Below are 54,917 nucleotides of genomic sequence, written 5' to 3'. Positions count from 1 at the left end.
GCCAGTAGCGCCGGTTACCCCAGTAACGCCGGTAGCCCCAGTAACGCCAGTAACGCCGGTAGCCCCGGTTACACCAGTAGCGCCAGTAGGTCCGATTGCGCCAGTAACGCCCGTAGCGCCCGTAGCCCCAGCAACACCGGTAGCCCCAGTTACCCCAGTAGCGCCAGTCTCACCCGTAGCCCCAGCAACGCCGGTAGCGCCAGTAACGCCAGTAACGCCGGTAGCCCCAGTTATCCCAGTGGTGCCAGTAGGTCCGATTGCGCCAGTCAAGCCAGTAGCCCCGGTAGCCCCGGTTACACCAGTAGCGCCAGTAGCGCCGGTTACCCCAGTAACGCCGGTAGCCCCAGTTACCCCAGTAACGCCGGTAGCCCCAGTTACCCCAGTAGCCCCGGTAGCGCCAGTAACGCCAGTAGCGCCAGTAGGTCCGATTGCGCCAGTAGCGCCCGTAGAACCAGCAACACCAGTAGCCCCAGTTACTCCAGTAACGCCGGTAGCGCCGGTAGAACCAGTAGCGCCGGTTACACCCGTAGAACCAGTAACGCCAGTAACGCCGGTAGCGCCGGTAGCGCCGGTAGCGCCAGTAACACCAGTAGCCCCGGTAACGCCAGTAGCGCCCGTAGAACCAGCAACACCAGTAGCCCCAGTTACTCCAGTAACGCCGGTAGCGCCAGTAACGCCGGTAGCGCCAGTAGCCCCAGTAACGCCAGTTACCCCCGTAGAGCCAGTCACACCTGTACTACCTGTAGGTCCAGTTATCCCCCCAGTCGGTCCTGTAGGTTTCACTGGCCAAATTGGACAACTTGGAATAGGACCAGTTTTACAACAACAAGGAAATGAATGACACTTACTGCAAACTCTATCTATAAAATTTCCAAAATGCATAATCTCACCTCCTCTCTCAAATATCGTATTCTGATGAATGATAAGGGAGGTAGACACATAACTATTAATTACTTGTAAATAGAGAGTTATTTATAGATTCGTTGCAACTGTATTTAAGATAATTGGATGTTTATCCTGCAAACAGGAGACGAAACTTTTTAGATGGTGATTGATATTTTTTAAGAGTCTTTGTGATTGATTGTTAAAATACGCTTGAAATATTCTTTATTGTGTAGAATTTTTGGGTCATTCGGAATAAACGAGCCCGCTAATTCATTATGGGCATTGGCTAGTTCATATTGTTGTAAGCGATCGTAAAGAACACAGAGCTGTAAGTGGGGTAGCCATGTAGAAAAGCTTTTGTTTTGAAAGGGCGCATTTGGCTTCTGTTTAATCACTAGAGCTTGCTCATACCAAAATATAGCTTCGTAATTTCTAGATTGTTCCATAAAGTGATAACCTAGGCGACAGCAGGCTTCTGGTCGGGGGATATCGTATTCAAAGCTTCGTAGTATAGCGCTGAAATTGTTTTCTTTATCGTTTAAATGGGAATAGCAATCAGCTAATTTTAAGCAGGCACGTATGTTATCTTCAATCCACCCTAATTTGGACGTTAAAAATAATTCATAATAATAAATAGCTTCCTCAAACAGGCCATGATCTACTAATTCATTAGCAAAATAAAATGTATCACGTGGTGATAGTGTTTCTCCCGTTTCAATCAGTTGTCTATAAATCGTAATATTGCGGGAGTGATCATGGGTTAACGGTAAATGGCTGACAGCAACATCACTATCAAACAACATACCACAAACTTCTAAATATTCATGAACTGCACCAATCCATTGAAATTGCTTTTCCCTCCTGACAAGGCGATATCTTCTTATTAAGGCATCTGCATTTCCCTCATGATCGAAACTTAAATGATAATTCATAGAAACAGCATCAATGTCGGAAGTAAGAGATGCTTTGAGTGCCTTTAATTTTTGGCGGTCTTCCTCTAAAAAAACATCGTCAGCATCAAGCCAGAGGATGTATTCTTTTGTTGCTTGTTGAAAGGAAAAGTTTCGTGCTGCTGCAAAGTGATGTATCCATTTAAAATCAAAAATTCGGTCTGTATATTGTGCAACCACTTGCTTTGTACTATCTGTTGATCCCGTATCAACAATATTAATTTCATCTACTATATCTTTGACAGAGTCAAGACATCGACCAATAACATCTTCTTCATTTTTTACAATCATACATAAGCTAATGGATATCATACTCAAATTCCTCCTTACCATTATCTTTGTAATATATGTAAGGACGGAAATATTGGTTGGATGATTGAACTGTTAGAAGAATTGCGCGCCTGATATGTGAAATGTATTTTCATGGTTTGTCATAAATTTACCTTCCAAGTTTCACCCGAATTTCACAATTGTGAAGTATAGTAAAGGGGCAGAGGTGATAACGTTGAAAAAATGGGCATTCTTCATTTTTTCGTTACTACAAATTATATGGTTAGCGGGTTGCGCTGAAAAGTCATATGAACCCATTGAAAGGGAACGAAGTTTTATAGCTTCATTGAACATACAAGAGCCATCATTAGATTTTATTGATGAGGATGGGAATATGCTTGCGACATGGTTATTTGATAAGGCTTATTCAGGGGCCATATTATTAGGAGATGACCAAGTTTTATTATATGGACACCAACTAAATAACATCGACGTCTATACAATATCCACCGGAGAAAAGCTCTATTCAAAAAAAGTAGAGATTGGTACGACCAATGTATACTACGATGACAACATCAAGCAATTTTTTATCACGAATAGTAAAACCAATACAGTGACAAGCTTTGATCAAGAAGGCAATCAGCTAGCTTCACAACAACTTGGCAATTATCCAATGTCAATGACATCGTATAGGGATAAACTATATGTTATTAATTTTAAAGATACAAAGTTATTTGTATTAAATATGAAGGATTTAAAAATTGAGCAAGAGTGGCCGATTCAAAAGTCTGCACATGGAATAGTTGTTCTAGAAGAAAAACATGAGCTATGGGTAGGCGGTCATGGGGAAGGAAGTAAGCCAAATAGTTCTGTTAAAAAATATGATTTGACTACAGGTCAACTGCATGGAGAGATTGACATGCCTTTGATGCCAGTAGGAATAAAAAAGACCAAAGATGCTATTCTTGTTGTAAGTCATGGTCACAACGAGTTATATGTGGCTGACTTTGATGGCCATATCAAATGGCAGCAAGAGGTTGGGGCAAATCCATTTGTAGTGGATCAATTTAAAGATTATATTGTTGTCGCTGGCTATGATGATCACACATTGTATTTTATAAAAGATGGCCAGAAGGAAAAAACAGTTGATGTGGGGAAAGGTGCTTTTCAGCTGTTAGTAAGGGAGGAACAATGATGACAACTGTATTAATAGTTGATGATGAGCAGGATATGCGTAATTTAATTGAAATGATGCTCAATAACTCTGATATAGAGACATTTACTGCCGCTAGTGGAACTGAGGCTTACGATGTAATAGTGCGTGAAAATATAGATTTAGTATTACTTGATGTAATGATGCCACATGAGGATGGTTTTGTTGTTTGTCAAAGTATTCGGGCTATGTCCAATGTGCCGATTATTTTTTTAACTGCACGTGATGCGAATGAGGATAAAGTGAAAGGTCTTACACTTGGCGGAGATGATTATATTGTTAAGCCATTTACACATGATGAACTCGTAGCCAGAATTTATGCTGTATTAAGACGAAGTGGTGCAAATATTACAGAACTACAGCAAAAGTACGTAATTTTTGGCTCTATTAAAATAGATGAAATAGCACGAAAAGTATCCGTTGATGGAAAGAGTATTCCACTTACTTTAAAGGAATTTGAACTCTTACACTTATTTATGAAAAATCCAGGAAATGCCTATTCGAGAGAGCAATTATTAGAACGCATTTGGGATATTGATTATGTAGGTGGAACACGCACGGTAGATACACATATTAAAACTTTACGAATAAAGCTTGGAAAGGATGCGGCTTCGCATATTCAAACCGTTTGGGGTGTGGGCTACCGCTTTGATCCTGGCGAATGAAAAAAATTGCCACGCGCATTTGGTTGTTAATTTTCGCCTTTTTAATTATTACCGTTGTCTTTATGTATGTTCTCACAAATTTTTTATATCAACGTTTATATGTACAAGATACAGAAGATACAATGGTCGAAGTTGGATTGAAGCTACAAACAATGTATGACAATGGCAAGGTAACGGATGAATTTATTGCAGATATTGAAGAATTTAATGATTATTCCAATTTGAATATATTTGCGGTAAGGAATCCTCGTGAATTAAGTGCCTGTGTTCCATTTGATATCGATTATGAGACATTGATTGGTCCTGAGGAAAGACAAAAATTATTGGCAGGAAAGTATGTGCAAAAAATTGGGTACGAGCCTCGCTTTGATCGACAACTTATTTCGGTGGTTGTACCACTTGTTGATCAAAATCGATTAGAAGGTATTATTTATATTTATTTCCCACTGGCCAAAATTAGTGAATTGGCAAATAGTGGCGTTATTTTATTGTTTATTAGTGCCTTCATATTTTTAGTAGTTGTTAGCTATTTAATTTATAAAGGGATTCGACATATTATGCGACCATTAAACGATTTACAGCTTGCAGTGGAGCAGATGTCCTATGGGAATTATGAGACTCGTGTACCTGTCAATTCACGAGATGAAATCGGTAAATTATCTAGTACCTTTAATAAAATGGCAGAGGCCATTCAGCAAGAGGATGAAGCACAAAAAACATTCTTGGCAACAGTCTCGCATGAATTACGAACACCAATTAGCTATGTAAAGGGCTATAGCGAAGCCATGCAAAATGGCATCATCACAGAAGGCCAAAAAGAAGAAACCATTCAGCTAATCGTCCGTGAGGCCAATCGCATGGAACGCTTAACAAACGAATTACTTCAACTGGCAAGAACAGAAAATGAACAAACTGACATTGATTTATATCCAATTCCATTAGGTGAAACATTACGAGAGGTTCAAAAAATCTTAACGCATCAAGCAAATAAAAAGAACATAACTTTATATTTAGATGTAGATGATGCCCTAATTATTGAAGCGGATGAAGTAAAACTAAAACAAATTTTTATTAACATTATTGAAAATGCGATTAATTATTCGCATGAAAATTCTAAGGTGGAAATTGTTGCTGCTGAAAAGGCTGGTAGTGCACAAATTACCATTAGGGATTATGGAATTGGTATTCCTGTCGAGGATTTAACCCATGTCACTGAACGATTTTATCGTGTTAACAAAGCTCGAAGTCGTGCGGACGGTGGTAGTGGACTAGGTTTATCGATTGTTGAACAGTTATTAAAACAGTTACAGGGAACGTTAGAAATTGAAAGTGTTGTTGAAAAAGGCACATCCGTGAAGATACGGTTGCCATTAATGGAGGATTAAAAGATGAAAAAGTGGTTATTTGCGCTAATTGCAGTCCCTACATTATTAGTAGGATGTGGAGAAAAAAAAGAGGCATTGCCAGAACCAGAAGTACCACAGATCCCAGAAGTTGAAATTTTAACACCAAAAGAAGTAGCACTCAATGAAACGATTGAGCTGGCAGCACATGTTGAACAAGGTGGAAAAAATGTCGATGATGCTGTAGTAGAATTTGAAGTTTGGGAATCAGGAAAACGCGATGAAGGACAAATGATTGATGGGAAATTAGAGCAAGACGGTGTATATAAAGCAACGACTACTTTTGATCATGATGGTGTGTATTATATGTATGCACATACAACAGCTAACGGTGTTCATAATATGCCAAAGCAACAAATTATTGCTGGAAGCCCTGATATGACAAAGGTTGTCCCAGAGGATGAAAAAGCCAATAACAGCATGGATAATAACATGATGGATCATAATAATGACACTTCAGATGATATGGATCATGAGGAAGAGAAAAAAGATGAAAAAAATCATCATTAAAAGCTTGCAATTTTTTTGAAATAGGAATATGATAATGACCAGATGACCGAAATGGTTTTCTGGTCATTTTTATTGAAGTGTACGAGAGATGTACATAACCTAACTAGAAAGGATGTTACTAATGGATCGTAGGCAGGAAATTCTTGAAGCAGCTGCAAAATCTTTTACATTGTTTGGCTACAAGGCAACAACAATGGAGCAAGTGGCTAAAATCGCCAATGTCGGTAAAGGTACGATTTATACATTCTTTGCAAATAAAGAAATTTTATTTCAAGAGATCGCAATGTCACTTGTACGAGAGATGAAAGCGGAAGCAGATGCAGTGTTGGATGCATCAGCAAGCTTTATGGATAATGCGCATAATGCTTTAATGAAAATGCTACAGTTCCGAGAAAAACATCTTTTATTTGCAAAGCTAATCGAGGAAGAAAAAGAATTACGAACACCAGCAGTTAAACAGGTGCTACTACGTATCGAGACTGAAATCTTATCGTATGTCGCAGAGTTAATACAACGACGTATTAATAAAGGTGAAATTAGAGAGTGTGATGCGGAGCTAGTTAGTTACTTATTGCTGAAGGCATATCTTGCTTTTGTTGTCGATTGGCATGAGTTACATGGTGATGTAATCCCTGAAGAAAAGATTCTTAATCTTTTTAAGGAAACTATCTTTCGAGGTTTGATTTTAACTTGATTCGATAAAATACAGCTGTATAAGTATTGAATCAAGTGCTCTTTTTGCAATATTGTCGAGGTTGATTATTTTTTTTGAATGAAAATGACCAAATGACGTTTTCGGTCAAATAGTTTAGGAGTGAGGATATTATATGATTAAAGCTGAGTGGCTGAAGATCTTTAAAACAAGAAAAATGCTTGTGTCAATCATTGCTGTATTATTTATTCCAGTAATGTATGCGGGTATGTTTTTATGGGCGTTTTGGGATCCTTATGCGGGGCTTCCTAATCTTCCAGTAGCTGTTGTTAATGAGGATACTGGTGCTGAGATGGATGGCGTTAAATTAGACTTAGGGGATACCTTGGTCGATAAATTGATAGATAGCGAGCAATTTAACTTTATAGAAGTTTCAAAAGATGAAGCTGAAAAAGGCTTAAATAGTCGTGACTATTATATGATTTTAGAAATTCCAACAAATTTCTCTGAACATGCAACAACACTATTAGATGACAAACCATCAAAATTAGTAATGAACTACATTCCAAACGAGGGATTGAACTTCCTTGGTGCTCAAATTGGTGAGACTGCAATGGATCGTGTACGCGCTGAAGTAAATTCTCAAGTATCAGCGACTTATGCTGAAAAATTATTTGATTCCATTGCAACACTTGGAGATGGCTTTACAGAAGCTGCAGATGGCTCAAATAAGCTAGATGAGGGTGCACAAAAAGTAGCGAATGGTGCAAAAGATTTAAAAGGATATCTGGAGCAACTAGCATCGAGCACAGTTGAACTATCAAATGGTACTGATAAATTAACAAAAGGTGCGGGAGATGCCGCAAAAGGCGCGAATGACTTATCTAGTGGTTTAGTCAAACTACAAGATGGTACTGTTCAATTACAACAGGGTGCACAGCAAGCTGCAAATGGAGCAACGAGCCTTGAACAGGGGTTATCACAATATACACAAGGTGTTGCAAAAGTTGGTGCTGGTTTAAACACTTTAAACGACAAACAACAGCAAATTAGTGCAGGTGCAGCATCTATTGCTGAGAATGCCGGTGCATTGAATGGTGCGGCAACTCAATTAACAGCGGGATCTGCAAAAGTAGAGGCAGGCATTACAGCTCTATCAAATCAATTACAAACGATGATGGCTTCAATGCCTGAAGAGCAAGCAACAGCGTTGAAACAAACATTAGCGGAACTACAGGCAGGTAGTGCTAGTGTGCATAACGGTTTAACATCCTTATCAGCTGGTACAGAAAAATTACAAGCTGGTGCCAATCAAGTAAGCTCTGGGGCAACTCAAATTGCAGCAGGTCAAGCAGAAGTGCTAGCTGGTGCGAATGCATTATCAGCTAAAAGTAATGCTTTATTGGAAGGTGCAAAAGGTCTACAAGCAGGTAATGCTACATTAGCTGCAAAATTAGGTGAACTACATGCAGGTGTGAATACAGCTGTAACAGGTTCAAAAACATTAGCATCTGGTTTAAATGAATTAGCGAATGGTACAACAACATTAAATCAAGGTACTTCAACACTTGCTTCAAAATCTGGTGAGCTAGCACAAGGATCTGCAACACTTGCAGATGGTTCGACGGAGCTTGCAGATGGTACAGCTACTTTATCTGGTAAATTAGGTGAGGCTAGTGAAAAAGCAAATGAAGTTAAAGCAAATCAAGACACGTATGATATGGTAGGTAGTCCAGTTGAAGTTGAAAAAGAGTCTGTAAACCATGTTCCTAACTATGGTACAGGTTTTGCACCGTACTTTATTTCTCTAGGTTTATTCGTAGGTGCATTATTAATTTCAATTGTGTTTCCACTTGTTGAACCTGCTATTCGTCCTAAAAACGGGGCATCTTGGTTTACAAGTAAAGTGACAGTACTAGCAGTCGTAGGTTTAGTGCAAACATTACTAACAGTAGTTATTGTTAAATGGGGTCTAGGCCTCGAAGTGAATAACATGGGCTACTTTATCTTAACAGCCTTATTAACAAGCTATGTATTTTTAGCCTTAATCCAAATGCTTGTTTCAATCTTTGGTGACCCTGGTCGTTTCATGGCAATTGTTGTACTAATTTTACAATTAACAACAAGTGCAGGTACATTCCCATTAGAATTAATACCTTCACCATTACAAGTATTTAACAAGCTATTACCGATGACATATACAGTTCAAGCATTTAAATCAAGTATTTCTACTGGTGATACGTCATTCTTAATGCAAAACTATGGAGTTCTAGCTGGCTTCTTAGTAGCATTCTTAGCGATCACATTTGGTTACTTTATGCTACTGCACAATAAACGTTACTCTAAAGTAGCTGAAGAAAACTAATCATGAAGCACTCACCTAATGTACGGTGAGTGCTTTGTTGTTCATAGGGGTTATGTAATAATTCTTCAGCCTCAAATGACATAAATAAAAACGAAGTTATCTATAGAAATTTTATGAAAAAAAGTATGGATTTCCATTGCGATCATTTGTTTTTAAGTAGGTGAGCTGCTCCCTCTGGACGCTGGCAGAACGGAAATCCCCCTTCCCTTGCCAAAAGGTATTTCTCAGCTAGTGATTGTCTTTTTCAAAAGCATAAAAACAACAGCTGATATGAGCGTATCAGCTGTTGTTTTTTGTAAGTGTAAGAGATTTAATTAAGGGTTCATCAAAATATGATGAAGGGTGTCATGATTGCTACGTGTGGGGCACGTATATGACTATATCAGAATAGGCAAATGCTTATAGGTGGTTACATTTTTCACAAGTGTTGCTGTAGCATTCGCTTTGTTCTTCCATTTTTTCACCGCACTCAGTACATTGCTTAGCAGGTAAATTCTTGAAAAATTCAACTACGTTTTCTAACATTGTGGACTCCTCCTTTAAGTTCATCTGTACTATTACTGTTTTGATATTTTCTAGTGTATTATAACAGATGCTTTTCGTCAACACAAAATGCCTAATTTACGGTAAAATAAATATGGATATTTTGTGAAGGAGGAAACGTGAACTATGATTTTCGTTGATAATAAAGGGATCCATGATCCACGTATTAATCTTGCTATTGAGGAGTATTTGTTAAAAACAATGGACGTTGAGAAAGAGCCAGTGCTCCTTTTCTATATTAATCAACCGTCTATCATCATCGGTAAAAACCAAAATACGATTGAAGAAATCAATACAGACTATGTAGAGGACAATGGCATTATTGTTGTGCGCCGTCTTTCAGGTGGTGGTGCTGTTTATCATGATTTAGGCAATCTTAACTTCAGCTTTATTACAAATGATGATGGCGATAGCTTTATGAACTATAAAAAATTCACGCAACCAGTTGTTGACGCTCTAGCAAAAATGGGTGTGAATGCAGAGCTCTCAGGACGTAATGATATACTAGCAGAGGGACGTAAAGTTTCAGGAAATGCTCAGTTCTCTACAAAAGGACGTATGTTCAGCCATGGTACATTGATGTTTGATACAGAAATCGATGCGGTTGTCTCAGCCTTAAAGGTCAAAAAGGATAAAATCGAATCAAAAGGTATTAAATCAATTCGCTCACGAGTAGCAAACATTTCAGAGTTTTTAAAAGAGCAAATGACAGTTGAGGAATTCCGTCTTGAAATTTTAAAATCCATTTTTGGCGGGGAAGAAAATATTCGTTATTATGAGCTAACCGAAGATGATTGGGCAAATATCCACAAGCTATCAGAGGAACGCTATCAAACATGGGAGTGGAATTTTGGGAAATCACCTCGCTTTAATATTCAAAAAACACACCGATTCCCAACAGGAGGCATTGATATTCGCCTAGAAGTAAATCATGGTGTGATGGAAGAAGTGCATATTTTTGGAGATTTCTTTGGTGTCGGTGATATGGCTGATATAGAACAGCGCTTAGTTGGGACAAACTATGACAGAGCTGCAATTGCTAAGGCATTAGCAGACATTGATATCCCTACATATTTTGGTGGAATTTCAACTGAGGACTTTTTACAATTAATTTATTAAGGAAAATACGGTTTCATGTAATGTTTTAGCCTAAAGGTTCGCTGACAATTATGTCGTCGAACCTTTTTTTGATACAATATAGAAAGAAAGGAGTGTTGATATGGAAAAGCATCGAATATTCATAGTTGAAGATGATGTCAAGATTGCATCATTACTAGCGGAAACGCTTAGAAAATATCAATACGAAGTTGCAACAATTCAAGAATTTGATCATCTTATAGAAGAATTTACAGCATTTAATCCACATATGGTGCTGCTTGATATAAATTTACCCGCTTACGATGGCTATTATTGGTGTCGCCAGCTACGTCAGCATACAACATGTCCAATAATTTTCATTTCTGCACGCTCAGGAGAAATGGACCAAATCTTTGCGCTTGAAAATGGGGGCGACGATTTTATTACAAAGCCTTTTAACTACGAAATTGTGTTGGCTAAAATCCGTAGTCATCTACGCCGTACATATGGTGAATATGCAGCAAGGCAAGAAGAACGGACAATCAAGCAAGGACAGCTTGTACTTCATTTAGAAAGAATGGAGCTACATAAAAATGATTTAGAAATTCCACTTCAGAAAAAAGAATGTATCATCTTAGAGCTATTGATGGGCAATGCACCGAAAGTAGTTTCGCGTGAGCAATTGTTAGAGGAGCTTTGGGACGATCAAGCATTTGTCGATGAAAACACTTTGAATGTGAATATGACCCGAGTTCGAAAAAAGTTAGCGGATTATCATATATCGTCAACAATCGAAACGGTACGTGGTGCAGGCTATCGATTCATATTAAGTGCAGGTGAGCTATAGTGGGCTGGAAACTTTTTTTACGTGATTATGCATCATTTATTGTGTTCCAGCTCTTATTAGTTGGCTTCATCATGGTTATCTATGCACTCGACGGTTTTCGAAATATTGATACGGCTATTTATTCCTTTTGTATTAGCCTTGTGCTATTAGCATCCTTTTTACTTGTCCGCTATTTAATGCGGCAACGCTACTTATTGAAGATAACTCAGCTTCCATCAGCAATGGAGGATGTGCTACAAAAAAATGCAAAAACGCCAGAAGCTATACAAACCGAGAAGTATATGCATGAATTGTATCGACTTTATCAACATGAGCTGCATGCTTTATATGCAAGTCAAAAAAGGCATGATCAATTTATGAACCAGTGGGTCCATCAAATGAAAACACCTATTTCAGTGATTGAATTATTATTACAAGATGACCGACCTCTTGATAAAAAAAATGTTCAGGAGGAAATCGATCGCTTGCGTAGAGGATTGGACATGGTACTTGTTAATGCACGCCTAGAAAATTTTGAGGATGATATGCAAGTAGAGCGGGTTGCGTTAAAAGGTATTGTAACTGCAACTGTTAATGAAAATAAACGTTTATTTATTACGAAAAGAGTTTTCCCGGAAATTCATATTGACGACGATCTAATTGTTGCCAGTGATTCAAAATGGCTTCGTTTCATTCTTGGACAATTTATCACCAATGCAGTGAAATACACGTTTGAAGCCAATAAAAAAATTGTTATTTCTGCCATTGAAAAGGATGACTATGTACAACTTGCGATTTGTGATGAGGGTATTGGGATTCCAGCTTCCGATCTTTCTCGTGTTACGAAAGCCTTTTTTACTGGCGAAAATGGGCGGAAAACAGGTGAATCAACTGGAATGGGCCTTTATTTAGCCAAAGAAATCTGTGAAAAGCTAGGGCATGAGCTGGCTATTACATCAGAGGTAGGAAAAGGGACGATTGTGACAGTAACATTTACAAATTAGGGGGCACTAGGATGGTAGAGGTACGTATAGAAGATTGGAAACTAACGATTGATAAGGAGAAAACAAATGCGCTTTATATGACACATCTGCAAGCGGGAGATCCATTAGCCTATCAAAATTTTATCCTGGCAAATGAAAAGTTAGATGAAGAACTACTGCATTTTTCAAAGAGCCTTGGGTTAAACTTACAGCAACCAACATTATTGAATGCTTTTCCTGTAGACGGTCAACAGATTATGTATAGTGGGTATTATACTGTATGTGGGGAAATCGTAGAGGGAGAAATGGATGCTTGGGATGTGATTATTGGGGAGCATTGCTTTAGTTTAGTAGAGGAAGAGTCAATACTGGCTTTAACAGAGCCTCATTTTCACATTGGTTTTGAGGTCGTTTTACAGTGGCTTTTACCTCAATCCTTAGAATTAATGAAGAAATAAGGTGAATGAAGTATGCCTATTTTACAAATTAAAGATGTGACAAAAGTGTACGAAGGTAAAGTAACGCATCGAGCATTAAATCAATTGAGCTTTGACGTGGAAGAAGGCGAGTTTTTAGCTGTTATGGGGCCCTCAGGAAGCGGTAAAACGACATTGTTGAATATTATTTCGACCATCGATGAACCAACTAGTGGAGAAATCATTTTAGATGGAATGAATCCACATAAGTTGAATGCAACAGAGCTTGCCTATTTTAGAAGAAGACAGCTTGGCTTTGTGTTTCAGGATTTCAATCTTTTGCATATGCTGACGGTCGAGGAAAATATCGTGTTGCCCTTAACGTTAGATCAACAGCCGCTAGAGGTAATGGAGGAGCGTCTGGCAAGTATTGTAGAAAAGCTAGATTTAACTTCCTTCCTTCATAAACGTCCAAATGAAATATCTGGGGGACAGGCACAAAGAACAGCAATTGGTCGTGCGCTTATTCATAATCCAAGTCTCATTTTAGCGGACGAACCTACAGGTAATTTAGATTCAAATTCTTCACGTGATGTGCTTGAACTATTGACAAAAGTGAATCAGGATAAACAAACGACAATCGTGATGGTCACGCATGATCCAATTGCAGCAAGTTATTGTGATCGAGTGTTATTCATTAAAGATGGTGAATTTTTTAATGAAATTTATCGAGATGACCGCCGTCAGATGTTTTTCCAACGTATTTTAAATGTTTTGAGCTTACTAGGAGGAGGGCAAGTAGGTGACCTTTCGACAATTCGCTTACCGTAATGTCGTGCGGAACAGCCGGATATATGGCGCCTTTTTCATGGCAAGCTTTTTTTCTGTGGCTGTATTTTTTATCTATTCCATGCTGATGTTTCACCCTGATATTGAACGTGGGATATTAGGGGAGATGTCTCTCATTGGGATGGTGGGGGCTGAAATTGTTCTCGTCCTGTTTACATTATTCTTTTTATATTATTCCATGAGTGCCTTTTTAGAGGCCAGATCACATGAATTTGCTATTTTATTGCACTTGGGAATGGAAAAACGTCAGATGAATAAACTTGTCTTTTTAGAGACAATGATTATTGGAACAGGCTCCATTATTGTAGGTATTGTCTTTGGTTTCTCCTTTTCAAAATTCTTTTTTATGATTGTTCGGGAAATTTTACATTTAGAAGATTTACCACTCTATATTTCATGGGAGCCATTTTTATTAACGATTGGTGTTTTCACAAGTGCATTTTTCGTCATTTCCTTTATTAGTGTGTATTTTACACGAGAGAGAAAATTACGAGATCTTATAAAAGGCAGTGATTATTTAAATAGCTTAACAACGTATTCCAAAATACGAGCTTTCTATGGTATTGCTTTAATTGTAACGACGTATATTCTCGCTTTTGTTGTCGGACATACATCACTAATTGGGCTAACGCTGTTAATACCATTTTCCGCAACATTTGGCACCTATTATTTTTTCAGTGATTCTGTACCTTGTTTTTTAGATTTAGCACGTGGGAAACGCAAATATCATTGGCAACGCTACCGTCTACTATCGCTAGCAGAACAAACGCATATAATGATGGATAACGTGAAAATGTTTTTCGTTGTGACGATGGTATCGACACTTGCATTTTTATCTGTTGGTGTTTTAGCAACAATGTCCTCCTATACAACGCAATATGATCGATTAAATCCACTCGGGCTGGTTTATAAAGGGGATGTCGATAATCCATATGAACGGGAGCATATCAATTCTTTAAGGCTGCAATTAGAGGAGAAAGGTTTATCTTATCAGCTATCCCGTTTTATTGTTGTGAAGCAAACCTCCTCTTTCACTCGAAATGAAGTGGAGGTTTTTCGAGAGTCCGATATGAATGTCCTGCTTTCTTCCTACAGTTATCCATTATTGAATCTGGAAGCAGGTGAGGCAGTATTCATTCCTTATTCGGAGGATTCCCTAAAAAAATTAAAAGATCGAGTTGTGCATACTGTTTTAGAAGAAAACAATATACCGCTCACTATTGATAGTGTCTATCCAAAAATAGTGTTTCCAGGCTCGATTGTCAGTGTCAATTCGATTGTCATTAGTGATGAAGACTTCGCGAAGCTTATTCATCCGATTTCCGATCAAGACATTATTCAACCAAGCTATCATCTATTTACATTTGTTATTCCTCAATGGATGGAAACGAAGGATATTGGTAAGGATATCGATCATCTAGAATCCAATTTATATTTTATTAAAAAGGATAAGTTTAGCCCTTTTTACTTTGAAAATGCAGGATTAAATTATTCTTATATACTAGCTACCTACTCATTATTTACATTAGTGGGTGTTTTAGTAGCCACTGTATTTTTACTTGCAGCTGGTAGCTTTATCTATTTTAAATTGCATACATCCCTCGAACGTGAAAAGCGTAAATTTGATGTATTAAAACGTATGGGTTTAACAGATACAGAGTTAAAAAAGCTAGTTAATCGCCATTTGTTTCCCCAATTCTTTTTACCTTGGGGTGTTGCGATGATGCATAGTGCCTTTGCTTTTCTAATGGTTCAAGGTATTTTAAGGGACATTGCGAATATATCGATTGTAAAAGAAGTATTCTTTGCTTTTGGCTTTTTTGTATTAATACAAGTGGTTTATTTTTATTTAATTCGATGGCGCTATATCTCCCATATTCGCTCATGAAGTAATGGTTTAAAAGAGAAAAAAATGAATTATTTAACGTAATTTATGACATGAGATAAAAAGACTCATTGTTTTTTAGATATATTTCTTATATAATATTACTGAATAACGATTCATTTTATACGATAAGGGGATGGTGTAATTGAATTTAGTTTCACGTGTTCGTCAACAGGCAACAGAACAACCTGAAAAAGTGGCGTATCATTTTATGGGGAAAGATACGACTTACGGGGAATTTGAGCATACAGTTGGCCGCTTTGCAAAGGGATTACAAGATTTAGGCGTTGAAAAAGGGGATCATGTGGCGTTTTTACTCGGCAACACGCCACACTACTTAATTGCCCTCTATGCAACAATGCGCTTAGGGGCAACAGCAATACCTGTTAATCCAATCTATACACCGGATGAAATTTCTTACATTTTGCATAATGGAGATGTAAAAGCAGTCATTGCTCTGGATATGTTGCTGCCATTGGTTGAAAAAGGTGTACAAGCATTTCCACAGGTAAAAACATTTATAGTTTGTGAAACCACACCAGATATAGCGGAAAAAGTGGCAGCTTTATCACCACAAGCACAAGAAAAAACACATTTATTTACACATGTAATCGCCAAAACCACTCAATCTTTACAACCTGTTGAAGTTGCAGAGGATGACAATGCTATTATTTTATATACTTCAGGAACTACAGGTAGTCCAAAGGGAGCCATGCTGACACATGGCAATGTGTACTCAAATGCACGTGATGTTGCGCATTATTTAGGCATTAATGCAGAGGACCGTGTTATTGCGACACTACCTGTATTCCATGTATTTGCCTTAACGGTAGTGGTGAATGCGCCTTTATTAAGTGGGGCAACAGTTTTACTTGCACCACGCTTTAGCCCTAGCGAAATTTTTGCTTTAGCACGAGAGCAAAAAGCAACGGTATTTGCTGGTGTTCCTACTATGTATAATTTCTTGTACCAATTACCTGAGGGCAATCCTGAAGATTTCTCGACAATTCGTTTAGCTATTTCAGGTGGTGCCTCCTTGCCTGTTGCGCTACTACATAATTTCGAACAGAAATTTAATGTGCGTGTGTCAGAGGGCTATGGCTTATCCGAAGCTTCACCCGTGACATGTTTTAACCCATTAGATCGTGATCGTAAAGCTGGCTCTATTGGAACATCCATTAGCAATGTCGAGAATAGAGTTGTTGATGTTAATGGTCAGGAAGTACCTGTGGGCGAAGTTGGAGAGCTAATTGTACGTGGTCCAAATGTGATGAAGGGATACTATAAAATGCCTGAAGAAACGGCGATGGCGATTCGTGACGGCTGGCTCTATACAGGAGATTTAGCAAAGGTAGATGAAGAAGGGTATTTTTACATTGTCGATCGTAAAAAGGATATGATTATTGTAGGGGGCTTTAATGTTTATCCTCGGGAAGTGGAGGAAGTGCTGTTTGCCCATAATAATATTGTAGAGGCAGCGGTGGTAGGCTTCCCAGACCCTAACTTAGGGGAAGCTGTACATGCCTACGTTGTGTTGAAAGAAGTGGCTGCTACTACAACAGACGATCTACTATCCTATTGTGCTAAACATATGGTGAAGTATAAGGTTCCGAAAGTAATTGAAATACTGGATGAACTACCAAAAAACACAACAGGAAAAATACTAAGACGCTCATTAAAAGAAAAAGTTTAAACGAGAAAAGCTACTATTGAAAAATGGTAGCTCTTTTTTTGTACATTATTCGTATAATAGTAAAATCAGTTGAGAGTAGATGTCTGTAAGTGATAAAATCAAACTTGTGAAATCTTCTACATACTTTTCAAGAGCTTGTCATATAGTGAGGAAGTAATGTAAAAAGACGTACAAAACTGGAACCCTTTGAGGTGAAGCCACGTCAAAGCTTTTAGGTAAAAATACTATTGAAAGAGAGCATACAAAAACATGTTAGAACTCATTAAGGAGTTAATAAGTTTTATTGTGCATATCGATGTGCATTTAGAAGAAATTATTCGTGATTTTGGCAATTGGAGCTATCTTATTTTATTTGCGATTGTTTTTGTAGAAACAGGGGTTGTTATTTTCCCATTCTTACCTGGTGATTCCTTGTTATTTGCAAGTGGAACATTAGCTGCGGCAATGGGCGCATTCGATATGTGGATTTTAATCCCTGTATTTTTAGCAGCAGCTATTTTGGGAGATACGATGAACTATCATATTGGACATAAGGTAGGGACATCTATTCCGCCAAAGAGCCTCCTCGGTAGAGTTGTTAAGAAAGAGCGTATGGAAGCAGCTGAAAAATTCTTTAATACACATGGTGGGAAAACGATCGTAATCGCACGTTTCATGCCATTTATTCGTACATTTATCCCGTTTGTGGCGGGTGCAAGTAAAATGAAATATAGTTATTTCTTATTTTATAATATTTTTGGTGCAATTTTATGGGTATTCAGTTGTACGTTATTAGGTTACTTCTTTGGGAATATTCCAATTATTAAAGATAACTTCTCTGTTGTACTGATTTTGATTATCTTTATATCAGTTGTGCCTGCAGTGATCGGTGCAATTAAATCCAAAGTGGGTAAATAATATGGACAGTCCTTAAGTGATTCATCATCACAGGGACTGTCCTTTCTTTATTATTTGCTGAAAAAGCCAAGTTGGCATGTTAAGTTAGCTTGAAGTATAAGCATCAGGTCGTAAAAAATGTTATACTATAAATTACTAGAAAATGGAGAAATGGGGGACAATGGAATGGAAGTATTCATTGGCAGACAGCCTATATTTAATCTTCATGAGCAAGTCGTTGCATATGAATTGTTATACCGTAGCAAAAATGTAAATGCCTTTCCAATGGTCGATTCAGATGCAGCAACGATTGATGTACTTGTGAACTCATTTCTTTCAATTGGTTTTGAAGAGGTAACGAAAGGTAAGCCTGGCTTTGTTAATTTTACTGAAAACTTATTGATGAGCTCTATACATGAATTTTTAAATCCCTCACAGGTAGTGATTGAGATATTAGAGGATGTTCCACTTACCTCTCAATTAGTGGAGCGTGTAATTGAGCTAAAAAAACAGGGGTTTCAAATTGCCTTGGATGATTTTATGATGGATGATCAGGTGGAAGTTTATGATGAATTATTTGAACAAATTGATTATATTAAGGTGGATTTTTTAGCTTCTTCCATCGTAAAAAGAATGGAAATCGAAAATAAAGTTAAGGAGAAATTTCCACATATTCATTTGCTCGCTGAAAAGGTAGAGACGCGTCATCAATTTGAAGTCGCTAAATCCTCAGGCTATGTGTTATTTCAAGGTTATTTTTTTGAACAACCGCAAATAATACGAGCAACAGACATTCCAGCAAATGCGATTCAATATATTCACATTATCTCTTTACTAAAAGAGGAAGAACCAAATATTCATTTGTTAGCGGAAAATATTGAACGTGATATTTCATTGACATACAAATTATTGCAAATGATTAATAACTCATCTAAACGTTCTAAATCAAAAGTGCGCTCCATCAAGCAAGCGATTGTGTTATTGGGCGTATCCAATTTACGAAAATGGATTTATTTATTGGCCATGCGTGAAATTGATATTGATGCTGATTCTGATCTTTTTAAAGAAGTGATGTGTACGTCTTTATTCCGAGCTAAGGTTTGTGAAAAACTAGCTAAGCTTGCTTATAAAAAGAATTTCTCAGAATATTTTTTAGTCGGCATGTTTTCTCTAATTGATACATTACTTCAAAGACCGATGAATGTTATTTTACAGCAGCTACCATTCTCAGAGGCTATTACGAATACCATTTTAGGCTTTGAAACGGAAATGACCCCATATTTGGAGTTTAGTATTGCGTTAAGTAAACTTGATTGGCCACGATTAGAAGAGCTAGCTGTACAGTTGAATATTCAGTTAGTTGACATTGATCTTTTATATTATGAAGCCATCGAATGGGCAGAAAAATCATTTTAAACCAAATCAACAAAGCTATCTTATTGAATACTGTAAGATAGCTTATTTTATACCTTCCTCAATCTAGTATCCCTTCATCATGATGAAGTTCTCAATGCTAAAAGTATTTGCTATAATCATCTCGTCTTTAAAAAATTCTGATAGTTGAAGTGGGCGTGGGGAAATGAAACATGATGTGAGAGATAGCATTGTGGAGTATGTGTATGTCATTGTAGGAGCGGCAATAATTGCTATTGGTTTTAATGTCTTTTTATTACCAAATCAAGTCGCTTCAGGTGGGGTAAGTGGAATAAGTACGATTTTGCATGGTTTATTTGGTTGGAATCCGGGAATTGTTCAGTATGCATTTAACATTCCGCTTTTTATTGCTGGTGTTTTATTATTGGGCAAAAAATTTGGAATAAAATCCTTTATTGGGACAATTACATTACCTTTTATCGTCTTATTAACAAATAGCTGGGAGCCGTGGACTGATAATCCTTTATTGGGTGCTCTTTTTGGTGGAATTGTTGTTGGCCTAGGAATAGGACTGGTCTTTAAGGGGAATGCTTCAACTGGTGGCACTGATTTACTGGCGCAAATCATTACGAAGTTTACAGGATTGTCGCTTGGAACAAGTGTGCTGTTAATAGATGGCGTTATCGCAATTAGTGCAGCAATTGTTTTTGACTTAGAAAAAGGTTTGTATGCTCTGATTGGACTTTATGTTACCACAAAAACGATTGATATTATTCAGCTAGGTTTTAGTCAGTCTAAAATGGTCTATATCATTACATTGAAACAAGATGAGGTAAGGGAAGCCATTTATGCTGAAATTAATCGTGGTGTAACGAAGTTACCAGCAATTGGAGGGTATACAGGAGAAGCACGACCAGTTCTGATGGTTGTTGTTTATCAAACAGAATTCACAAAGCTGAAACAACTCATTAAAAGCGTTGACCCATCAGCGTTTGTTATCGTTTCTGATGCATATGAGGTATTAGGAGAAGGTTTCAAACGTGCATAATTTTGGTATAATGGCGGCGTAAGGTATTTATTATGAGGAGGGGTACTAATGAAAAAAGCAATGTTAACATTAGTGTTCGGATCAGCAATCTTCTTAGCAGCATGTGGCGGCGGAGATAAAACTGCATCAAATAATGGTAATGAGACTGCTACAGAGCCAGATGGCGAAGCAATAGCGATGAAATCTTGTGTTACTTGTCATGGTGGCGAGCTACAAGGTGCAAATGGTCCAGCATTAAATGATGTAGGTTCACGTTTGTCTGAATCAGAAATTTTAGATATTATAAATAATGGTAAAAACGGCATGCCTGCAGGATTAGTAAAAGGTGCAGATGCTGAAGCTGTTGCTAAATGGTTAGCAACTCAAAAATAATTGCTTTTTAAAAACTAGCGGGCTGGAGAGCCGCTAGTTTTTTTAGTGCAAGTAAACGCTGTATTGAGAGTAAATACATTTCTTTTACACATAGACATGCTAAAATAAGATGAACCTTATCCATTGATTGGAGGCTTTTTCATTGGTCGTAGTATTAACAAGAGATGTTATGGAGAAATTTAAATTAGAGTTATTAGCTGGTGAAGAAGGAATAGGCAGGACAATTGTGACAAGTGATATCTCAAGACCAGGGCTTGAGATGGCAGGATACTTTACTCATTATCCAGCAAATCGTGTACAATTGCTTGGCAAGACTGAACTTTCCTTTTTTGAAATGCTCCCAGCGGATGTTAAGCTTGAGCGTATGCGTTTACTTTGTTCACAGGATACACCTGCTATTATTATTTCTAGAGATTTAGAAGTACCAGAGGAGCTTATTCAGGCCTCAAACGAAAAGCATGTACCTGTGTTTAAAACACATATGACAACAACCAAATTTTCGAGTAGATTGACGAACTACTTAGAGGGGCGCTTAGCTCCAATGACAGCAGCACATGGTGTACTTGTCGATGTGTATGGCATTGGAGTGCTTATAATCGGTAAAAGCGGCGTAGGTAAAAGTGAAACAGCACTTGAGCTTGTAAAAAAGGGTCATCGTTTAGTTGCTGATGATTGTGTTGAAATTCGTCAAGAATCAGAAAACCTATTAATTGGAAGCCCTCCACCTTTGTTAGAGCACTTATTGGAAATACGAGGCATCGGCATTATTGACATTATGACACTCTTTGGTGCAAGTGCAGTACGCCCCTATAAACGTATTACCCTCATCATTGAGCTCGAAATATGGGATCCACAAAAAGTTTATGATCGATTGGGCTTAGAAGAAGAAAAAATGAAAATAATTGACACGGAACTAACAAAACTAACAATTCCAGTAAGACCTGGACGCAATGTCTCCGTTATTATTGAAGTGGCAGCGATGAACTATCGTTTAAAGAAAATGGGCGTCAATGCGGCAGAGGAATTTTCAAGACGTTTAGATGAAGTGATTTCATCAAATGATGTGTTAGACGATTAAAAAGCGAACAACATTGTTCATGACATATTGAGAGGAGTAGAAGATGGATTTATTACTATTGCAAATTGACCCGATTGCCTTTCATTTAGGACCAATTCCAGTTCGTTGGTATGGATTGCTGATTGTGTCGGGAATCATTTTAGCTTATGTTGTTGGGCAAAGAGAGGCCGTTAAGCGAGGTCTGCCTGAAGACTTTCTTGCAGATTTATTATTATGGGCAGTTCCTATATCCATTATCTGTGCACGTATTTACTATGTGTCAATGCGATGGGATTACTATAGCGAAAATCCAGGCAAAATCATAGAGATATGGAATGGTGGTATTGCCATCCATGGTGCACTCATCGGGGCATTTGTCACAGCTTACATATATACTCGTATAAAAAATGTAAGCTTTTTACGAGTAGCAGATATTGCAGCACCTAGTATTTTAATCGGCCAGATTATTGGTCGATGGGGCAACTTTATGAACCAAGAGGCCTATGGTGGCGAGGTATCGAAAGCATTTTTAGAAAACCTAATGCTACCAGACTGGATTATTAATCAAATGTATATTGAAGAATTAGGTTCATATGTTCATCCCACTTTTTTATATGAATCGATTTGGAACCTAATTGGGCTTATTATTCTATTAGTTTTGCGTAAAGTGAACTTACATCGTGGAGAAATATTCTTTAGCTATTTAATTTGGTATTCAATTGGTCGTTTCTATATCGAAGGAATGCGCACAGATAGCCTTTACTTAGTGGGAGATTTACGTTCAGCACAGGTTGTATCCATTATCGGTATTGTAGTTGGTCTAGGTGCAATTATTTATCGTAGAATAAAGGTGAAACCAGCCGTAAAATACTTGGATAATAAATAAGGGGTTGTAAAAGATGGCTGTTAAGGCACTACTATTTGATTTCGATGGGACTTTACTAAATACAAATGATTTAATCATTCAAACATTTATGCATGTATTAAATGAGCGATTTCCCGGGCAATATTCGCCAAAAGATTGCCTGAAATTCATTGGTCCATCATTGAAACAGACATTTAATGACATTGCACCAGGTGAAGAAGACGATTTGATAGAGATGTATCGCGCTTGGAATATTGCACACCATGATGACCTAGTCAGCCAATATCCTGATGTTGTGTCAACTCTAGAGCAGTTAAAAGCTCAAGGTATAAAATTGGCTATTGTTTCGACGAAACGTAATGAGACCATCGATCGTGGACTTGCTATTCTTGGTGCAACGCATCTATTTGATGTGCGTATTGGTACAGATGATGTGAACAATGTGAAGCCTGATCCAGAGCCAGTATTGCTTGCGTTGGAACGATTAGGGATAGAAAAAGACTATGCGATTATGATTGGTGATAATTCGCACGATATTGAAGCTGGACATCGTGCTGGTGTAAGAGCAGCGGGTGTTGCTTGGGCAATTAAGGGAGAGGCTTACTTACAGCAGTATCAACCAGAATATATGTTGCAGCATATGTCAGATTTATTTGATATTGTGAAAGAGGGGTAAGGTAGATGGCGCGTAAGACAGAACGTTACCGTGTCGAAGGAGCCAATTCACTTTGGAATATATATGACACGGTGTCCTTTTGGAAGGTGATGAAGTGTTTCATTGTCATTCAAGTTGGACGCTTCACACCATTTTTACGTGTGAAAAACTGGCTATATCGTACTTTTTTAAACATGACTATTGGTAAGCAAACGTCATTAGCCTTAATGGTCATGCCAGATACCATGTTTCCTGAACGTATTTTCATTGGAGACAATACTGTGATTGGTTTTAATACTACCATTTTAGCGCATGAATATTTAATAGAGGAATATCGCTTAGGTGATGTTCATATCGGAAAAGAAGTAATGATAGGGGCAAATACAACTATTTTACCAGGTGTAACAATTGGTGATGGTGCCATTGTTTCAGCTGCCACTCTTGTACATAAGGATGTGCCAGCAGGCTGTTTAGCAGGGGGTAATCCAATGCGAATAATATATACTGCTGAACAAATGGCTGAGCGCAAACGTAATGAGGCTGTAGAGTGGTGTACACCAAAGAAATAATAAAAACTCACGTAGTATAGTGATATACTTCGTGAGTTTTTTGCATAAAAAGCTACTCCCAAAAACACTAGTTTTTGGAGTAGCTTTTACTGTTTAAGCATGAGCTGCGTCATAATCTGATTTGAATTCACAAGTGTCATGATCACCTAAGCAAGTTGTTTCAACAAAAGTTGATTTAATTGCAGTCCCATCAATGTCTTCAATTGTGTGAAGTGTTACCTTGTCACCAGGATAAAACTCGCCTTTACAAATACTAACGATCATTTGCTCACTAATTTGTACGAATGGACATGCCATAATAAATCCCTCCAATGCGTAGTGTATGTGGTTCTTTTTGTTATTAATGCTATTCTATATTAAGTTTTTTGAAATGTAAAAAGTAAAATAGAATGAGAGTAATAATCAATAAATGTATTGATATAAAAGTATTATTGATGATAATGAGATTGAGAATCATTTTAAGTGATTGGCTAAAAATAATTATATAGATATAATTATTGGATTTCGATATTGAGAATACTCTATTGAAAACTCTTTATTTTTATCAATGATTTGTTAAGAGAGAATCATTATCAATTTTTAGCGAATACTTAAAGTGATTAAAAATTGGTTTGTCACAATTTAGACATATTCTCATTGTCACTAAAGTATTTTGTCAAATTATAAGTAAAATGAGTCATGCTTTTTTTGGAAGTCTTTGCAATTCAATGTGTATAATTAACAGAATAATAAGTATTTAAAGATTTCGATAATTAATAAGGATATCGTTGACTGTATTAATGAAATAAGTTAAAATTCTTTCATAATCTAATTCTCTAATACTCTAGTGAATTAAAGTGAAATGTGAGGAAGTGTCCATATGTCGTCGATAAAAATGTTTGAAAAGCCACTTGGAATGCGCGATACATTCCCGCAAATCTATGAGAAAGTTGAAGCAGTTAGACATGCGGGCAGAGACTTTTTATATAAAAGAGGTTATGAGTTTATTAAAACGCCTGCGGTGGAGTATTTCGATACAGTAGGGAAGGCTTCAGCGATTGCTGATGCTCATTTATTTAAGCTAGTGGATAGCCAAGGAAATACGTTAGTGCTGCGACCTGACATGACTACACCGATTGCTCGAGTAGCTACATCGAAACTATTAAAGGAAATGATCCCACTACGTCTTGCCTATTTTGCAAGCGTTTTTCGGGCTCAGGAAGCAGAGGGAGGCAGGCCTGCTGAGTTTGATCAAATGGGGATTGAGTTAATAGGTGATCAATCAGTTTTTGCCGATGCAGAAGTCATTGTAACGGCAATGGAGCTATTAAAGCATTTTAAATTGGAAGAGTTTAAAATCACAATTGGACATGCTGGTATATTAAATTGCATTTTACAAGATTACACAGAGAGTATCGAACAGCAAACAACGCTTAGAACATTGCTTGTCCAACGAAATTACGTAGGGTTTGAAGAAGCAGTAGAGTCATTTGATCTGCCTAAAGCTAAATCCGATGCCCTCTTACAATTTATTGAAGAAGCCATGAATGTCAGAGATATACGAGATATTGAAAAATATGTCCGCAAAAATGATGCATTAGAATATATGCAACAACTTGCTCAACTACTTGAAATGGCTGATTTAGCTGATTATGTAGCTTTCGATTTCACACTTTCGAGTCATATGAGTTATTACACGGGTATGCTATTTGAAGTATTTGCTGTGGGAAGTGGCTTTTTATTAGGAAATGGTGGTCGTTATGATGGCTTGTTAGAAGTTTTTGGTTCAAAGGTTGGTGCTACAGGATTTAGTATTCGTGTGGATCGTTTATTAGAAACATTAAACGGGCAATCAGTGAAACGACAGGAAGCAACAGTTGTTCTTTTTGAAGAAGAACAATTTGAGGAAGCTTTACTAAAGGTTAAAAATTTACGAGCAGCAGGAAAATTAGCTACTTTGCAGTTACGTAGTAGTCTAGTCGATGAGGCGGCCTTTTTAGCATACTTTACAGAAGTGGTGGTAGTTGGACAGGAGGAAGTTGGCGGTGAATGAATTAACGATTGCAATGCCCAAAGGAAGAATCTTTGAAGAGGCATATCAAATGTTGTTAGAGGCAGGTTTTAATTTACCAGAAGAAGTAGAAATGTCACGTAAATTAATGATTGAAATACCAGAGGAAAAAATTCGCTTTATTTTATCAAAGCCAATGGATGTTCCTGTCTATGTTGAACATGGTGTTGCTGATATTGGTATTGCTGGTAAGGATGTTTTGTTAGAGCAACAGCGAGAAGTGCACGAATTACTTGATTTGAAAATTAGTAATTGCTATATCGCTTCTGCAGGCCTACCAAACACCTCCATGAATGAGATTGCGCCTAGAATTGCTACGAAATATCCGAATATTGCCATGAAGTACTACAAAGGCATTGGAGAGCAAGTGGAAATTATCGAGCTCAACGGTTCTATTGAATTAGCACCAATGATTGGCTTAGCTGATCGAATTGTCGATATTGTTTCTACAGGTCGTACATTAAAAGAGAACGGCTTAGTAGAATATGAATTTATTACTGCTGTCTCTTCTCGATTAATTGCAAACCCTGTAAGTTATCGTATGAAAGGTGAGCGTATTATTGATCTTGTGAGGCGGTTAAAGAAATGTGTAAATGAGCAGAAAAAGTAATCATTTGTAGCTACATATGAAGGACTAAAGGGGATTAATCCTATGAAAATAACAAAGCTTGAAAAAGGCATTTCCTTAAAAAGACCACTTGAAGGAGGAAATGAAGAACAAATAAAAGTTGTACGACAAGTGCTTTCGGATGTTAAGACACAGGGAGATGCGGCTTTACGCACCTATACTGAGCGATGGGATGGCTATGTCCCTAAAAATTTACGTGTCTCTGAAGAAGAAATACAAGAAGCAGTAAGTGAACTCGATCCTCAACTATATAAGGACTTAGCGGAAGCAGCAGAAAATATTCGTTTTTATCATGAACAACAGATACGTTCAGGGTATCACCTAGAACTGGGAGATGGTTCTTGGTTAGGCCAACGGGTAACAGCTTTAGATGCAGTAGGACTATATGTTCCAGGGGGTACAGCAGCCTACCCTTCATCAGTCTTGATGAATGTAATACCAGCGCAGGTTGCAGGGGTGAAACGTATTGTTATTACTTCACCTGCAGGGCCAAATGGGAAACTACCAGCAGGTGTACTTGTGGCGGCTCACCTTTTAGGGATTGATGAGATTTATAAAGTTGGTGGGGCACAAGCAATAGCTGCACTTGCCTATGGCACGGAAACAATTCCCCCAGTCGATAAAATAACAGGTCCAGGAAATATTTATGTGGCACTTGCCAAACGAGAGGTATTTGGAGAAGTAGCCATTGATATGATTGCGGGACCGAGTGAAATTGCTGTGCTGGCTGATGACACAGCCTATCCTGATGAAATTGCTGCAGACCTTTTATCTCAAGCAGAGCATGATCCACTAGCTTGTGCAATTCTTGTCACAACCTCAGAGCAATTAGCCAAAAAAGTGGCTGAGGAAGTAGAGAAGCAGCTGCTGAACTTACCGCGTCAAGAAGTAGCTCGTGCTTCCATAGAGAAATTTGGGGTGATTTATGTAGCTGAAACATTGGCAGATGCAGTGGAAGCCATTAATTCATTAGCACCGGAGCATTTAGAAATTGTGATGGAAAATGCGGAGGCGTTAGTTGAGCAAATAAGACATGCTGGTGGTATTTTTATAGGTCGGTATAGTTCTGAGCCAGTTGGTGATTATTTTGCAGGGACCAATCATGTACTTCCAACTAATAGTACGGCTCGTTTTGCAAGTGGCTTAAATGTTGATGATTTTGTGAAAAAATCAAGTATTGTTTACTATAGTGAAAAAACCTGGAGAGACAACGCACCAAAAATTGCACGTTTAGCGCGTATGGAAGGCTTAGAGGGCCATGCTCGTGCAGTGGAATCACGTGGATGGGAGAAGGAATAGGACGATGACAGAAAAGAAACGATATGCAAAGATAGAGCGTACAACGAATGAAACGCAAATTTCTGTAGCAATTGATTTAGATGGTGAAGGCAAGGCAGATATCCAAACAGGCGTGGGATTTATGGACCATATGCTTGACTTATTTATTAAGCATGGACTATTTAACGGCACAATACATGCAAATGGCGATACTTATATTGATGATCACCATACAACAGAGGACCTTGGTATTGTATTAGGACAGGCTGTTCGAGAAGCACTTGGTGATAAGAAAGGCATAAAACGCTATGGTAACGCCTTTGTACCGATGGATGACGCACTAGCTCAGGTAGTGGTCGATTGCTCGAATCGACCTCATCTAGAGTACCGTGTGCCAGCATTAAAAGAAAAAGTAGGAACGTTTGATACAGAATTAGTGCATGAATTTTTATGGAAATTTGCCCTTGAGGCAAGGATGAATGTTCATGTAATTGTACCTTATGGACAAAATACACATCACATTATTGAGGCAATTTTCAAAGCATTAGCACGTGCGATTGATGCCGCAGTGGAAATTGACCCGCGTGTTAAAGGCGTACCATCGACTAAGGGGCTGTTGACGTGAAAATAGGTGTCATTGATTATGGAATGGGTAATTTATTTAGTGTGGAGCAGGCATTAAAAAGGCTAGGCTGTGAAGTTATTATAACTGCTGATGAGAAGGCATTAGATACAGCTGACGCACTTTTATTACCAGGGGTGGGTGCATTCCCTGATGCCAGAAAGCGTTTAGCTGAAACAAACTTAGATCAATATTTACAGAAGGCACAAAGAGAAAACCGTCCACTTTTAGGAATTTGTCTAGGTATGCAATTATTATTCGAGCAAAGTGATGAAGTAACCCCAACAAAAGGGCTAGGGTTTTTCAAGGGGTGTATTAAACGCTTTAGTGGTAGCCAAGAGGGCCAAGCATACAGAGTACCACATATGGGGTGGAATGAACTAATTGTGACAAATCGTCCTGCATGGTTACACAATGAAGTATCAGCGAAGCATGTCTATTTTGTTCACTCCTTTTATGCAACAGATATCGTAGAATCAGAGCTTGTTGCCTATGCTGATTACTTCGGCATTCAAGTACCTGGTATTGTGATGAATGGTTCTGTGACTGGCATGCAATTTCACCCTGAAAAATCAGGGGAATTAGGTGTTTATTTATTAGAGCAATGGTTGGAAGGTGTGAAGGCATGCTAACAAAACGTATTATCCCATGTCTTGATGTGAAAGAAGGTCGTGTTGTAAAAGGTATACAATTTGTCTCTATCCGAGATGCAGGAGATCCCGTGGAGCTTGCGAAGTTCTATGATGAACAAGGAGCAGATGAGCTTGTATTTTTAGATATTTCTGCATCACATGAAGGTCGAGAAACGATGGTAGATGTCGTTCGTCAAACAGCGGCTACGCTTGCCATACCCTTTACTGTTGGCGGAGGTATTCGTACGTTGGATGATATGAAGCGTATTTTACGAGCAGGTGCTGATAAAGTTTCAGTGAATACATCCGCGCTGGAAAGACCTGCCCTTATACAGGAAGGCTCTGATTACTTTGGCGCACAATGCATTGTTGTAGCAATCGATGCTCGCTATAGTGAGGAAGATGGCACATGGATGGTTTATACACATGGTGGTCGCAACAAAACCCCTTGGTCAGCCATTGAGTGGGCCAAAGAGGCTGTACGCTTAGGAGCTGGTGAGATTTTATTAACAAGTATGAATCAAGATGGAGAAAAATCAGGCTTTGATTTAGCCTTAACCAAAGCAGTGCGTGAAGCTGTGACAGTCCCTGTGATTGCTAGTGGTGGAGCGGGACATGCCAAACATTTTTACGAAGTATTAGCACAAGAGGTAGATGCAGATGCTGCACTAGCAGCCTCTATCTTCCATTATAAAGAAACAAGTGTAGCGCAAGTAAAGGAATACTTACGTGAAAAAGGAGTGGCAGTAAGATGATAGAGAACATTCAATTTGATGAGAGAGGTCTTGTTACAGCTGTAGTACAAGATGCCAATACAAAAGAGGTATTAACAGTAGCTTACATGAATAAGGAGTCATTAGCTAAAACAATTGACTCAGGGGAAACTTGGTTTTATTCTCGTTCCCGTCAAGAGCTTTGGCATAAGGGAGCAACAAGTGGCCATACACAACAGGTGGTTTCAATCAAAGCGGATTGCGATCAAGATGCTTTAATAGTGGAGGTTCTACCGACAGGGCCAGCATGTCATAATGGGACAATTTCTTGCTTCACTGAGGTTATTCAGCAAAAAGAGAAGGTAGGCTCTGTGGACATCGTTTCTAAACTTGCTCGTGTCATCGAAAAGCGAGAGCAGGAAATGCCAGAAGGAGCGTACACTACATATTTATTTGATAAGGGCATTGATAAAATCTGTAAAAAGGTTGGGGAAGAAGCAACAGAGGTGGTCATTGGTGCCAAAAACCGAGATGCTGAGGAAGTAAAATGGGAGGCAGCTGATTTAATTTATCACCTACTCGTATTATTACAAGAACAAAAAGTAAGCATTTATGATGTTCTGCATGTGTTGGAAAAACGTCACGAGGAGAAATAACAGCATATTATTGATTGTGTGGTATAATAGGAGTTACTGTGTAAAGGAACGTAGAATACGTTCCTTATTTCTTGTTTCGGAGGAAATATATTGGAAAAGAAACGTCAAAATGAGACTCAATCGAATATAGTGTCGTTCATTCCAACAGGCGACTATTATTATAAGAAATCAATTCAAGCAATGAACAGTGGACAAATGAATAAAGCCTATAAATATTTACAGCGTGCGGTAGATTTAAGTCCCGACGATCCAATGATTATCTTGCAGTTAGCCATAGTAGAGTTAGAAGGTCAACGTTTTGAGGAAGCGTATGACCTACTTCGTCGCGCCTATCAAATTGATCCAGATAATCCAGAAATCATATTTTACATGGCAGAAGTATCAGGGTGTGTAGGCATCATGCATGATGCAAAACGCTTTGCAGAAGAATATTTAAAGCTAGAACCTGAGGGTGCTTATGCCGATGAAGCAGCAGAAATATTAGAGTTTGTCGCTTTTGAGCAAGATGATTTTGAAGAGCTTGAAGGCTCTGGTGAGGATTTATATCGTCAGGAGCAAGCTCGTCGTTGTATGGAAAAGGGAGATTTTCCTGAAGCTATTACTATTTTAGAAGATTTAATTGAAGATCGACCAGCATTTTGGTCAGCCTATAATAATCTAGCACTCGCTTATTTTTATGTTGGAGAAGAAGAGCAAGCAAAGGCTCTCTTGCATACAGTGCTACGTGAAAATAAGGGCAATCTACATGCATTATGCAATTTAACGGTAATTGCGTATTATGAAAAAAATGAAGATGATTTACAAGAACTGTTAAATGTTCTTGTTAAAATTCAACCCTATACTTGGGAGCATCGTTATAAACTTGGTGCTACCTTAGCCTTAATCAGCCAATATGAATTAGCCTATAAATGGTTGCGCAGCATGCAAAAGAGAGGCTATGTAGGAGATGCAGGATTTTACTTTTGGCTGTCACATGCTGCTTATTTCTCAGGACATGAGGAGATTTCGAAAAGTGCGTGGGATCAGCTTCTAGAGCTAGACCCAGACAAAGAGGGCTTCGAACCTTGGCGCCAACAAGAAAATGAATTTGGACTTGATGCATTGGAGCATGATCGTGATTTTATCGTTGAAAAATTAGAGAGCACTTATACGAGTGAGCGCATTTTTGGTTTATTTTTACTGAAAGGTACAGCGCATAAGCAAGAAATTATCGCCCATCCGAAATGGATTAATATTGAACAATTAGGCTCTTTTGAAAAATTGTTTTTAGCTTATGCACTTGGACATGAATTTGATAAGAAAAATAAAGTAGAAGCAAGCTTTTTACGATCAGTACAGGTCTCAGAAATTTTATTAGAACAATATGGAAAGCTATCATCATTAATTGTACCGCTGTTTCAAATGTGGTTTGTGCTATGTGAACAAGCTTTAATAGAAAATTATCGTTTTACAAATCCAACAGCAATTGCAGGAGCAAATGATTATTTATTCAGATCTTCACAAATGCTTAAAGTGACAAAAAAGGAAATTGCGCAGCAATATGGAGTTTCTGTATCTACTTTATCAAAGTATATTGACGAAATCTTAACGTTTTTGCCAAACAGTCATGATTAATGTGTGAGCAACATAGTTGAATAACTTTATACTTTCACATACGATGAACATACTAACGCTATCACCAATTTTTCCTTAGCGTCATTGATCTTCTTCTATAGATGACGTTATATGTATTGGTTGAATGAAGATAAAAAGTATTCTGTTTAGGGGGAAGTATTTATGTCGGAAGAAAAAATTTATGATGTAGTAATTATTGGTGCAGGTCCTGCTGGGATGACTGCTGCTGTTTATACATCTCGTGCAAATTTGTCTACTTTAATGATTGAACGTGGCATTCCTGGTGGACAAATGGCAAACACAGAAGAAGTAGAAAACTACCCAGGTTTTGAGACAATTTTAGGACCAGAGCTTTCTACAAAAATGTTTGAGCATGCTAAAAAATTTGGTGCTGAATATGCCTATGGTGATGTAACGGAAATCATCGATGGAGAAGAATATAAAACAATTAAATCAGGTGCAAAAGAATATAAAACACGTGCCATTATTATCACCACTGGTGCTGAGTATAAAAAAATGGGTGTGCCTGGTGAAAAAGAGCTTGGTGGCCGTGGTGTCAGCTACTGTGCAGTATGTGATGGAGCATTCTTTAAACAAAAAAATCTAGTTGTCGTAGGTGGCGGAGATTCAGCTGTTGAAGAGGGTGTTTATTTAACTCGCTTTGCTGATAAAGTGACAATTGTCCACCGTCGTGATAAATTACGTGCACAAAAAATTCTCCAAGATCGTGCCTTTGCCAATGAAAAAATTGATTTCATTTGGAATGCAACTGTAAAAGAAATTAATGAAGCGAATGGTAAAGTTGGCAGTGTAACACTACAATCAACTGTCGATGGTACAGAATCTGAATTTGCTACAGATGGTGTTTTCGTCTATATAGGTATGCTTCCGTTAACGAAACCATTTGAGTCATTAGGTATTTTAAATGAGGCTGGCTATATTTTGACAAATGAAACGATGGAAACAAAAATCCCAGGTATCTTTGCAGCTGGAGATGTTCGTGAAAAATCACTTCGTCAAATTGTAACAGCAACTGGTGACGGTAGTATTGCCGCGCAAGCTGTTCAACATTATGTAGAAGAGCTATTAGAGAAAATTAATGCCTAATAGGGCTATTTTAAGGAAAAAAATACAATTTTAATGTGGTTTTAATATTGCTGTAACTTGAATGACATATAAAAGGTGTATGATTAAAAATGTAATTAGCAATCCCCCTTTTATTTTGTTTAGTAGGTTGTTTCCGCCTCCAATAGGTGGGAGCAACCTACTTTTTTATGTGTAAAAAATCAAATAATAATATCACGATAAACGTAAATTTCGCCCAAGATGAAATGGTTATCTTTGAATAGAACTAAATTGTTAATTGTCTACGTACAAGAGTTGTAAATGAGGACAAAACTTACAAGGTCTTGTTATAATGAAGAGTAGAATGCAAAAGTGATTAGAGGTGTGCCTATGCAAAGAATTGCAAATTTAATTGCCGTAAAAGACGGTAAAGTATTATTACTTCAGAAACCAAGACGAGGCTGGTATGTAGCTCCAGGAGGGAAAATGGAGAGTGGCGAGTCAATCTTCGAGGCTGCTATTCGAGAGTTTCAAGAAGAGACAAACGTCATACCTTTACATGTTCATTTAAAGGGTGTTTATACGATGATCATTAAAGAAAACAATGACGTAGTGGATGAATGGATGCTCTATACATTTGTTGCAAAGGATGTAGATGGAGTACCATTCGAAGAAACAAGAGAAGGCAAACTTGCATGGCACCCAGTAGAGGATTTAGCACATTTGCCAATGGCTGAAGGAGATCGAACTAATTTACAATTTGCTGTTTCGCAATCAGGCATTCAGTATGGCACGTTTGACTATACAACGAATTTTGAATTACTTCATCAGAAAATACAAATTTCAAAAGAACAATAAAGGAGTTGCATGACAGTGGTGGTTGAAGGCCAACAAAGTACACATGAATTGGTTATTATTACAGGAATGTCTGGGGCTGGGAAAACAGTAGCTATTCAAAGCTTTGAGGATTTAGGGTATTACTGTATTGATAATTTACCACCTGCGTTACTTACAACTTTTTTAACCTTATTAAGAGATTCTGGTAAAAACAGTACCCGAATTGCAGCAGTAATGGATATGCGCGGAGGAGACTTTTTTGATGCTCTAATTGGCGCATTAGACCATATACTAAAAGAAGGCGATATTGTTGCTCGTATTTTATTTTTAGATGCAGATGATGCCACATTAGTCAGACGGTATAAAGAAACGAGACGTGCACATCCATTAGCAGTGAATGGTTTACCTCTAGATGGAATTAAACAGGAACGAGTACTTTTATCTGAAGTAAAGGGTCGTGCCAATTTTGTTTATAACACATCTAACATGAAACCAAAGCAATTACGTGAAAAAATCGTAAAAGAATTTGCAAGTGAGGCAGATACTATTTTTACCGTTAACATTATGTCCTTTGGCTTTAAACATGGTATGCCGATTGATGCGGACTTAGTGTTTGATGTTCGTTTTCTTAAAAACCCATACTATGTGGAGGAGCTACGTCCAAAAACGGGTCTTCAAACAGAGGTATCTTCTTATGTGTTAGCGTTGGAAGATACGCAAATCCTTATACAAAAACTGACGGATTTATTAGACTTTATGATTCCTCTCTATCGACAAGAAGGTAAATCACAGCTTGTTATTGCTTTTGGTTGTACTGGGGGCCAGCATCGCTCCGTGACATTAGCAGAATTTTTTGGTGCATATTTTGCGGGCAAGGAAAATACGGTTATTACGCATCGTGATATTAATCGTAGAAAGGAATGAGTGAATGGGGAAAAAGCAAACAAAGCTTGTGGTAATTGGTGGTGGCACAGGGCTCTCCACGTTACTTCGCGGTCTGAAGCATCACCCATTTGATATTACTGCTATTGTAACAGTAGCAGATGATGGTGGATCTTCAGGTCGTTTACGTGATGATTACGATATCCCACCGCCTGGCGATGTACGTAATGTGATTGCAGCATTATCAGATATTGAGCCCCTTGTAGAGCAAATGTTTCAATACCGTTTTTCGGCATCTGAAGACTTACGAGGTCACTCCTTAGGGAATTTAATGCTTACAGCCCTTACTGATATTACTGGTGATTTCAATCATGCTATCAGTGAGATGGGAAAGGTTTTAAAAGTTCATGGTCGAGTTATTCCAGCAGCTAATAAAAAAATCACCTTACATGCTGTGCTTGAGGACGGTTCAATTATCGAGGGAGAATCAAAAATCCCGACAGCGACGAAACGCATTAATCGCGTTTTTTTAGTACCTGAAAATGTGCAACCGTTGCCAGAAGCTATTCGTGCAATACTTCGTGCAGACTATATTTTAATAGGACCAGGAAGCTTATATACAAGTATTATTCCGAATTTGCTTGTTAAGGAAATAGGTGAAGCAGTTGTTAAGGCTAAAGGAAGAAAAATATATGTTTGTAATTTAATGACACAAAAGGGTGAAACCATTTCCTATACAGCAGGCGATCATGTAACAGCCATACATAAGCATGTTGGCCATGATTTTATCGATTCCATTTTAGTAAATGATGAAGAACTCCCTAACCCTGTAAAAGAACTGTATAAAGAAGAAAGAGCGGAACCAGTAACATTTGACGTAGCAAAGCTTGAAAGTATGGGTTTAGAAGTTATCAAACGAGACATTGCTACAATTCGACCAGATGGAACGGTTCGACATAATGCTACAAATGTTGCAGAATGGCTGGTAGATTATGCTGATATTTACCATCAAAAAGTAAGAGGACCAATAATAGAAACATAATGGCTTTATTGTATATGGTAAGATGAACATATACATAGAAATCATGATTGAAAGGGGGGCGTGATATGTCTTTTGCTTCTGAAACAAAAAAAGAATTGACACAAATAGAAGCGGACAATCATTGTATGAAAGCAGAAGTTTCTGCCCTAATTCGTATGAATGGTTCATTATCCTTTGCAAATAAACAACTAAGCTTAGACGTGCAAACCGAAAACGCTGCAATTGCCAGAAGACTATATACGATTATGAAAAAATTGTATCCGTACAATGTTGAATTACTTGTTCGTAAGAAAATGCGATTGAAAAAAAATAATGTGTATATATGCCGTGTAAGAGAAGGAGCGCGTGAGCTATTAATTGATTTAGAAATCATCTCAGACGACTTTCAATTTAACCATACTATCTCAAGAAAGCTCATTCAAAAGAGCGGCCAAAAAAGAGCTTATTTAAGAGGAGCCTTTTTAGCAGGAGGTTCCGTCAATAATCCAGAAACATCGGCTTATCATTTAGAGGTTTATTCTTTATATAAAGAACATGGTGAGGCATTAATGGATTTGATGAATGAATTTGAACTCAATGCCAAAACAATTGAACGTAAAAAAGGCTTTGTAACTTACTTAAAAGAAGCAGAAAAAATTTCAGATTTCCTTAATATTGTTGGAGCGCATCAGGCTATGATGAAATTTGAAGATGTTCGGATTTTGCGAGATATGCGTAATAGTGTCAACCGTATTGTGAACTGTGAAACTGCCAATTTAAATAAAACCATTGGAGCAGCATTACGGCAGGTTGAGAATATTCGATTTATTGAAAATTCAATTGGTCTTGATCAACTACCGGAGAAGCTTCGTGAAATAGCACGTCTCCGTGTTGAATACCAAGATGTGACATTAAAAGAGCTTGGTGAAATGGTATCTAGTGGAACGGTTAGTAAATCAGGTGTTAACCATCGATTGAGAAAAATTGATGAGATTGCGGATGCATTAAGGCGTGGTGAAAAAATAGGTGGTTAAGTTATCATACTTTTCAGGTATGAATGTCATGCGTAATCGCTTATTGTTCTTTTGCAGTAAGTAAGGTAAGATAAAACTAATAGATGAACGGTAGTGAAGGGGAGTTTTGAGAATGATTGAGAGAAGAGTCCAGGTTAAATTAAAATTAGGACTACAAGCTAGACAAGCAGCACTATTTGTGCAAGAAGCAAATCGTTTTAGTGCTGATATCTTTCTAGAAAAAGATGAGAAAAAAGTAAATGCCAAATCCATTATGGGTGTTATGAGCTTAGCAGTTGCTAAAGGTACCGAAGTGACTTTAAGCAGTGAAGGTAACGATGCTGAGCAAGCGGTTACAGCATTGGCAACAATTATTGAAAATGAAGATTAACATTCATTAAATACAAAAGGCATCACAGAGCAATTCTGTGATGCCTTCTATTTTTTATTTATTATCGCTACGGTGCATAATATGATCGATTAAACCGTATTCTTTTGCACGTTCAGCAGTCATGAAGTTATCACGATCTGTGTCTCTTGCAATGACTTCAAGTGGTTGACCAGTGCGTTCAGATAAAATGCCATTTAATTTCTCACGTAAGAATAGAATACGTTTAGCAGCAATTTCAATTTCTGTCGCTTGACCTTGTGCACCACCTAGTGGTTGGTGAATCATGACTTCAGCATTTGGTAAGGCAAAACGTTTACCGGGTTCTCCAGCTGCAAGTAGGAAAGCACCCATTGATGCAGCCATACCAATACAAATTGTTTGTACCTGTGGTTTAATGATTTGCATTGTGTCATAGATAGCCATACCAGCCGTAATGGATCCGCCAGGTGAGTTAATATAAAGAGAGATATCTTTATCTGGATCTTCTGCTTGTAGGAAAAGAAGCTGAGCGACAATGGAGTTAGCAACATTGTCATCAATAGCACTTCCTAAAAGGATAATACGGTCTTTAAGTAGACGTGAATAAATGTCATATGCACGCTCACCACGACTAGTTTGTTCAATAACTGTAGGAATTAAATTCATGTTAAATCCTCCTTAAAAAGCTAAATTCGAATACCTTTGCTGAAAATTTTCCTTTGTATTTCAGCTGTATCCTTATCATACACATTATAGTCAGGGAAGGTCAAATATTAACCCTGCTAAAGTGAAATTAAAAAAAATAAATTGTTTTTGCATTCTATGGTTGAATTATATAGGATAGGCTTGTATAATGATTAAGGTTATAAGGTTTAAAGTACAGGACACTATTTTGCAGGTATGCTTCAAAAATGAGGGTTATCTACATCATGCTTTTCGTAAGCCTAGAGTGAGTACTTTTTTTTTGTGTCTTTTGCCCTCGTGGTGTAATGGATAACACGTAAGATTCCGGTTCTTGCACTGGGGGTTCGATTCCCTCCGAGGGCGCCATTTTACTGATCAATTGATATACTGTTATAGCTCATCTCCTAATAAGTAGTTTAGCAGCCTGCTTACTGGAGATCGAGAGGAAGAATAAAGGGAATACTGTCCTAGTTGGCATTATTCCCCTATTTATTCCTTTCAAACCTTCAAAAAAGCAACAACTCCAAATTATTTTTTAGTGAACATACTGTACGTGAGACTAGTAATAGTCGAAAAAAAAGAATCCTATCTGAGGGGATTCTTTTTTTTTGCCTAAATTTATCGAAATTTGGCATGGTTCTTATTGTATATATATTAGTTTTAGGTTAATTTTCTTGTTATTTATACATGTTTTTTCAAATTATATGAATTTATTATAAATTTATATGAAAAAATATTTAATTTTATGCGAAAAGTTGTTGTCTAAATACTATAATGTTAATATAATTGACCTAATAGTCTAACATTTCCGAATTGCGAAAAATAATACGTAATTCGGAAAATTATCGAACTAGGGGGAAATACAATGAAAAAAACAGGTTGGATGTTACTGATGATTATTGCAGCTTTAACATTAGCACTTGCAGGTTGTGGTACAAAAGATGATGCATCTTCAGGTAGCTCATCTTCAGAAGATGGTGGAGATGGCAAAAAAGTTTACAAAGTAGGTACTGAGGCAACTTTTGCACCATTTGAATCTGTTGACGATTCAGGGAAAATTGTAGGGATTGATGTCGATATTCTACAAGCTATCGCAGATGAGATGGACTTTGAGGTTGAGTGGAATAATATTGGATGGGAGCCAGTGTTCCAAACAATTAAGAACGGTGAAACAGATATCGGTGCTTCTGGAATCACAATTACGGAAGAGCGTAAAGAATCATTTGATTTTACAGAACCGTATTATGAGTCTCAGTTATTAATTGTTGTGAAAGAAGATTCAAAGATTAAATCTCTTGATGAATTAAAAGATAAAAAAGTATCTGTACAAATCAATGCAACTGGTCATATGGCAGCGAAAAAGCTACAAGGGGAAGCAAGTACAAATATTATGGCTTTTGAAAGTCAGCCAATCGCTATCCAAGAGATGCTAAATGGTAATGTTGATGCAGCTATCGGAGATAATGCAGTAGTTTATGAATATATCAAAGCTCACCCAGATCAAAAACTAAAAGTAATTGAAGATGATGCATTCGAAAAAGAATACTATGGCTTCATGGTTCAAAAAGGGAATAAAGAATTGCTAGATAAATTAAACGAAGGTCTTAAAAAGATTAAAGAAAACGGTAAATTAAAAGAAATTACAGGCATTGATTTTCAATAAAAATGAATGAAATGATGCTACTAACATAGTAACTTTGCTAACAGCTCATTTATTAATTGTAATTTAAAGGGGAATGGGGTTTTCGGATGGACATCTTTGACTTACGCTGGGACATTGTCTGGAACTACCGAGATATGTTTATACGAGGTATTGGCGTAACACTTATTTTGACACTTAGTGGTTATTTTGGCGGTATTCTATTAGGACTATTTTTAGGCCTTGGAAAATTATCGAGTAAAAAATGGATTTATTGGCCATCTAAACTATATATCGATTTATTCCGTGGAACACCGATGCTTGTACAAATCTTGTTAATTCACTTAGCAGTTATTCCAACAATTTTTGGTCATTCTTTAGGTTATATGGTATCAGGGATTACAGCGCTTATTTTAAACTGTGCTGCTTATAATGCGGAAATTTTCCGTGCAGGGATTCAAAGTATTGCAAAAGGGCAAATGGAGGCTGCTCGCTCTCTTGGATTAACGCATAACCAAGCGATGCGTAAGGTCATTTTACCTCAAGCATTTAGACGTATGATTCCGCCATTGGGCAATGAATTTATTGCATTATTAAAAGATTCTTCACTCGTAACTGTAATTGCAGCACCAGATATTTTATACGCTAGTAAGGTCGTAGCTGGTGCAAGCTTCCGCTTCTGGGAACCGTATATCGTTGCAGCATTATTATATTTAGTGTTGACATATGGTGTAACGAAGATTGTAGCATTTATCGAGAAACGATTTAGCAATAGCTATGTCCCTCGTAAAGCTAAGGTAGAAGGGCGGGAAGCTAGATGATAAAAATTGAAAACCTACACAAATACTTTGGCAAGCTTGAAGTATTAAAAGGAATCGATTATGAAATTCAAGAAAAACAAGTTGTCTGTGTTATTGGGCCGTCTGGTTCAGGAAAAAGTACATTTCTCCGTTGCATCAATATGTTAGAAGAAGTAACGGATGGTGCTATTTATATTGAAAATGTAAAAATTAATGATCCTAAAACGAATATCAATGAAATTCGCGCTGAAGTGGGTATGGTGTTTCAACAATTTAACTTATTCCCGCATATGACGGTTATCGATAATGTCACGATGGCACCTATGCAAATTCGTAAAATGAATCGTACAGACGCAGAAGCTTTAGGACATGAGCTATTAAAAAAGGTCGGGCTCGACAGCAAGGCCTATAATTATCCTGAGCAGCTATCAGGTGGTCAGCAACAACGTGTGGCGATTGCTCGTGCCTTAGCAATGAAGCCAAAAGCTATTTTATTTGACGAGCCAACTTCAGCACTTGACCCTGAAATGGTAAAAGAGGTGCTAGATGTTATGAAAAATCTAGCAGCTGAAGGGATGACAATGGTAGTTGTGACACATGAAATGGGCTTTGCTCGTGAAGTAGGTGATCGAGTAGTCTTCATGGATGGGGGCTATATTGTAGAAGAAGGGTCTCCAGAGGAACTATTCGGCAATCCCCAAAGCGACCGTACGAAAGCGTTTTTAGGAAAAGTATTATAAAGCTGAAAAAGCGAACGACATGCTCGTTCGCTTTTTTGTGCTTTTCTTATTTAATGAAGGGGATTAGATGTTGTGTCGAATGCATTCAGCATCGTTTGCATATCCTGTTGGGAATACTGAGGCACCTGATAATAGCCGTGTTTATTTTGATAAATGGATAATTCGTATCCCATTTCAATACAGTTAGGAATACTATCCGCAACAACGCGACGAACTACAGGGTTTGTTGTCTCCAACGCAGCAGTTGTCATACATTTCGCTGCTCCTTTTTGAGCTCCAAGTAAAAATCCAGAAATAGCTTCATCATTAATTTCATTAGCGTTTTGCATCGGCTTTTTTGGTTGACCAGGATTTAGGCCATATTTGAAATCATTTCCTGTTTCCATTTGGTAGCGTCCTGTTGGAACAGATGGATCGTGTCCTGTTTTAAAGGACTCTACGATCGTATTGTACATACCAAGAGTGAAATTATATTGGCGATCCAAAATGTTGAGTAATTCAGGATCTTTTACATGGGGACGCAAAATAATCGCTTGGTTCATACCTGCAATAATTTCGCCAATTGTTTCATGCATGTCCATCATTTCATGTCCACCATGATTTAGGCTATGTTGTTGATTTAAATTTGTTTGGTTTGATGATTCATTGTAAAACGATTGTGACAAAAAAAACGCCTCCTCAATAATTTTTTGTTGCAGTATTTAGTATGTCGTGTCAATTCAATTTCATACGGTATAAATGTAAAGGTAAAAATGTAGACTAAAGATAGAAGGAAAAGCAAGTCAAGGAGGATTAAAATTGAAAAAGTTACTTGGACCAATTGGAATAATTGTCATCATTCTTGTTGTAATCGCCTTATTATTTATACCTAAATACAATAGTCTGGTGACAGCCGAGGAAAATGTTGATTCTAAATGGGCACAAGTTGAAAATCAGCTCCAACGTCGCTATGATTTGATTCCCAATCTAGTGGAATCTGTGAAAGGCTATGCGAATCATGAGCAAGAGGTGATAGCGAATATTACGGAGGCACGTGCACAAATGGGAAGTGCAAGCTCACCAGAGGAGCAAGCTGTTGCCAATGATGCTTTAACTGGCGCTCTTAGTCGTTTACTAGTAGTTGTAGAAAATTACCCAAACTTAAAGGCAGATGCAAACTTCCGCCAGTTAATGGATGAGCTAGCAGGTACGGAAAATCGTCTGGCAGTAGCACGTGAGGATTACAATAATGAGGTGCAGCAATTCAATAAACATGTTAAACGTTTCCCGGGGAATTTGATGGCAGGGATGTTTGGCTTTGAACAAAAAGAATACTTTAAAGCCACAGCAGGAGCGGACAAAGCACCATCTATCGATTTTAGTCAATCGGGTACACAATAATGAAACGTTGCATTGTACAGATGATCATCGTTTGTTCGTTGCTTCTTTTTTTCTCGAATCTAGCAGAAGCAACGATGCCATCACCGATGAAAAATACGTATATACATGACTTTGCCAATGTAATTTCTGCGAATGTCAAAGAAGAGATAAATCAATATTCTGAGCAGTTGGATCAAGGCACGGGTGCTGAAATCATGGTAGTCACAGTTGATAGTCTTCATGGACAAGAGCCGAAAATGTATGCGACAAAATTGATTCGGTCATGGGGCATTGGTGACAAGGATAAAAATAACGGTGTCCTAATTTTAGCTACCTTAGGTCAAGGGGAAGGAAATAACGACGTTGTAATTGCCGTGGGTCAGGGACTAGAAGGAGCATTACCAGATGGTAAATTAGGACGCATTTTAGATAATGCATTTTATCCCTCAGCAAGTGCTGGTAATCTAGACCAAGCTTTTCAAGCAACCTATTCTGAAGTTTTCCGCGCTGTTGCCCAAGAGTATAATTGGAACGGTGATTTGCCAGAGCAAACAAAAGAAGAGGATGACATACCCACTTGGTTAATTATCCTAATCATTATCGTTGTTATTATTATCTATTCATTCTTTTCGAAAGGCGGCGGAGGTCCTCGCTCTGGAGGCTATGGCGGTTATCCAGGAAGTTTTTGTGGAGGACATTCGAGTAGAGGGGGCTTTGGCGGATTTGGTGGCGGATCTTCTGCTGGTGGGGGAGCAAGCAGGAAATTTTAATAGAGGTATGGCGAACTATTCTATATAGTTCGCTTTCATTTTGGCTTAATTAAAAACCTCTCAATTATTGACAATAATGCTAGAATTGTTATAATTTAAATATATCGACAAACGATATAGCGTAAACTGATATAGGGAGGAATCATTTTGAAAAAAAGATTTTTATCTGCATCGTTAGCAATTATTTTAACAACCTCTGTAGTTATTCCTGCAACAATGCAAGAAGTCCGTGCTGCAAATGAAACTAATAGCACAGTAACAGCACAAGAAGAACATGTGTCAGCGCAGGAATTTTTGAATTTAGCTGTAACAACTTTAACATTCCAGCACGGTTCAGATTCAATGCGTCAACAAATTATTGATAAATGGGTCAAGGCTGGAGAATTCACAGATTTAAGTTTGACAATTAAACGTGATGAAGCGGCTCGTATTTTAGTTAGAGCGTTAAATAAAGAAGAAAAAGAAGCTTCACTTGCTGACTATTTAGAGAAGGCCAATAAGATTGGTTTATTTAATGGCTTATCATTAAATACAGAAGCAATTTCAAAACAAGATGCAGTAAAAATATTAAACAATGCAAAACAAATAAAAAATGGTTCCAATCATGAAGGTGTAAAGGAAATTTCAGTTGAAGACTTTATGAAAAATCCTGGTAATTTTGGTTATGAACTTTCGCCAGATGGCAATTACATTACTTTTTCCTCTGCTTGGGAGAACAGAGCGAATGTTTTCGTGAAAAAGATGAATGATGATAGTGAGCCTGTTCGTGTTTCCAATTCAAAAGATCGAGACGTTGCAGGATTTTACTGGAAGGATAATAATTTACTCTACGTAAAGGATAAAGGTGGAGATGAAAACTTCCATATTTATTCTACAACATTTAATGGCTCTGAGGAAAAAGATCTAACGCCATATCCAAATGTCACAGTTGGGATATTAAGTGGCCTACAGGGTGTTAAAGATGAAATTCTTATCATGATGAATAAGGAAGATGCAACAGTTTTTGATGTCTACAAGTTGAATGTAAAGACTGGGGAAACAACTCACGTTGCAAAAAATCCGGGTAATATTACGAGCTGGCTAGCCGATCGCAATGGAAATGTGCGAATTGCCGTAGCCTCAGATGGTGTGGAAGGAACGATCCTTTATCGAGATTCTGAAAAGGATGAATTCAAGCCATTTATTGAAATGGAAGCTGGAGATGAAGTAATGCCACTAGCTTTCTCAAAAGACAATCAATACATTTACGCTACATCTAACAAAGGTAGAGACAAAGTAGAAGTTGTGAAATACGACTTAAAAGGTAATGAAGAAGTAATTATGTCTAATGATCAAGTAGATGTTTCTGGTGTCTTATATAGTGCCGAACACGATAAATTGCTATATGGTGCGTATATAACAGATAAACCACATTACCAATTCTTTGACGAGAACTTTGAAAAGCTTTTCCGTAAAATCCAAAGCAAGCTGAATGTGCATGAAAGTGAGCTTGGTATCAATGATTACAATAAAGAAATGACCAAATTTATTGTGAGTGTTTCAAGTGATACTGTCTATGGAAAATATTATTATTACGATTCTACGACAGATGAATTAACCGAGTTGGCCACTTTAAGCCCTTGGTTAAATCCGAATGAACTGGCAGAAATGCATCCAATTTCATATAAGAGCCGAGATGGCTTAACGATTAATGGCTATTTAACTTTACCGAAAAATAAAGAAGCAAAAGATCTCCCTCTTATTGTCAATCCTCATGGTGGGCCTTGGGCACGTGATATGTGGGGCTTCAACCCAGAAGTACAATTATTAGCTAATCGTGGCTATGCAGTGCTACAGGTGAATTTCCGTTCATCAACTGGATATGGTAAAGAATTCCTTCAGGCTGGTAATAAGCAATGGGGTCTGAAGATTCAAGATGACATCACTGATGGTGTCCAATGGGCAATTGACCAAGGCATTGCAGACCCTGATCGCATCGGTATTTATGGGGCATCATTTGGTGGTTATGCAACATTAGCGGGTATTACGTATACACCTGATTTATATGCTGCTGCAGTTGATTATGTAGGGGTATCTAACATATTTACATTATTAAATACCATCCCTCCTTACTGGGAAACTATGCGTAACATGTTTTATGAGCGCGTAGGTCATCCAGAGAAAGACAAAGAATTGTTAACTGCTGTTTCACCAGTTTTCCATGCAGATAAAATCAAAACACCATTATTTGTCGCACAAGGAGCAAATGACCCACGTGTAAACAAAGCAGAATCCGATCAAATTGTGGAAGCCTTACGCGCTAGAGGTGTGGATGTAGAGTACATGCTAAAAGATAATGAAGGACATGGCTTTGCAAATGAAGAAAATAGAATTGAATTCTATAATGCCATGGTAAAATTCTTCGATAGTCATTTAAAATAATTTAAAACGAAAGGCATTGATGTGTAGCTTGCTCACAATCAATGCCTTTTTTTATTACAATAGGTGAATGGGATTTGGATAGCGCATTTTACGTTCAAATGATGAAATGCACAGTGCTAGTTCCTCAATACCAGTATAAATTAATGGTTCATCTACCTGAGAAATACTTAAACGAATAAGATTATCTTTTTTAAATTCTGGTAGATACATTCTAGCAGCGTCATCCATCAATATATTTTTTTCCTTTAATAAATGAACCACCTGCCTAGCACTTACATTATCAGGAAGAACAACGGAAAGATAAAAGCCTGATACTGGTTTCGTATAGTTAGTAGAGGTGGGAAGTAATGATTCGCAAGCCTCCTGTAAAACGCTCATTTTTCTTACATAAAGCTCTTTAATCTTTTTAATATGACTATTAAACATACCGCTTTTTAAATAAATGTCTAAGGCACCCTGCGAGAGCACAGAGCTATTGAAATCAGCACTAAATTTATAACGTAGAAAATGATTTGTCATTATAGTGGGAAGGACGACTGTCGCTACTCTTAAACCCGGAAGAAATACCTTTGAAAAGCTTTTAATATAAATAACCCTGCCAGTGGGATTAAAAGAAAAAAACGGATCCGCTTTTTTATTAGGATCTAAATCTCCTAAAAAATCATCCTCCACAATATAAACATCATATTTTTCTGCTAATTCCACAATCTTTCTTTTTTCGTCATTTGTATAGCTATGACCAAGAGGATTATGGAATCTCGGCACAGTATAAAAAAACTTAATGTCATTATTGCGAAAAATATAGTCAAGACGATCTAAATCAATGCCCTCCATTGTTAAATCAATCCCAAAAGTTGTAGCTTGTTGCAGATGGACAGATTCTATAAAACCAAAATAGGTAGGCTGTTCTATTAATATATTATTTTTACCATTCGGAAAAGGCATTGCCGCTAGTAAATGTAATGCTTGCTGTGAGCCCGAGACAACAAATAATCGATCAGGTTCAGTAAAGACCTGTAAGTCCTGTAGATACTTAGCCAATTGTACACGCAGCGAGTAAAGCCCTTGCTGATCACTATAACTAAATAATTCTTCTTTATATGTGTCAATAGCTTGATTGATGCAATGCTGAAATTCAATATAGGGCATAATGCTTTTGTCTGGGCCAGCTGATAAAAAATCAATAACTTGTTGGTTTGTAGTTGGTTGCTCTATGTTATTCACAACATAATAGCCACTTTTGGGTTTGGAAAAAATAAGATGCTCCTTTTCTAATTCATTATACGCTCTTATCACTGTATTTTTACTGCAGGAAAATTGCTCAGACAGTTGTCGAACGGAAGGTAGTTTACTGCCTGCAAGGAGCACACCATTAGCAAGCTGCTCTTTAATGTCCTCTACAACTTCTAAATATTTTGCAATCATCATCCTTCCTCCTTTATCTGTACCAGGACAGTTGGTAGAAAATTCTGTTTATTTTTGAGATAGCGCCACTTACTATGGATTATACCAGGGACAGATGGAGAGGAAAATGAAAGGATGAGAACATGCAGGATAAAAGAAAAGAAAAAATAGGTTTGCTGTTAGGATTTGTGGGCGTAATTTGCTTTAGTCTAACGTTACCCGCAACAAGTACAGCTGTACCATATTTTGGAGCGACGATTGTAGGATTGGGGAGAGCTGTCATTGCGGCGTTCATCGTAGCCATTGTTTTACTTGTAAGAAAAGAAAGACTACCGACTGCTAGACAATTTAAAAGCTTGATAATAGTATCCTTTGGCGCTGTATTAGGGTTTCCTTTACTTACATCTTGGGCAATGATAAGGTTACCAGTTTCTCACGGAGCGGTAGAATTAGCACTTTTACCTTTAGCGACTGCGGGCTTTGCTTTATTCAGAGCAGGTGAACGTCCCTCATTTAAGTTTTGGTTATCGAGTGTTATTGGGGCTATAGCCGTTATTATTTATGCTAGCTTTTTAGGCTTAGGCCAATTACATATGGCAGATCTAGCATTATTAGCAGCAGTTGTAATATTAGGTCTTAGCTATGCAGAAGGAGGACAGTTAGCGAAGGAATTAGGGAGCTGGCAGGTGATTGCTTGGGCTATTTTGATGGCGGCTCCCTTTTTTATTGTCCCTGTCATTTCCCAATTTTCCTTGGAAATGCTACATGCCCCTCTTACAGCGTGGGTTAGCCTGTTATATTTAGCTGTTGTCAGTCAGTTTTTAGCATATGTTGCTTGGTATGGGGGAATGGCTTTAGGAGGTATTGCAAGAGTTAGTCAGATCCAATATTTACAGCCATTTTTAATGATTCTTTTTGCTACGCTATTTTTAAATGAATCCATCTCTTGGTTTACGATCGTCGTGGCAATGATTGTCGTGATTTCCGTCATTGTTGGCAAAAATACAACCATTACAAAGAAGGATGCTAAGACAGCTCAAATAAACATCATCAAAGAATAGTAGCCATTTCTACATTGCCACATCGTTTATAATAAAGGAGGAGGTGCTATCTATGAAGATTCAATTTTTTAGTCGGGCGAATTGTCCTTTATGTGTAGAAGGATTACAGACATTAAAGCTTGTTCAGGAAGATGTTCTATTTGATATTGAAATAATTGATATAGAGCAGGATGATCGTATACATGAAAAATATATGCTAATGATTCCGGTAGTTGAAAAAGAGGGTGTCGTCATTCAGTATGGTCATTTAGATTATGCCACGTTAATGGAGCGATTAGGCAGTTAATCTACTGAAAGTATAAAGAATTATTAACGGTATAAATGACTTTATTATTAGCTGTCATTCTCACAATTCACAAATTGTTCAATGAAAGCGGTTTGAATTTGAACAGTTTGTGAAGACCTTCACATTAGACTTTCTTTTCCTAAAAATCGGAGTAGAATAGGTATCAAGTAAGAAGTTGTTATAAAACAGTTTAGCAAATGTATCACAAATTTTAGTGGTTGTTATATTACAAAAATGAATGATGTGAAGGGAGATTTTACAATGTGGGTTATTACAGTATTTGAGAAAAAGGACGTTCGTATTTTTGAATTTACAAATAAAACTGAAGCAACAAAAGCTTTAGAAGGTTTTAAAAAGAATGCGATTTTATCTTTCACTAAATAAGTTCAACAAAGTCTTGTAGCTGTTTTTAGAGCTATGAGGCTTTTTTTTATCCAGAACAATACAACTACTTGCACTTTAAAACAATGCATATTATAATAAAAGCATAAGTGGGACACAAAATAATTAAGTGGGTTAAAAACAAACCCACCACTATTAATTAGGGGAGTAGATAGATATGTTAACTGTTCCAGAGGCACAGCAAAGGCTACTTCCTGAAATGTATCCGCTTCTGCAAGCAAGATATCGAATATTGCAAGCCGTTCAACTTATGCAACCAATCGGGCGACGTACACTAGCTGATTCACTGAAAATGACAGAAAGAGAAATACGCAAAGAAACTGATATTTTACGTGAACAAGGGTTATTAGATGCGCAAAAGTCGGGTATGGTATGTACAGATGATGGTGATATAGTCATTGAAAAATTAAGAGCTATCGTTTATGAATGGTCTGGTTTAACCCAGCTTGCAAAAGTGCTTGAAAGCCACTTTGGCATTCAACGTGTAGTCGTAGTTCCTGGTGATTACAATGAGGATCATACAATCCTAAGCATGCTAGGCAAAGAAGCAGCATTGCAATTTATGTCGGCTGCTTTTGATGAGCAAGTTGTAGCTGTCACTGGTGGAAAATCTGTTGCCTCACTTGCACAGTTTTTACATCCTTTAGACGGACAAAAGGATATCACTTTTGTAGCTGCACGTGGGGGGATTGGACATGAAATGCAAATGCAGGCCAATACACTTGTTGCAACATTTGCCATGCAAATGGAAACACAATACCGTACTTTATTTTTACCAGAGCATTTAAGTGAGCAAGCTTATCAAGCGATGCTAACAGAGCCGATGGTAACAGAAATGATGGCCTTCTATGATCAAGCAGATTGCGTCATTCATGGGATTGGCTCTGCAGAGGAAATGGCGATTCGTCGCAACTCATCTCCTGAGGATTTGCGAATTCTTGAGGAAAAAGGCGCTGTGAGTGAGGCTTTCGGTTATTATTTCAATGCCGATGGAGAAATAGTACATCGTATACGGACAATTGGTATCCAGCTTGAGCAGGTACAAAACAGTGAGCAGGTCATTGCTGTTGCAGCAGGAAAACAGAAGGTCAATGCAATGCTTTCTTATTTCAAAGTAGCACCTAAGCAAACCATATTTGTAACAGATGAAGCAGCGGCCAAAGCAATTGCTGCTAAAATATCTTCTATAGAAAATAAGCATCTTGAATGATGGCAAAGTTGTAAACATGTCACTCGATCTCAGAAAGTGCTAAAGCATTTTTTGAATGAGCATAAAGTAAATTTTGATGTCTCTATTCATAGAGACAGACATCACACATTATTGGAGGAATTAACAATGGCATTAAAATTAGCGATTAATGGATTTGGACGTATTGGACGTTTAGTATTTCGTGAGGCAATGAAGCATGATGAATTTGAAGTAGTAGCCGTAAACGACTTAACAGATGCTGGTCAGCTTGCGCACTTATTGAAATATGATTCAGTACACGGTATCTATGATGCTGAAGTCAATGCAGATGAAGATTCTTTCGTAGTAAATGGTCAACGTGTAAAAGTATATGCTGAAAAAGATCCTGCCCAATTACCATGGGGCGAATTAGGCGTAGATGTAGTGCTTGAATGTACTGGTCGATTCCGTTCAATGGAAGAAGTAGGCAAGCATATTGAAGCAGGGGCGAAAAAAGCGATTCTATCGGCACCAGCAAAAGGCGCAATGCCTACATTTGTTATGGGTGTAAACCATGAGGATTATAACCCAGCAACTGATGATGTGATCTCCAATGCTTCTTGTACAACTAACTGTCTAGCACCAGTAGCTAAAGTGCTTGATGAGAAATTTGGCATTGAACGTGGTATGATGACAACAATTCACTCTTATACAAATGACCAACGAATTCTAGACTTCCCACACTCTGACCCTCGTCGTGCACGTGCTGGAGCGGTGTCTATGATTCCAACAACAACAGGTGCAGCAGTAGCTGTATCAAAAGTATTACCACAATTAAAAGGTAAGCTAGATGGTTTCTCTATGCGTGTGCCAACACCTAACGTATCATGTGTTGACTTAGTTGTAGAGCTAAAAGCAGATGTATCGAAAGAAACAATTAATGCAGCATTAAAAGAAGCTTCTGAAAATGAATTAAAAGGCATTTTAGATTACAATGAGCTACCATTGGTATCAATTGATTATAACGGTAACCATTATTCTTCTACGGTAGATGGCCTTTCAACAATGGTGTTAGAAAACAAAATGGTGAAAGTTTTAGCTTGGTATGATAACGAAATTGGTTACTCTACTCGCTTAATGGACCTAGCTTTATACATTGCTGAACAAGGCTTAAACCATAAATAAGTATCATATTTCGACATTTTGAGTAAAAAGTGTGACATATTACTGCTTTTTATGTACAAAAAGTATAGCCTTTATAATATCGAATAGATATAATATACAAGGGTATTGGGAGTAAGGGATAACCCTTACTCCTTTTTTTCTAGATTCAGCAGAAAACCCCACCTCTATAGGTAATGAGATGATTACACAAATGACTCTCTTGATTCATTGGTGTTCAATCACCGACTGAATCAAGATAAAAGCCTCAGCGAATGTCACAGATTTTGAAGAGGAATGTTTCGAGCAAGTTCAAAAAAATCTGGACGCAATTACGCTGAGGCGTAATTGATACATGTTGATTGCAAGACATAACAGTTAACTTTTGCTACTATAAAAACAAGTATTAGGGTTCATTATCAAAAGTTGGAGAATCATACTTACACGAGATAGTGACGCTGAAAAATTACCAAAATGACTATTCAATTTAGTAAGCATGGTGTAGAGCCAAGATGGGTAAAACACAAGGGTGTAAGACTAAAACAAACTTTGAAGGGAGTTTCTTCATGTTAAATAAGAAAACAATGAAAGATATTGATGTTAAGGGTCAACGCGTTTTTGTACGTGTAGATTTTAATGTACCAATGGCAGACGGTGCTATTACCGATGAGACGCGTATTCGTGCAGCTATTCCTACAATTGAGTATTTAGTAGAGCAGGGTGCTAAAGTTATTCTAGCTTCTCACTTAGGTCGTCCAAAAGGTGAAGTAAAAGAGGATATGCGTTTAACGGCTGTTGGCATTCGCTTAGCGGAATTAATGGGCAAGCCTGTTACGAAGCTTGATGAATCCATTGGGCAAGCGGTGGAAGAAGCCGTTGCAAACATGCAAGATGGAGATATTCTACTGCTTGAAAATGTACGCTTCCATGCTGGTGAAGAGAAAAATGATCCTACATTAGCACAGCAATTTGCTCAGCTAGCAGATATTTATGTTAATGATGCTTTTGGTGCAGCCCACCGAGCTCATGCTTCTACAGAAGGAATTGCTAAGCATATTCCAGCTGTATCTGGATTCTTAATGCAAAAGGAATTAGATGTACTAGGTAAGGCATTGTCTAACCCTGAGCATCCGTTTACAGCCATTATTGGTGGTGCCAAAGTAAAAGATAAAATTGGTGTTATTGAAAGCCTTTTAGAAAAAGTAGATCACTTAATTATCGGTGGTGGTTTATCCTTTACATTTATTAAGGCACAAGGCCACGATATCGGTAAATCATTGCTAGAGGAAGATAAAATTGAGCTAGCAAAGTCCTTTATTGAGAAGGCAAAAGCAAAAGGTGTGCAATTACATATGCCAGTCGATGCTGTTGTGGCAAATGAATTTTCACAGGATGCTGAAACACAAATCGTTGATGTAGATGCTATTCCAGCTGATTGGATGGGTCTAGATATTGGACCTAAAACGGCTGCAAACTATGCAGAAGTTATCAAAAACTCTAAATTAATCATTTGGAATGGACCAATGGGTGTCTTTGAAATGGACAAATTTGCAAACGGCACAAAAACAGTTGCTGATGCAATGGCAACAACAGCTGGCTACACAGTAATCGGTGGCGGTGATTCAGCTGCAGCAGTTGAAAAATTTGAAGTAGCAGATAAGATGGATCATATTTCTACAGGTGGTGGTGCTTCCTTAGAATTAATGGAAGGCAAAGAGCTTCCAGGGATTGTAGCACTAAACGATAAATAAGCTAATCGGAGGCAAAATGATGCGTAAACCAATTATTGCAGGTAACTGGAAAATGTTTAAAACATTTGAAGAGGCTATTCAGTTTGTAGATGCTGTACAAGAAAAACTTCCTTCCAATGACAAAGTAGATGCTGTTATTTGCGCACCAGCTCTTTACCTACCTACACTTGTGCAAGTTGCTAGTGAGTCAGAGCTGGCAATTGGTGCACAAACTATGCACTATGAAAATGAAGGTGCTTTTACGGGTGAAATTAGTCCAGCACAGCTAGCAAGTGTGGATGTTGACTATGTCATTTTAGGACACTCTGAACGTCGCGAATACTACAATGAAACAGATGAAGCGATTAATAAGAAGGTAGCAGCAGCACTTGCACATACTATCGTACCTATTATTTGCTGTGGCGAAACACTAGAAGAACGTGAAGCAGGCACAACAGAGCAAAAAGTGGCTGGCCAAATTAAAGCAGCACTTGCTGGGTTTGAAGCACAGCAAGTAGAGCACATGGTCATCGCGTATGAACCGATTTGGGCGATTGGTACTGGTAAAACGGCTACGGCAGACGATGCAAATCAAGTATGCGGAGCGATTCGAGCAGTAGTAGAAGAGCTATATAATGCTGAAACTGCGAATGCCGTGCGCATTCAATATGGTGGCAGTGTTAAGCCTGATAACATTCAGGAGCTTTTATCCAAAGAACATATTGATGGTGCTTTAGTTGGTGGAGCAAGCTTACAACCAGAATCTTATTTAACATTATTGGAGGCGGCAGCAAATGCCTAAAAAGCCAGTAGCATTAATTATTTTAGATGGCTTTGCATTTCGAGATGAAACATTCGGGAATGCAGTAGCACAGGCCAATAAGCCAAATTTTGATCGATATTGGCATCAATTTCCTCATGCGACATTAACAGCAGCGGGAGAAACCGTTGGATTACCTGAAGGACAGATGGGGAATTCTGAGGTGGGGCACTTAAATATCGGTGCAGGACGTATCGTCTATCAAAGCTTAACACGCTTAAATAAATCTATTCGTGATGGAGATTTCTTCACGAATCAAGCCTTTTTAGATGCAGTAGCACATGTGAAAGCTCATCAGTCAAAGCTACATGTTATGGGCTTATTATCAGACGGTGGTGTTCATAGTCATTATGAGCATATGTTTGCACTATTAAAGCTAGCTAAACAGCAAGGATTAGAGGAAGTTTATATACATGGCTTCTTAGATGGTCGTGATGTTGGTCCAACAACAGCATTAGACTATATCGAAGAAACGGAAAAGCAAATGGCTGAAATAGGCATAGGGCAATTTGCTTCTATTCATGGACGTTACTATGCAATGGATCGCGATAAACGTTGGGATCGTGTGGCACTGACTTACAATGTACTGGTGGATGGCGTCGGTCAAACAGCAGAAAGTGCTAAAAGTGGTGTAGCAGCATCCTATGAGCGTGAGGTAACAGATGAATTTGTCATCCCATTTAGCATTCAAGAGCATGGTGAGCCAGTAGCAACAATTGGCGATCATGATGCAGTGATTTTCTTTAACTTCCGTCCCGATCGTGCCATTCAGCTGTCAACAGTTTTTACAAATGGAGCATTCGATGGCTTTGCTATATCTGCAAATCATCCAAAGAATTTAAAATTTGTGTCCTTCACACACTATAGTGATGAAGTCAACGCTCAGGTTGCTTATGAAAATGACAACTTGAAAAATACAATTGGTGAAGTATTAGCGACGAATGGGAAAACACAGTTGCGGATTGCGGAAACTGAAAAATATCCACATGTTACATTCTTTATGAGTGGTGGACGTGAGGAAAAATTCCCTGGTGAGGAACGTATTTTAATTGCTTCTCCCAAGGTGGCGACATACGATTTAAAACCTGAA

The 54,917-nt window shown here is 37.9% G+C and carries 56 protein-coding genes and 1 tRNA gene (1 of these 57 running past the window's edge); 50 read left to right on the top strand and 7 right to left on the bottom strand.

Going from position 1 to position 54,917, the window contains the following annotated elements; translation table 11 throughout:
- Window positions 1-882 (bottom strand): beta strand repeat-containing protein (locus B3D98_RS01410; protein ID WP_414674026.1); only part of this gene is annotated, 882 nt, incomplete at its 3' end.
- A 179-nt stretch (window positions 883-1,061) separates the two neighbouring features.
- Complete coding sequence (locus B3D98_RS01405) at window positions 1,062-2,147, bottom strand: glycosyltransferase family 2 protein (protein ID WP_048390807.1); 1,086 nt, start codon at window positions 2,145-2,147, stop codon at window positions 1,062-1,064.
- Between the two features lie 184 nt (window positions 2,148-2,331).
- On the opposite strand from B3D98_RS01405, the gene B3D98_RS01400 reads away from it, so the two are divergent.
- From B3D98_RS01400 to B3D98_RS01375, 6 genes are all read left to right on the top strand, one after another.
- Window positions 2,332-3,300: a YncE family protein gene (locus B3D98_RS01400; RefSeq protein ID WP_288579858.1), complete on the top strand. Its 969-nt coding sequence runs from the start codon at window positions 2,332-2,334 to the stop codon at window positions 3,298-3,300.
- Complete coding sequence (locus tag B3D98_RS01395) at window positions 3,300-3,983, top strand: response regulator transcription factor (RefSeq protein ID WP_004230448.1); 684 nt, start codon at window positions 3,300-3,302, stop codon at window positions 3,981-3,983. The genes B3D98_RS01400 and B3D98_RS01395 overlap by 1 nt, the downstream gene beginning before the upstream one ends.
- Window positions 3,980-5,368 (top strand): sensor histidine kinase, encoded by a 1,389-nt coding sequence (locus tag B3D98_RS01390; protein WP_054549576.1) that lies wholly within the window; start codon window positions 3,980-3,982, stop codon window positions 5,366-5,368. The genes B3D98_RS01395 and B3D98_RS01390 overlap by 4 nt, the downstream gene beginning before the upstream one ends.
- A 3-nt stretch (window positions 5,369-5,371) precedes the next feature.
- Complete coding sequence (locus tag B3D98_RS01385) at window positions 5,372-5,896, top strand: FixH family protein (RefSeq protein WP_004230451.1); 525 nt, start codon at window positions 5,372-5,374, stop codon at window positions 5,894-5,896.
- 121 nt (window positions 5,897-6,017) lie between these two features.
- The gene (locus B3D98_RS01380) at window positions 6,018-6,590 is read left to right on the top strand and encodes a TetR/AcrR family transcriptional regulator (protein WP_009373269.1); all 573 of its coding nucleotides are present in this window, start codon (window positions 6,018-6,020) and stop codon (window positions 6,588-6,590) included.
- Window positions 6,591-6,723: 133 nt separating this feature from the next.
- Window positions 6,724-8,913, top strand: coding sequence for a YhgE/Pip domain-containing protein (locus B3D98_RS01375; protein ID WP_115673010.1), 2,190 nt, complete (start codon window positions 6,724-6,726; stop codon window positions 8,911-8,913).
- Between the two features lie 399 nt (window positions 8,914-9,312).
- Here B3D98_RS01375 and yhfH read toward each other — a convergent pair whose 3' ends face one another.
- Window positions 9,313-9,438, bottom strand: coding sequence for a protein YhfH (gene yhfH / locus B3D98_RS01370; protein ID WP_004230455.1), 126 nt, complete (start codon window positions 9,436-9,438; stop codon window positions 9,313-9,315).
- Between the two features lie 144 nt (window positions 9,439-9,582).
- Here yhfH and B3D98_RS01365 point away from each other — a divergent pair, with 144 nt between their 5' ends.
- From B3D98_RS01365 to B3D98_RS01295, 15 genes are all read left to right on the top strand, one after another.
- Window positions 9,583-10,575 (top strand): lipoate--protein ligase, encoded by a 993-nt coding sequence (locus B3D98_RS01365; protein ID WP_048390817.1) that lies wholly within the window; start codon window positions 9,583-9,585, stop codon window positions 10,573-10,575.
- A 100-nt stretch (window positions 10,576-10,675) separates the two neighbouring features.
- Complete coding sequence (locus tag B3D98_RS01360) at window positions 10,676-11,380, top strand: response regulator transcription factor (protein ID WP_004230457.1); 705 nt, start codon at window positions 10,676-10,678, stop codon at window positions 11,378-11,380.
- Window positions 11,380-12,363, top strand: a complete 984-nt coding sequence (locus B3D98_RS01355; RefSeq protein WP_048390819.1) for a sensor histidine kinase — start codon at window positions 11,380-11,382, stop codon at window positions 12,361-12,363. Before B3D98_RS01360 ends, B3D98_RS01355 begins: the two co-directional genes overlap by 1 nt.
- 11 nt (window positions 12,364-12,374) lie before the next feature.
- A complete protein-coding gene (locus B3D98_RS01350) occupies window positions 12,375-12,800 on the top strand; it encodes a hypothetical protein (RefSeq protein ID WP_048390821.1) in 426 nt (141 codons plus the stop codon).
- Between the two features lie 12 nt (window positions 12,801-12,812).
- Window positions 12,813-13,589 carry an ABC transporter ATP-binding protein gene (locus B3D98_RS01345; RefSeq protein WP_004230460.1) on the top strand — a complete coding sequence of 259 codons (777 nt, stop codon included), beginning with the start codon at window positions 12,813-12,815 and terminating at the stop codon, window positions 13,587-13,589.
- Complete coding sequence (locus B3D98_RS01340; RefSeq protein ID WP_066037085.1) at window positions 13,561-15,495, top strand: FtsX-like permease family protein; 1,935 nt, start codon at window positions 13,561-13,563, stop codon at window positions 15,493-15,495. The genes B3D98_RS01345 and B3D98_RS01340 overlap by 29 nt, the downstream gene beginning before the upstream one ends.
- Window positions 15,496-15,637: 142 nt before the next feature.
- Window positions 15,638-17,185, top strand: a complete 1,548-nt coding sequence (locus tag B3D98_RS01335) for a fatty acid--CoA ligase family protein (RefSeq protein ID WP_103118789.1) — start codon at window positions 15,638-15,640, stop codon at window positions 17,183-17,185.
- 249 nt (window positions 17,186-17,434) lie between these two features.
- Window positions 17,435-18,082, top strand: coding sequence for a VTT domain-containing protein (locus tag B3D98_RS01330; protein WP_048390828.1), 648 nt, complete (start codon window positions 17,435-17,437; stop codon window positions 18,080-18,082).
- Window positions 18,083-18,199: 117 nt separating this feature from the next.
- A complete protein-coding gene (locus tag B3D98_RS01325; protein ID WP_288579846.1) occupies window positions 18,200-19,477 on the top strand; it encodes an EAL and HDOD domain-containing protein in 1,278 nt (425 codons plus the stop codon).
- A gap of 163 nt (window positions 19,478-19,640) precedes the next feature.
- Window positions 19,641-20,483, top strand: coding sequence for a YitT family protein (locus tag B3D98_RS01320; protein ID WP_004227970.1), 843 nt, complete (start codon window positions 19,641-19,643; stop codon window positions 20,481-20,483).
- 48 nt (window positions 20,484-20,531) lie between these two features.
- Window positions 20,532-20,855, top strand: coding sequence for a cytochrome c551 (gene cccB, locus B3D98_RS01315; RefSeq protein WP_048390832.1), 324 nt, complete (start codon window positions 20,532-20,534; stop codon window positions 20,853-20,855).
- 142 nt (window positions 20,856-20,997) lie between these two features.
- Window positions 20,998-21,933: an HPr(Ser) kinase/phosphatase gene (gene hprK, locus B3D98_RS01310; protein WP_004227974.1), complete on the top strand. Its 936-nt coding sequence runs from the start codon at window positions 20,998-21,000 to the stop codon at window positions 21,931-21,933.
- A gap of 43 nt (window positions 21,934-21,976) precedes the next feature.
- Window positions 21,977-22,798, top strand: a complete 822-nt coding sequence (lgt, locus tag B3D98_RS01305; protein WP_004227978.1) for a prolipoprotein diacylglyceryl transferase — start codon at window positions 21,977-21,979, stop codon at window positions 22,796-22,798.
- Window positions 22,799-22,811: 13 nt separating this feature from the next.
- Window positions 22,812-23,453 carry a pyrophosphatase PpaX gene (ppaX, locus tag B3D98_RS01300; RefSeq protein WP_048390836.1) on the top strand — a complete coding sequence of 214 codons (642 nt, stop codon included), beginning with the start codon at window positions 22,812-22,814 and terminating at the stop codon, window positions 23,451-23,453.
- A 5-nt stretch (window positions 23,454-23,458) separates the two neighbouring features.
- Entirely contained in the window at window positions 23,459-24,001 is a 543-nt protein-coding gene (locus tag B3D98_RS01295; RefSeq protein WP_048390838.1) for an acyltransferase, read from the top strand.
- A gap of 93 nt (window positions 24,002-24,094) precedes the next feature.
- Here B3D98_RS01295 and B3D98_RS01290 read toward each other — a convergent pair whose 3' ends face one another.
- Window positions 24,095-24,298: a hypothetical protein gene (locus tag B3D98_RS01290; RefSeq protein WP_048390840.1), complete on the bottom strand. Its 204-nt coding sequence runs from the start codon at window positions 24,296-24,298 to the stop codon at window positions 24,095-24,097.
- A 562-nt stretch (window positions 24,299-24,860) separates the two neighbouring features.
- On the opposite strand from B3D98_RS01290, the gene B3D98_RS01285 reads away from it, so the two are divergent.
- The 14 genes from B3D98_RS01285 (at window position 24,861) to B3D98_RS01220 (ending at window position 37,403) form a co-directional block, all read left to right on the top strand.
- On the top strand, window positions 24,861-26,033 hold the full coding sequence (locus B3D98_RS01285) for an ATP phosphoribosyltransferase regulatory subunit (RefSeq protein WP_048390842.1): 1,173 nt from the start codon (window positions 24,861-24,863) through the stop codon (window positions 26,031-26,033).
- Window positions 26,026-26,661 carry an ATP phosphoribosyltransferase gene (gene hisG / locus B3D98_RS01280; protein ID WP_048390844.1) on the top strand — a complete coding sequence of 212 codons (636 nt, stop codon included), beginning with the start codon at window positions 26,026-26,028 and terminating at the stop codon, window positions 26,659-26,661. Before B3D98_RS01285 ends, hisG begins: the two co-directional genes overlap by 8 nt.
- Window positions 26,662-26,703: 42 nt before the next feature.
- On the top strand, window positions 26,704-27,978 hold the full coding sequence (gene hisD, locus B3D98_RS01275; RefSeq protein ID WP_103118787.1) for a histidinol dehydrogenase: 1,275 nt from the start codon (window positions 26,704-26,706) through the stop codon (window positions 27,976-27,978).
- A gap of 4 nt (window positions 27,979-27,982) precedes the next feature.
- Window positions 27,983-28,582, top strand: a complete 600-nt coding sequence (hisB, locus tag B3D98_RS01270) for an imidazoleglycerol-phosphate dehydratase HisB (RefSeq protein ID WP_004227994.1) — start codon at window positions 27,983-27,985, stop codon at window positions 28,580-28,582.
- Window positions 28,579-29,211, top strand: coding sequence for an imidazole glycerol phosphate synthase subunit HisH (gene hisH / locus B3D98_RS01265; protein WP_048390850.1), 633 nt, complete (start codon window positions 28,579-28,581; stop codon window positions 29,209-29,211). The genes hisB and hisH overlap by 4 nt, the downstream gene beginning before the upstream one ends.
- Complete coding sequence (hisF, locus tag B3D98_RS01260) at window positions 29,205-29,966, top strand: imidazole glycerol phosphate synthase subunit HisF (protein WP_288579837.1); 762 nt, start codon at window positions 29,205-29,207, stop codon at window positions 29,964-29,966. The genes hisH and hisF overlap by 7 nt, the downstream gene beginning before the upstream one ends.
- Window positions 29,963-30,580, top strand: a complete 618-nt coding sequence (gene hisIE / locus B3D98_RS01255; RefSeq protein ID WP_048390853.1) for a bifunctional phosphoribosyl-AMP cyclohydrolase/phosphoribosyl-ATP diphosphatase HisIE — start codon at window positions 29,963-29,965, stop codon at window positions 30,578-30,580. The genes hisF and hisIE overlap by 4 nt, the downstream gene beginning before the upstream one ends.
- A 90-nt stretch (window positions 30,581-30,670) precedes the next feature.
- A complete protein-coding gene (locus tag B3D98_RS01250) occupies window positions 30,671-32,194 on the top strand; it encodes a tetratricopeptide repeat protein (protein ID WP_048390855.1) in 1,524 nt (507 codons plus the stop codon).
- A 162-nt stretch (window positions 32,195-32,356) separates the two neighbouring features.
- Window positions 32,357-33,301, top strand: a complete 945-nt coding sequence (gene trxB, locus B3D98_RS01245) for a thioredoxin-disulfide reductase (RefSeq protein WP_054549567.1) — start codon at window positions 32,357-32,359, stop codon at window positions 33,299-33,301.
- Window positions 33,302-33,649: 348 nt separating this feature from the next.
- Window positions 33,650-34,117 (top strand): NUDIX hydrolase, encoded by a 468-nt coding sequence (locus B3D98_RS01240; RefSeq protein WP_048390859.1) that lies wholly within the window; start codon window positions 33,650-33,652, stop codon window positions 34,115-34,117.
- A gap of 9 nt (window positions 34,118-34,126) precedes the next feature.
- Entirely contained in the window at window positions 34,127-35,020 is an 894-nt protein-coding gene (gene rapZ, locus B3D98_RS01235) for an RNase adapter RapZ (RefSeq protein ID WP_054549566.1), read from the top strand.
- 4 nt (window positions 35,021-35,024) lie between these two features.
- Window positions 35,025-36,020 carry a gluconeogenesis factor YvcK family protein gene (locus B3D98_RS01230; RefSeq protein WP_054549565.1) on the top strand — a complete coding sequence of 332 codons (996 nt, stop codon included), beginning with the start codon at window positions 35,025-35,027 and terminating at the stop codon, window positions 36,018-36,020.
- Window positions 36,021-36,085: 65 nt separating this feature from the next.
- Window positions 36,086-37,033: a DNA-binding protein WhiA gene (whiA, locus tag B3D98_RS01225; protein ID WP_004228019.1), complete on the top strand. Its 948-nt coding sequence runs from the start codon at window positions 36,086-36,088 to the stop codon at window positions 37,031-37,033.
- 112 nt (window positions 37,034-37,145) lie between these two features.
- Complete coding sequence (locus B3D98_RS01220) at window positions 37,146-37,403, top strand: HPr family phosphocarrier protein (protein ID WP_004228023.1); 258 nt, start codon at window positions 37,146-37,148, stop codon at window positions 37,401-37,403.
- Between the two features lie 54 nt (window positions 37,404-37,457).
- Here the strand turns inward: B3D98_RS01220 and clpP are convergent, their stop codons facing one another.
- Window positions 37,458-38,048 (bottom strand): ATP-dependent Clp endopeptidase proteolytic subunit ClpP, encoded by a 591-nt coding sequence (gene clpP / locus B3D98_RS01215; RefSeq protein ID WP_004228025.1) that lies wholly within the window; start codon window positions 38,046-38,048, stop codon window positions 37,458-37,460.
- A 309-nt stretch (window positions 38,049-38,357) separates the two neighbouring features.
- Between clpP and B3D98_RS01210 the strand changes: the two genes are divergently transcribed.
- The 4 genes from B3D98_RS01210 (at window position 38,358) to B3D98_RS01195 (ending at window position 41,245) form a co-directional block, all read left to right on the top strand.
- Window positions 38,358-38,432, top strand: a tRNA-Arg gene (locus B3D98_RS01210).
- Window positions 38,433-38,931: 499 nt separating this feature from the next.
- Window positions 38,932-39,729, top strand: a complete 798-nt coding sequence (locus B3D98_RS01205) for a basic amino acid ABC transporter substrate-binding protein (RefSeq protein ID WP_004228033.1) — start codon at window positions 38,932-38,934, stop codon at window positions 39,727-39,729.
- 86 nt (window positions 39,730-39,815) lie between these two features.
- Window positions 39,816-40,526 (top strand): amino acid ABC transporter permease, encoded by a 711-nt coding sequence (locus tag B3D98_RS01200; protein WP_004228035.1) that lies wholly within the window; start codon window positions 39,816-39,818, stop codon window positions 40,524-40,526.
- The gene (locus B3D98_RS01195; protein WP_048390865.1) at window positions 40,523-41,245 is read left to right on the top strand and encodes an amino acid ABC transporter ATP-binding protein; all 723 of its coding nucleotides are present in this window, start codon (window positions 40,523-40,525) and stop codon (window positions 41,243-41,245) included. Before B3D98_RS01200 ends, B3D98_RS01195 begins: the two co-directional genes overlap by 4 nt.
- Before the next feature lie 50 nt (window positions 41,246-41,295).
- Here the strand turns inward: B3D98_RS01195 and B3D98_RS01190 are convergent, their stop codons facing one another.
- Entirely contained in the window at window positions 41,296-41,910 is a 615-nt protein-coding gene (locus tag B3D98_RS01190) for a spore coat protein (protein ID WP_004228038.1), read from the bottom strand.
- 133 nt (window positions 41,911-42,043) lie between these two features.
- Between B3D98_RS01190 and B3D98_RS01185 the strand changes: the two genes are divergently transcribed.
- The 3 genes from B3D98_RS01185 to B3D98_RS01175 all read left to right on the top strand — a co-directional run bounded on the left by B3D98_RS01185 (window position 42,044) and on the right by B3D98_RS01175 (window position 45,795).
- On the top strand, window positions 42,044-42,625 hold the full coding sequence (locus B3D98_RS01185) for a LemA family protein (RefSeq protein ID WP_259949813.1): 582 nt from the start codon (window positions 42,044-42,046) through the stop codon (window positions 42,623-42,625).
- Window positions 42,625-43,374: a TPM domain-containing protein gene (locus B3D98_RS01180; RefSeq protein ID WP_288579820.1), complete on the top strand. Its 750-nt coding sequence runs from the start codon at window positions 42,625-42,627 to the stop codon at window positions 43,372-43,374. The genes B3D98_RS01185 and B3D98_RS01180 overlap by 1 nt, the downstream gene beginning before the upstream one ends.
- Window positions 43,375-43,521: 147 nt before the next feature.
- A complete protein-coding gene (locus B3D98_RS01175) occupies window positions 43,522-45,795 on the top strand; it encodes a S9 family peptidase (RefSeq protein ID WP_279496066.1) in 2,274 nt (757 codons plus the stop codon).
- 54 nt (window positions 45,796-45,849) lie between these two features.
- Here the strand turns inward: B3D98_RS01175 and B3D98_RS01170 are convergent, their stop codons facing one another.
- Window positions 45,850-47,220, bottom strand: a complete 1,371-nt coding sequence (locus B3D98_RS01170; protein ID WP_115673015.1) for a PLP-dependent aminotransferase family protein — start codon at window positions 47,218-47,220, stop codon at window positions 45,850-45,852.
- 122 nt (window positions 47,221-47,342) lie between these two features.
- Between B3D98_RS01170 and B3D98_RS01165 the strand changes: the two genes are divergently transcribed.
- From B3D98_RS01165 to gpmI, 8 genes are all read left to right on the top strand, one after another.
- Complete coding sequence (locus tag B3D98_RS01165; protein WP_054549561.1) at window positions 47,343-48,260, top strand: DMT family transporter; 918 nt, start codon at window positions 47,343-47,345, stop codon at window positions 48,258-48,260.
- A 52-nt stretch (window positions 48,261-48,312) separates the two neighbouring features.
- Window positions 48,313-48,546, top strand: coding sequence for a glutaredoxin family protein (locus B3D98_RS01160; protein WP_048390876.1), 234 nt, complete (start codon window positions 48,313-48,315; stop codon window positions 48,544-48,546).
- Window positions 48,547-48,807: 261 nt separating this feature from the next.
- Window positions 48,808-48,930, top strand: a complete 123-nt coding sequence (locus B3D98_RS01155) for a hypothetical protein (protein ID WP_004228055.1) — start codon at window positions 48,808-48,810, stop codon at window positions 48,928-48,930.
- A 175-nt stretch (window positions 48,931-49,105) separates the two neighbouring features.
- Window positions 49,106-50,158, top strand: a complete 1,053-nt coding sequence (locus B3D98_RS01150) for a sugar-binding transcriptional regulator (RefSeq protein ID WP_048390878.1) — start codon at window positions 49,106-49,108, stop codon at window positions 50,156-50,158.
- A 126-nt stretch (window positions 50,159-50,284) separates the two neighbouring features.
- A complete protein-coding gene (gene gap, locus B3D98_RS01145; RefSeq protein WP_004228061.1) occupies window positions 50,285-51,301 on the top strand; it encodes a type I glyceraldehyde-3-phosphate dehydrogenase in 1,017 nt (338 codons plus the stop codon).
- A gap of 542 nt (window positions 51,302-51,843) precedes the next feature.
- Entirely contained in the window at window positions 51,844-53,028 is a 1,185-nt protein-coding gene (locus B3D98_RS01140) for a phosphoglycerate kinase (RefSeq protein WP_026023505.1), read from the top strand.
- Between the two features lie 19 nt (window positions 53,029-53,047).
- Complete coding sequence (gene tpiA, locus B3D98_RS01135) at window positions 53,048-53,809, top strand: triose-phosphate isomerase (RefSeq protein ID WP_048390882.1); 762 nt, start codon at window positions 53,048-53,050, stop codon at window positions 53,807-53,809.
- A protein-coding gene (gene gpmI / locus B3D98_RS01130) for a 2,3-bisphosphoglycerate-independent phosphoglycerate mutase (RefSeq protein WP_288579809.1) crosses the window boundary here: on the top strand, window positions 53,802-54,917 show its 5' portion. 426 nt of this gene lie beyond the right edge of the window; 1,116 of the gene's 1,542 nt are visible here — the first part of the coding sequence; its start codon is at window positions 53,802-53,804; its stop codon lies beyond the right edge, outside the window. The genes tpiA and gpmI overlap by 8 nt, the downstream gene beginning before the upstream one ends.

This window comes from Lysinibacillus sp. UBA5994 (assembly GCF_002429725.1).
Taxonomy (GTDB): Bacteria; Bacillota; Bacilli; order Bacillales_A; family Planococcaceae; genus Lysinibacillus; species Lysinibacillus capsici.
This window is presented reverse-complemented; position numbering and strand designations above follow the sequence as displayed.

Coding starts and splice junctions, on each gene's coding strand:
- B3D98_RS01150 (WP_048390878.1), top strand. CDS start 49,106: ATGTTAACTGTTCCAGAGGCACAGCAAAGGCTACTTCCTGAAATGTAT.
- lgt (WP_004227978.1), top strand. CDS start 21,977: ATGGATTTATTACTATTGCAAATTGACCCGATTGCCTTTCATTTAGGA.
- B3D98_RS01160 (WP_048390876.1), top strand. CDS start 48,313: ATGAAGATTCAATTTTTTAGTCGGGCGAATTGTCCTTTATGTGTAGAA.
- B3D98_RS01405 (WP_048390807.1), bottom strand. CDS start 2,147: ATGATATCCATTAGCTTATGTATGATTGTAAAAAATGAAGAAGATGTT.
- B3D98_RS01220 (WP_004228023.1), top strand. CDS start 37,146: ATGATTGAGAGAAGAGTCCAGGTTAAATTAAAATTAGGACTACAAGCT.
- gap (WP_004228061.1), top strand. CDS start 50,285: ATGGCATTAAAATTAGCGATTAATGGATTTGGACGTATTGGACGTTTA.
- B3D98_RS01290 (WP_048390840.1), bottom strand. CDS start 24,298: ATGGCATGTCCATTCGTACAAATTAGTGAGCAAATGATCGTTAGTATT.
- B3D98_RS01230 (WP_054549565.1), top strand. CDS start 35,025: ATGGGGAAAAAGCAAACAAAGCTTGTGGTAATTGGTGGTGGCACAGGG.
- B3D98_RS01170 (WP_115673015.1), bottom strand. CDS start 47,220: ATGATTGCAAAATATTTAGAAGTTGTAGAGGACATTAAAGAGCAGCTT.
- B3D98_RS01140 (WP_026023505.1), top strand. CDS start 51,844: ATGTTAAATAAGAAAACAATGAAAGATATTGATGTTAAGGGTCAACGC.
- B3D98_RS01365 (WP_048390817.1), top strand. CDS start 9,583: ATGATTTTCGTTGATAATAAAGGGATCCATGATCCACGTATTAATCTT.
- B3D98_RS01200 (WP_004228035.1), top strand. CDS start 39,816: ATGGACATCTTTGACTTACGCTGGGACATTGTCTGGAACTACCGAGAT.
- whiA (WP_004228019.1), top strand. CDS start 36,086: ATGTCTTTTGCTTCTGAAACAAAAAAAGAATTGACACAAATAGAAGCG.
- B3D98_RS01240 (WP_048390859.1), top strand. CDS start 33,650: ATGCAAAGAATTGCAAATTTAATTGCCGTAAAAGACGGTAAAGTATTA.
- B3D98_RS01295 (WP_048390838.1), top strand. CDS start 23,459: ATGGCGCGTAAGACAGAACGTTACCGTGTCGAAGGAGCCAATTCACTT.
- tpiA (WP_048390882.1), top strand. CDS start 53,048: ATGCGTAAACCAATTATTGCAGGTAACTGGAAAATGTTTAAAACATTT.
- B3D98_RS01180 (WP_288579820.1), top strand. CDS start 42,625: ATGAAACGTTGCATTGTACAGATGATCATCGTTTGTTCGTTGCTTCTT.
- ppaX (WP_048390836.1), top strand. CDS start 22,812: ATGGCTGTTAAGGCACTACTATTTGATTTCGATGGGACTTTACTAAAT.
- B3D98_RS01165 (WP_054549561.1), top strand. CDS start 47,343: ATGCAGGATAAAAGAAAAGAAAAAATAGGTTTGCTGTTAGGATTTGTG.
- B3D98_RS01330 (WP_048390828.1), top strand. CDS start 17,435: ATGTTAGAACTCATTAAGGAGTTAATAAGTTTTATTGTGCATATCGAT.
- B3D98_RS01285 (WP_048390842.1), top strand. CDS start 24,861: ATGTCGTCGATAAAAATGTTTGAAAAGCCACTTGGAATGCGCGATACA.
- hisB (WP_004227994.1), top strand. CDS start 27,983: ATGACAGAAAAGAAACGATATGCAAAGATAGAGCGTACAACGAATGAA.
- rapZ (WP_054549566.1), top strand. CDS start 34,127: ATGACAGTGGTGGTTGAAGGCCAACAAAGTACACATGAATTGGTTATT.
- B3D98_RS01385 (WP_004230451.1), top strand. CDS start 5,372: ATGAAAAAGTGGTTATTTGCGCTAATTGCAGTCCCTACATTATTAGTA.
- B3D98_RS01395 (WP_004230448.1), top strand. CDS start 3,300: ATGACAACTGTATTAATAGTTGATGATGAGCAGGATATGCGTAATTTA.
- B3D98_RS01390 (WP_054549576.1), top strand. CDS start 3,980: ATGAAAAAAATTGCCACGCGCATTTGGTTGTTAATTTTCGCCTTTTTA.
- hisF (WP_288579837.1), top strand. CDS start 29,205: ATGCTAACAAAACGTATTATCCCATGTCTTGATGTGAAAGAAGGTCGT.
- trxB (WP_054549567.1), top strand. CDS start 32,357: ATGTCGGAAGAAAAAATTTATGATGTAGTAATTATTGGTGCAGGTCCT.
- B3D98_RS01205 (WP_004228033.1), top strand. CDS start 38,932: ATGAAAAAAACAGGTTGGATGTTACTGATGATTATTGCAGCTTTAACA.
- hisIE (WP_048390853.1), top strand. CDS start 29,963: ATGATAGAGAACATTCAATTTGATGAGAGAGGTCTTGTTACAGCTGTA.
- B3D98_RS01155 (WP_004228055.1), top strand. CDS start 48,808: ATGTGGGTTATTACAGTATTTGAGAAAAAGGACGTTCGTATTTTTGAA.
- B3D98_RS01375 (WP_115673010.1), top strand. CDS start 6,724: ATGATTAAAGCTGAGTGGCTGAAGATCTTTAAAACAAGAAAAATGCTT.
- B3D98_RS01350 (WP_048390821.1), top strand. CDS start 12,375: ATGGTAGAGGTACGTATAGAAGATTGGAAACTAACGATTGATAAGGAG.
- B3D98_RS01360 (WP_004230457.1), top strand. CDS start 10,676: ATGGAAAAGCATCGAATATTCATAGTTGAAGATGATGTCAAGATTGCA.
- B3D98_RS01345 (WP_004230460.1), top strand. CDS start 12,813: ATGCCTATTTTACAAATTAAAGATGTGACAAAAGTGTACGAAGGTAAA.
- hisD (WP_103118787.1), top strand. CDS start 26,704: ATGAAAATAACAAAGCTTGAAAAAGGCATTTCCTTAAAAAGACCACTT.
- B3D98_RS01195 (WP_048390865.1), top strand. CDS start 40,523: ATGATAAAAATTGAAAACCTACACAAATACTTTGGCAAGCTTGAAGTA.
- yhfH (WP_004230455.1), bottom strand. CDS start 9,438: ATGTTAGAAAACGTAGTTGAATTTTTCAAGAATTTACCTGCTAAGCAA.
- clpP (WP_004228025.1), bottom strand. CDS start 38,048: ATGAATTTAATTCCTACAGTTATTGAACAAACTAGTCGTGGTGAGCGT.
- cccB (WP_048390832.1), top strand. CDS start 20,532: ATGAAAAAAGCAATGTTAACATTAGTGTTCGGATCAGCAATCTTCTTA.
- B3D98_RS01325 (WP_288579846.1), top strand. CDS start 18,200: ATGTTATACTATAAATTACTAGAAAATGGAGAAATGGGGGACAATGGA.
- B3D98_RS01380 (WP_009373269.1), top strand. CDS start 6,018: ATGGATCGTAGGCAGGAAATTCTTGAAGCAGCTGCAAAATCTTTTACA.
- B3D98_RS01320 (WP_004227970.1), top strand. CDS start 19,641: ATGAAACATGATGTGAGAGATAGCATTGTGGAGTATGTGTATGTCATT.